The following is a 57,671-nucleotide window of genomic DNA, read 5'->3' as shown; positions in this document are numbered from 1 at the left end:
AAATGCAACACTTTAAATCCTTTCAGCCATTGTAACAGATCTGCTGGATTGTAAAGCATATCTACTGTTTTTGGCCCGCCTGTCCCATATTGGACCTGATCCTCGGAATATACTTCAAGCATGACAATGCCACCTGGTTTTACAGCATGTACTAATTTATCAAAGACAGTCTTTTGATCATGCTTGGCAAAGTGACCGAAAACCATGATTGCTGCGTCGAATTCTGCATCTGGGACTGAATCGTGGATTAAATCCTTCTGTTCAGTTTCGATTTTCACTCCATTGCTTTCAGATAGTGCTTCAGTTTTCTTCAACCCATTCTGCGCATAGTCATAAGCTGTGACATCAAGACCTTGTTTCGCAAGGTAAACAGCATTCCTGCCTTCTCCTTCCGCGAAACATACAACCTTCCTACCCTTTTCCAGTCTGTGCGCCTGGTTCTTTATGAATAGGTTTGGTTCCTCACCATACACATATTGTTCAGACCCAAAACGTTCATTCCACGTATTGCCCATTCTATCACCCCTCCTTATTATACCCATAACCCTTTTTATAGTATGATTACTATGCATAAGGCTAATCTATTTTTAAATGGGTATCAATAAGATATGGAGGTAGATTTAATGAGAGAATTAACGACAATGGATGAAGTTAAAAGCTTGATCAGTGATAATGAATTAAGCTTTATTTATGTATTGACCGACAGCTGAAGTGTCTGCCATGGTTTGCTTCCTCAGGTTGAGGAAGTGATGAAAGATTTCCCTAAAATCGAAACCGGTCTGGTCAATGCTGAAAAGGTCGAAGAAATAGCAGGTTTCCTGATGGCGTTCACCGTCCCTGTACTCGTTCTCTATGCAGATGGGCGAGAATATTTAAGGGAAGCCAGGTTTGTCCAGGTTGAAAAGCTAAGGGATGATCTCAGCAAAATTTATGAAGGATTTTTTGGGGAATGAGAGCTTGGAATTAAAAAGCTCTCATTCCGGCAAGTTGAGATAATTTTCATACCTTAATTTTCCTTCAGAGGAGTATCCAGAGATTTTTGTTGTAAGGCTTTCGGCATTTTCAGCACCTGATAAATAGTACCATAACTTCCTATTATGGCTGGGTAAGATTTTTGCACTGTACTTGCCATGATTGACCTCTAAAATGATCTTTGTAATTTCCGGGTCATGGATTTCTCCGATGAAAACAGTGTTATATGTATTCTTCCCATTTGAAGAGTTCTCTCCCAATAACCAGGTTGAAGCCCCAAAGGTTACAGGCTTCGGATTTCCGGATGCAAGTTGTTCAAAACCTGACGCCCCTCTGTATTGCCATCCTTTTATTGTATTCACAAACTGAATGATCCCAAATCCATCATCCTTTTCATATATAGAAAAAGCATTTTCACCCCTTATTTCCTCAGTAATGAGAATGTTGTCAGTATCAATTCCACTGTCCAACAATGCTTGTTCAATAGTCTGTCGGTCTAGTTTGATGTCCTTTACTTGATCATTATTGCAGCCAGTAACAAACAGGCCTATCGTTAAAATAAACGCTAAAAATGATTTGTTCAAAAAATCACCCTTTCACTTTTACTGTACCATATCTAAAACAGACTTTTCTAAATAATGTTACCTCTTATCACTCAAAAGCGGCTCTCTGTAGGTTTATTACCTACCAGAATGTAATTCTGAAATAAATCGCTTTTCCCTTTATTTCCCACAAGGAAGAGGGTATGATATTTTCTCCATTCAGTAAAATAATCAATGGACAAACTTCCTTTCATAAGGAGAAAAAACATGAATATAGAAACGATAAGGAGTGCGATCATGGGAATATTAAGCGGGAATCCTAAAGATGAACCAATGCATTATGGTGAGGTATATGGCACGTGGAGCCATCTATCCGTCAATCACGGACTGATTGCAGCATACCAGACGTTTATCAATCATATTGGTGATGAGGACCTTAAAAAACTAGTGCAAGAAGCCATTGAAGCAATGCAGGAAGAAAACAAGCAGGTTGAGGAATTGCTTAAGTCAAACGGAATTGGTCTCCCTCCTGCCCCTCCTGAACGCCCGGTTGCTCACCTGGAAGATATTCCACCGGGAGCAAGATTCAATGACCCTGAAATTGCCGCTGCTGTTTCGAAGGATGTTGCAGAAGGATTGGTAGCAGCCAGTACAATGATTGGACAAGCCATCAGGGAAGATATCGCTGTTATGTATGGTCAGTTCCATATGGCTAAAGCACAATTCGGTGCAAAGATGCTGAAACTGAATAAAACTAAAGGATGGCTAATCCCCCCACCGTTGCAAGTTAAGTCCACAGAAAGTTAAATAATATTATTATGTAAACTTAATAAATGAAAAACAGCAGGCCCTCTAGGATCTGCTGTTTGGATTGATCATCAAATTTGTACGAAGTATACTATGGTTCGGACAAATTCCTGTTGGTACCCTTCAAATTTGTCCGAAGTGTACACGTGTTCGGACAAATTTCTGTTGGGTTCCTTCAATTTTGTCCGAAGTACACCCAAGTTCTAACAAAAGCACGTTGAATTCTCTCAATTTTGTCCAAAGTATACCCATGTTCAGACAAAATCCAGCTGGTTTCCTTCAAAAAATCTGTCCGAAACCTGTACCCATCTTCGAACAAAAGCATGGTTGTGAAACAACCATTTAGTAATCTCCTCTAAAAATAAGACTTTGTTTGAAGTAACCTGTAGCTTGCAACAATCCATGTAAACATCCCTAGATTATTTCTTCCAAACCCTCTTGTTCTCAACTCTTCTTGTATATCCTAGTGCATCAAGGCGCTCAAGGAAAGGAATCATGTATTTCCGCGATAACTCCACTGCTTCCTTGGCCTGCGGTACCTCAAACTCATCCCCTGTATGTTTTCTTAGTCTCTCCACCGCATCCTCAAAATGAGCGCCGTACCAGGCATATTGATCATCAAGAAGGACGATTTCACCCTGGTCTTCAAGGAAACGTTTCAATTCAGCCGCAATGGAGTCTGGGATGCCGGCATTTTTTATATAATCATTCAGATAAGCAACTTTTAGGCCATCTTCCTTTAGTTCATTAAGCAGATTCTCTGTCCGCTTCACCCAGTTTTTCGGGACATGGGGAGCAAAGCTGGCTAGGGAGATATACTGTTCTTTCCTGGAAAATAAGCCCTTGTTGATGCCGTTGTCGATAATGAATTCAAGCAGGGTTTTAGAGAATGTTTTTTGCAGTGATTGAAGCAGTTCGGCTTTGTTCATGCCAGTTCGCATAGGGTTTTCTAGATGGTAATTATCTAGACGGTCCTTTATATCTTCTTCAATGACTTCGACTACTGATACAAGAGCATATTCCTTATTCGAAATCCGGACGAATTGTTCATCATTCAAGTTGGTCAAAATCGATCCTTCATCCAGAGCAGTTCGCTTAATCAGTTCTTCGACAGATAAACTCTTTGCTTCATATAAAGCGGCATTAATTCGTTCAATTGGAGTACCTGCCTTCTTTTTCTCCAGCTCTTCAATTGTCTGCTGGCCAAATCGATATTTATTTCCACGAGGGTCGATTACCCACCCGCCGCCAATCGTTTCCTGCGGACTTGGCCTGCGAACGATGAACCGGTCCCCGCGCTTCGTGACGATTTTTTCATCAAGACGGAGCTGACAAAGTATCTCCCCGTTGTCCTCTTTTAGTTCATTTCGGTCAAAAAAGACAATCCGGCCCATTACTTCGGCGGTACCGATATGGCACTTAATTGGGGTCCTTTGTTTTACCAAATGCTCAAGGTCCTCAACAACCCTGATTGCGACATCAATCGTATTCGTTACGATAAAATGTTCAGAAGAGACTAAGACTTCCCCTCTTTCAAGATCATCTTTTGAGACACCTGATAGATTGATGGCTGCTCTCTGCCCTGCGTAAGCTGACTTTGCTGGCTGATGGTGCACCTGCAGCTGACGTGCTCTCACTTCAACTCCGGACGGCAAGACTTTTAAAAGCTGGCCCTCTTCAACTGTCCCTTCATAAACAGTGCCTCTGACTACGGTACCTTGTCCTTTAACCGTAAATACCTGGTCAATCGGCAGCCTGAAAGCCCCCTTAGCATCACGCATTTCTTGCTCTTTCAGCTTTTCTATGATCAATTCTTTTAATTCATGGATTCCTTTTTTTGATAGACTATCGACCATCATAAAAGGTGCATTCTCAAAGACTGAGCCTTCAAGCTCACTTAAAATATCGTCTTTCACAAGTTCTATGAACTCCTCTTCCACCCTGTCGATCTTTGTGATTGCAATAATACCAGAACGTATTCCGAGGAAGCCTAGTATATCCAGATGTTCCCTTGTTTGTGGCATGACCCCTTCATCAGCAGCAACCACCAGTACTACAAGGTCAATTCCAGCCACGCCGGCAATCATCTGGCGGATGAACCGCTCATGTCCAGGCACATCCACGACGGAAATTTGCAGCTCTTCATCCTCATATAATGGCGCAAAGCCAAGTTCAATTGAAATTTGCCGTTCTTTTTCTTCTTTCAGGCGATCAGTATCCACGTTCGTCAACGCCCTAGTCAACGATGTTTTCCCGTGGTCAATATGACCTGCCATCCCTATGGTAAAATACCTCTTGCTCAAATGCTTACACCTTCTTTTGATATGTATAAAATAACTCTAACTTTAAAAGCTAAATAGTTCAAGCAACGAAAATTAGACAATTATATTTCTGCAAATTCTTGCTAAAAGCTCAAGAATAATCATCCATTCAAAAATTAACCTTCTGTCCATAGTTATTTCATAATTACAACTTAATAAAACGAAATAATTTTTCAGGGAGTGAAGAAAATGAGTGACAAGCAATAACAATTATTGAAGGGTCAAAGCATGTTGAAGTCAAGATAACAGTTACTGATATCACTGTGAATATCCAGGCGCACCTTTAAATTCTGGTTGCCAAACTGGATATTCTATAAAATCCAGGCATTTTGCCCAACATTACCTTAAAAAAATCAGCCTGCAGACAAATAGAATGGTCTGCAGGCTGTTTATTATGAGTGTCAGTTGTACATAAAACGGAGCATAGCGGCGGCTGCCAGCCTGCTTGTCATATCCCGGAAGTCTTTCGAAGGATCTATTTCTACGATATCCATCGCCTTAACTTTTTCATGGGAAGCGGCAGCGGCAATACTTGCAAGTAATTCCCGGCTGGTTATCCCACCCGGTCCAATTGCCGGGCAACCGGGCGCGAAAGCCTGGTCAACGACATCCATGTCAACAGATAAGTATATTATTTCTACTATTTCAGATAGTCTTTCCAGTTCTTTTTTAATGATATGAAGTATCCCTGTATTCTCTATGTCTTCCATTGTATAGACATAGATTCCCTTGTCTTTTGTATAATCATGATATTCCTTCGCATTCGCATAATCACGAATACCAATTTGGACAAGGTTCTCCCCCTTTAAGTGACCACCCTCAATTAGACTTCGGAATGGTGTCCCATTTGTCCGTCCGCCATCATCAAGATTCCTTACATCATGATGTGCATCCCATTGGATAACCCCTACTTCACCGTAATGTTCCTTGAAAGCGCGTATGGAAGGATAGCTGACACCATGATCTCCGCCTAGCATGATAAACCTTTGACAGGCGTTCTTTTCAAGCATCTCCCTAACACTGATATGCAGTCTCTCGATGGATTCCTCCAAATCTGTGGGATGGGTATGCACATCGCCAAAGTCAATAATCCTAATTCCATTGTAATCTTTCTCTTTTTCACCAGAAAAAGTGGAGAATGAACTCAAGCTTGCCCTGATTGTTTTCGGCGCGTCTGAAGCCTGTGATAAAGAAATAGATGTTTTAGAGAATGGAAGACCGATTAAGCCGATCTCCCCTTTCTCCCCTTCAGAATAAGGTATCAGACACTCATTTACCTTTGTGACGAACCGGTCCTTGAAAATTACAGGCTTACCTGGCTGAAGATAACTGAATTTCACCATAAGGTGTCCTTTCCCAAAGTTTTTTACCAGAATGGTAAACACTTTGTGCGTGGTTCACACCAAAGTGGTACGGGATATATTTGTAGTTAGGCACATCCCAGATGACGAAATCGGCTGATCGCCCTTCTTCTAATGTCCCTGCCTCGGAGGCTTTCCCGATTGCATGGGCAGCATTGACCGTGACTGCATTCCAGATTTCTTCCGCAGCCATCTTCAACTTCAAAGCTGCCAGTGACATAATCATCTGCAGGTTCTCGGTAACACAGCTTCCAGGGTTGAAATCTGTCGCCAAAGCGACTGCCGCCCCTTCATCAATCATCTTTCTTGCCCGGGCATAATGGTCCTTCCCCAGGTAAAATGTCGTTCCTGGAAGCAGAACAGCTACTGTATTCCCTTGGCTTAGTTGCCTAATTCCTTCATCTGAGGCGGCAACCAAATGGTCTGCACTTGCTGCCCCTAACGACACGGCAAGTTCAGTTCCGCCAAGCGGATCAATTTCATCAGCATGAATTTTCAAGCCGAATCCCTTGTCCTTTGCTTGTTGTAGAAACATCCTTGACTGTTCGATGGTAAAAACACCTGTTTCACAAAATATATCAACGAACTCGGCAAGTTTGCCTTCCTTAATATCATCAAAAAGGCGGGACATTTCTTCCAGGAACTCATCCTCCTTCCCTTTAAAGCCGGGAGGAACAGCGTGGGCACCCAGGAATGTCGAAACCACAGAAACAGGGTACTTTTCTTTTAATTTCTGAACCACTCTCAGCTGCTTGAGCTCTGTCTCAGCATCCAGGCCATATCCACTTTTGGCTTCCAGTGTCGTAACTCCGTAAGAAATCATTCTTTCAAGATGGAAGGAAGCTTTTTCAAACAATTCCCCCTCTGTGGCTTTTTTAGTGGATCCTACCGTCGATAAAATCCCGCCTCCCTGAGCAAGGATTTCTAAGTAAGGTACTCCAGCTTGCTTCAAGGATAGTTCATGTTCACGAGATCCCCCAAAAACCAGATGAGTATGCGGATCAACAAGACCAGGGGAAACAACCTTTTCCTGGGCGTCAATTCTTTCGGAAGCCTTTAGTGATTCGGCTTCAGCACTTGAACCCAGCCAGGCAATTTTCCCATCCATGATTCCTATTGCTGCGTTTTCACTTATGTTCAGCTCTTTCATTTCCTGCCCCTTCAAAGGCTTTTCAGAGCTATTGGGTAAAATAAGCTGGCCGATATTGTGTACTAATAAATCGTATGTCAATCTTCTCCACCCTTTCTTTCTCGAATTGACCTGTTGATTTCCGTTCCAGGCGCTTCGCATTCCGCAGGACATTGATTGTATTTTCCTCAACCCTGTCCACGCACGAGGTTCCGAGGCGTCTTCGCACCTTCCACTCCAATCAACAGTGCTAATATACATTAAGCTTCTTAAACGTATACTAAAATTGCGACCGATTAGTCATTTAATAGCCACGGGCAATGTGTGGTTTCAATCAATTCAAACACTGCCTCTTTACAATTTAAGGAAGCATCGGGATGTCGACGCCTTTTTCTTTCGCTGTTTCAATCGCTTTATCATAGCCTGCGTCTGCGTGGCGGGCTACTCCCATGCCTGGGTCTGTAGTCAGTACTCTTCTAAGTCTTTCCTCAGCAAGGTCTGTGCCATCCGCCACTACGACCATTCCTGCGTGAAGGGAATATCCCATGCCAACTCCTCCGCCATGGTGGACAGAGATCCAGGATCCTCCGGCTGCAACGTTTACTAGCGCATTGAGAATCGCCCAGTCTCCGACTGCGTCGCTGCCGTCCTTCATTGCTTCTGTTTCGCGATTTGGAGAGGCAACGGACCCACTATCTAAATGGTCGCGTCCAATTACGATCGGCGCTTTCAATTCACCTTTTCGCACAAGTTCATTAATTGCCAACCCCATTTTCACTCGCTCACCATAGCCAAGCCAGCAAATCCGTGAAGGCAGACCCTGGAATTCCACTTTTTCCTGGGCCATGTCAATCCAGCGCTGAAGGGCTTCATTTTCCGGAAAAAGCTCCTTGATCAGTTCATCTGTCCGGTGGATATCAGCTGGGTCTCCTGATAAAGCTGCCCAGCGGAACGGTCCTTTTCCTTCACAGAACAGGGGCCTGATATAAGCAGGAACAAAACCAGGGAAATCGAAAGCATGCTCCTCCCCATGATCCTTGGCAACCTGACGGATGTTATTACCGTAATCAAATGTCACTGCACCTCTCCGTTGGAATTCAAGCATGGATACGACGTGCTTAGCCATTGAGAAAGATGATTGCTTTACATACTCTTCAGGATTTTCCACGCGAATTTTAGCTGCTTCCTCCAAAGTAAGACCAACCGGAATATATCCATTTAGCGGGTCATGTGCAGAAGTCTGGTCCGTTACAATATCAACTTTAAAATTCCTGGACAATAATTCAAGGTGGACTTCGGCTGCATTTCCGACTAGACCGATTGATAGGGCTTCTCCTTTATGCTTGGCTTCCTTAGCCCACTCAATGGCTTCATCAATTGAATGTGTCATCCTGTCGCAATATCGCGTATCTATCCGCTTTTTGATCCGTTCTGGATCGACTTCAACAGCAATACAAACCCCATCGTTCATCGTGACTGCGAGAGGCTGCGCTCCACCCATGCCTCCAAGTCCAGCTGTCAACGTAATAGTATTTTTCAAGGTGCCGCCAAAGTGCTGTCTCGCAACCTCGGCAAATGTTTCATATGTCCCCTGAAGGATTCCCTGTGAACCAATATAAATCCAGCTTCCTGCAGTCATTTGTCCGTACATCATCAAGCCTTTTTTATCAAGTTCATGAAAATGGTCCCAATTCGCCCATTTAGGAACCAAGACGGAATTGGATATTAAAACTCTTGGTGCAGCCTTGTGCGTTTTGAAAACAGCTACAGGCTTACCAGATTGGACGAGCATCGTTTCATCATTTTCCAGCCTGCGCAGCGTATCAACAATTGCGTCGAATGCTTCCCAGTTTCGCGCCGCTTTGCCAATACCACCGTATACAACTAGATCCTCCGGTTTTTCAGCGACCTCTGGATCAAGATTGTTATAAAGCATCCTTAATGCAGCTTCTTGCTCCCAGCCTTTACATTCCAGTTCAAGACCCTTTTTTGCTTTAATATTTCGTTTCGCTTCGATTGTCATTGTTTACACACTCCTCATTTTTTTATTTTTCGGCTGTTAAATACGCTGTTGATTTCCGTTCCATGTCTAAAAACAACAATAAGCTTTACCAAAGCCTAGTTTTTAAACCAGACTCTCCTGCTTTTTTATAGCTGTCCACTGCACTTTATTTTTTTTTAGCCAGTCTGCAAGTCTTTCGATATCTTCGGAGAAGATTCTATCCTCAGTAATGGAAGGAACTATTTTTCTCACTTCCTCATAGAATCTCCTTGTTTTAGGTGCCATTTTTTCTACACCACGGTATTGAACCGCTTGAAGGGCACAAATACATTCAATAGCCAGTACACGTCTTACGTTTTGGATGATACTATGTGCATGTCGGGCAGCGATCGTTCCCATGCTCACATGATCCTCCTGATTGGCAGAGGATGGGATGGAATCCACGCTTGCAGGATGAGCGAGAGTCTTATTTTCAGAAACTAGTGAAGCAGCACTGTATTGCATGATCATCGCACCAGACTGAAGCCCTGGTTGCGGACTCAAGAATGGAGGCAGGTCATTTAATTGCGGATTTACCAATCTTTCAATCCTTCTTTCCGAGATACTGGCAAATTCAGCAACTGCTATTTTCATAAAGTCCATCGCAATCGCAATCGGCTGTCCATGGAAATTACCTCCCGAAATGACTGTCTCTCCCCCATCAAAAATAAGCGGATTATCCGTTGCTGCATTCATTTCAATCTCAAGCTTTTCCTTTACATAATCAAGTGCCTGCCACGAGGCACCATGTACCTGAGGAATACATCTTAATGAATAAGCGTCCTGGACCCTTTTTTCCCCCTGTCGAGTCGTCAGGTTGCTGCCGGCGAGTAAATCTCTCATCCGCTCCGCTACATCCATTTGCTGCTGGTAACCACGCGCTTCATGAATCGCGGGATGGAATGCGTCAATAACACCTTCAAGTCCTTCCATTGTAAGTGCGGCAATCCATTCTGATTGATGTGCGAGATCATTTGCTTCAATCCAGTTGACAACACCCATTGCCGTCATCGCCTGGGTTCCATTAATAAGGGCAAGGCCTTCTTTTGCCTGTAATACAATTGGCTCGAGACCTTCTTTTTTATATGCCTCTTCTGTTGCACAAACCCTTCCCTCATAAAACACTTTGCCCTCACCTAACAGTACTAGTGCCAGATGCGATAGTGGCGCTAAATCACCCGAAGCGCCAAGTGAACCTTGCTGCGGCACAACCGGATGGATCTGCAGGTTGATCAATTCTTTCAACCTCTCAGCGATTACCGGCCTAATTCCGGAAAACCCTTTAATCAACGCATTAAGTCTGAGTAAGACCATCGCACGTGAAACAACCTCTGGAAATGGTTCTCCTACTCCGCATGCATGTGACCTGATCAGATTTAACTGCAGGGCATTGACATCCTGTTCATTAATAATGACATCACTAAATTTGCCGAATCCTGTATTGATGCCATAAATGGTCCGCTTTTCGGCAACGATTTTCTCAACTGCTTCCCTGCTTTCAGCAACCTTCTTCATACTATCGGGACTGATAACGACTACCTCGTCGAGATAGCAAACCTGCCTGATTTGCCCCAAAGTTAACGTTTCTCCTGTCAAAACAACCATTCTCGTAACCTCCTGGATTGCTAAATAAAATAAAAGGAGGCGACAATGGCATACTTAAACCATCATCGCCTCCTACTGACTAGTGGACTATAGGCAATGCAACTTTATATATGATTGATTCCTAAACCAACCGTTTCGTGTTCAGACCCTTTTACAGGAGCGCCGATCGTTCCATAAAAAGCGACAGCAATCCATTCTCCTTCTTCTTCATCGGTAAAAGGTGTTCCACGGACAACGGCAAAACGAAGGCCGACAGTACGGCTCATCTCGCCAATGGACAGATGACCACGCGTGACACCCTCCATCCCTTCCATGATCGCATGGTATAGTGCGTGGGTTTCACGGTACAAATTGGGATGTATGAGGCCATGGCGTTTGGCAGCGGTTTCCACTGCGGAAATAACTTTTTGCATGTTCATCGATCCTACTTTGCCAAGGCAATAGCTTACATCTTTTAAGGTATCCTGGAAAAAAGCCATTTCTTCTTCTGTAAAAGATGCAAGCAGGATCGCTGTTTTACCAATCGCAATTTTACTCATGACTGACCCCGTTTTCTGAATTTTAACTATTGACTAATAACTTACATTAATTTTATGTTCACTTCGCGCTAATGTCAACAGATATGGTAAATTTTAGTATTCTAATATAGTAGTATGATACCTTGTTAAAGTATTGAAAAAAGCGCCCATTAGGCGCTTGGTTATTGCTTATTTTCAATTGACTCAGCCAACCTGAACAAAAAACCATAGATCAAAATATAAGCTTCTCCAACTGATAAATCCTCTTTGTATCCGTCTAGTCCATTCAATGCGAAATTCAGACTCCATACTCCTTCATTGGCATCGAACATCAAATCATACCTAGCACCTTCACCATGGAGGTTCTCCTCCAGATATTTCTTGATGCCAGATTCATATTTCTTCTGAAGTTTAAGTCCCAGCATAACATCATATGTTGCGAACACATCATCTTTTTCTATACTGACGGCATCAACATTGATCAGGTCAAACCATTTGGATTCCAAATACATAAATTCATTTTTTTGCTTTTTAAAATAACCAATTGGCTGATTTAGAAACTCGGATGATTCTTCACCAAGGAACTCTTCAGTTTCTTTGTTGCCTCTTTCAATATAAGCTTCCTCAAAACGAGCATCAGGCTCTAATTCTTTTGTTTGGACTCCTTGAAGCAGTCCTTGACGTTCTGCATATTCTTTTTCTTCAGTATGTAATTCAACAATATCCTTTTGTGATGTTATATACTTCTCCATCTGGTTTTTCAACATATTTATGGCCTCCATATTTATTTAGCTGATATTTATATTGAATGGTAACTTTGTAAATAGCAAATATCTTTATCAGTTTTCCCAAAACTTTATTAAGAATTTCGCCAGTATAGTCACATCCCCATACAAATCACTGCTTTTCCCCATATCCTGTTAATACATCACCACTCTATAAGAAAGGAGAGGCGCGTTTTATGAATTATTATTACAAAGATGATCATCGCCCTGACGATGATTACGCTCATAAGAAGGATAAATCTAAACACCGGGATAGAGATAAACACAAGGATTGGGACGATCACAAAGATTGGGATGACCACAAGGATCGGGACCACCACAAAGATTGGGACGATCGCAAAGATCGGGACCATCACAAAGGTCGGGACCATCGCAAAGATCGGGACCATCACAAAGATCGGGACCATCACAAAGATTGGGACGATCGCAAAGATTGGGATGACCACAAAGATTGGAAAAAGCATAAAGATTGGGACGATGACTTTCATGACTGTGGCTGTAAAAAAGGGCACCATGATGAAAAACATTCCGACAAGTGTATATGCAAAAAAGTCAGGGACATAAATGAAGCACAGCACAAGGTAAATAAAAGGAAACACGGATGTGATGTAAGCTGCGACCGGTCGATCAAAGAGCTGCTTAATCAATGCAAGCAATCAAGCTACGATACAATACCGTTCAAATTATTATGCGGCTGCAGCAAAGGAGACTGCGAGACATTCGTTGGTACAGGTGTAGTAAAAATCGATGGCTGCTTTTTTGATATCAAGTCTAGTTTTTTCCGGGTTGTTGACTTTGTGAAAGGATCTGACTGCTGCGCGATTCTTGAGCTGCTCTGTCCGGAACGATGTGAAGGAAAGCATCACGGTATCGAGGGATTCACAAGGACTGGAGCTTGCTTTGAAGTTGATTTGAAGGATTTTGTCGGCATTACTTGCTTCCCTCCTGTAAAAGCGAAGAAGATGGATCCTAAGAAGATATTATGCTCTCGACGCTAAAACGAGGATATAACGGTGGATTTTCAATATAGATCTACAACCCCACATCAAGTGGGGTTGCTTTATTTGTCTTTTAATCACATTTGTCCCGAATTCTCTTAACATTTTCACTGCTAATAAAAAAATATGTGATTGCCCTCTATCATTCGTCTATTCCTTTGCCGTTGTACTGGCATATATAAATAGTAAGTCAAAAGAAAGAAACGAAAACAATCTGTTTCTTACTGCTTTTGATTATAATAAAAAAGGAGTGAAAAAAATGAAGAGAAATACAGGTTGCAACTCGTACCATGGCTGCCCGCCACAGCTTTCTTGTGATAAAGCAAAAACGATTCGGGTAGATTGCGATAGTGATTCCTTCCATCCATATGGCAACAAACTCAAATTCCCAGTCGCCGACATCAATGTAGCTCTGGCCGAAGTAGAACTACAAGTTGAAGTTGAATCTGACATCGAGCTGCCAACAGCAGCACGTGAAATCAAGCATATGCGCAGAAACGTTTCCCTGACTCAATGCAAGGCGATCCGCTCTGCAATGGATTACAAAAAGGTAAAACTCTATATTTCTGGTGTTGTTCATAAAAATATCCAGTATGTAGAACAATGCAGTGGCATGCTGAAGGACTACAGTGTTGATGTACCATTTACTTGCAGTGAAGCTGTCCATGTCTTCAACTATCCTGATTACGAACATCTAAGCCAGAAGAACACTGTCTATGAAAGAAGATTCATTGATAAAAAAGGCCACGGAGCTGATGAGTGCACCTCTGGAGCATTTACGTATGAATACTATAATGAGCCAATTGAATGCAAACTTCTTGCTTCTTTCGTCAACGACCTTGACCTTTACAAGGATTTTGACAACTGGGGCAGATTCAGCCGCATCACTGAAAAGATGGAGGTTGGTTTATTCTTCAAATTGCTTCAGAAGCAGCAGGTTGACTTAGACCATTCCCATGGATACAAAGATAAAGAAGAGTCATCTTCATCTTCGTCATCATCCTCTTGGGAATCAGACTATAAAATGGAGCACGAGCCAAAAAACATGAAGCACAGAATGGATGCCTTAATGAAACGCCATGAAGGCTAATACCAAAGCAAGGGTGTCTCACCTGAGGCACCCTGTTTTCCTTTATAGCGAAAGCAGCTTTTGTAAATCCAGGCACTGTGTTTGAAATAGCTCCATTTTCATCCTTGCCGTACCCTGGATCATTACTCTGTCGTTTTGGATGAATTGTTCATTCCATACACAATGCAAACTCGATAAACTGAAATCCACTTTTTCTACTAAACTCTCACTATATTCACGGGTATATCCTTCTTCCCTACCAAGATTTGAAGTGAATAAATATTCCTTGCTGTCTTTGGAAGATAGTTCGGGCTTATGAATCCATTTTACCGGAATAATTTTTTTCCATGGGATGTGAATCTTAAGTGAATGCATCGTCCCTATATTGTCAGCACTTACATAATCAATGTTTATCAGAAATATTCCTCTAGTGAATAAATTGGCTGACGGGAGTAATACCTCAGCATCAATCGATTGAAGCGAGCACTCGACATTAGAAACAGATGAAATCTGCCTTGAGAGGCTAAATGTATCAAAGATATCTATTTCAAGGTCAACATCTGCCAGGTGTAAAGGAAGTCTCACCTTCGTCTTTTCTGTCCTATTATTTTTTCCACTGTATGCTGCCGTAGCCAATTTCATAGGTTCCGAGGATGATTCAGATGATTCATATTGATAATCAACTGATTCCTCGTGGTTTTCATAATAATGAGGTTCATCACCTGACTCGTCTATGGCTGACAACTGATTGGCTGATTCCTCTTCATAAAGGAAACTGCTGGACTCCTCATATATTTTTTCATCAGAGGATTCATCAAAGTCTCCCTGAAATTCTTCCTTTAAATGTTCCTCCTCATCATTAAAAATTGCTATCGAATCACTAGATTCTTCCTCTTCCTCATCTATTGTAAATTGTCTTCTTGAAGCAGAAGACTTTTCTTCGACACTATTAATAACAGGAGGCGCGAGGATCAATGGCTTGCCTGAACTCTTTGCTTTGGGACGCAATCTGTTTTCATTGAAATTCTCGGCAAGATCTTTATCGATTTCCTCAAAAACTTTTTCCATTTCCGGGTCACGTTCAGACACTCTGCGCTCTACAGAATTATTTCTCCAATTCCCCTTGAAAAGATGCATTTCATGAAACGTTCTATTTGTGTTTTCCATCTTCAATGGAAGGGTCTGCTTTTATTGCAACCTATCCCTACCCTCCTTTCTTTAATGGGGTAAAAACATAAAGGGGCATATACTATTGGTGCCTAGTATAATACCCCGCCTTTTATCTAATATTTATTCTGATTCGTCATAGCAATCTGGATCATTTGTTGCTGATGAAACGCGGATTTGTTGATTTTGAAGTACGCGGACAGTGAAATCAATGACCATTTTTTCTTCGATTGTCTGGAAATATCCTTCATCGATCGGTGAAGATGTAGGAAGCGGCTGTCGGTCTATCGCTTCATCCCATTCAATGATTTGGCTGGATACTAATTCACAGAAAGGCAACTCGTTATAGTGCTGTGAGCTTTCCTGATGAAATTGGCTCAAGTCGCTTGTCAGCAATTCATCTTTCTCCGGAAATCCTGTTGATAAAGGTTTTGACACGAAAAAGTCGAATTCCTTACGGTTGTTTACTTGAGGCAACACAGGCTTTGAAAGGAAGTCCTTCACTTCTGTTACTACCTGGAACGGAATATCTACTGTATAAGAATGCAAGTCGGAAGCAACTGAAGATGATGATGAAGCTTCGATTTCCTGACTCGGACTTGCATATTGGATATTCTTCCTTACAAACCCTTTGATAAACAATTTATTTGTCGGCAAAAGCAGTCTGCATTGAGTCAATTTTATTCTCTTTTTGATATCCTTGATTTCCAGCACTGGTTCCGGAAAGTTGATCATCGTATCCAGATTCACGTGCAGGGTCAGTTCCGCAAGAACGACAGGAACTTTGGTTACCAACTTTCCCAGGCTTACATGTGGATGGTGGTGCCGAGGTGAGCATTCAAAATGATCTGTTGAAGGCTTACACTCAAAATCGGGCTTTTTATTTTTATCTAATTCAAACATACATGGCTCCTCCTTATAACTCCTTAGAGTGAAGATGCTTTATCCTATGCACTTTGATTTTCTGGGTCTAGGCATTTGCCCGTATTCAATTACAAAATACGGGGCAAGTACCCAATGATATCCCTTTATATTCAGGGAATGTACATGTTAAATTTCATTATAAAAAAATTTTTTTAAGGGTTTAAGTCTTCTTATAATACTTGCAAAAACACATCAAATGAATATGTATAAGTACATAGAAAAAGACGATATCAGTTGATACCTGATATCGTCTTGATCCTTTTTTCTTACTTAAGATCACAGATTAGAATTAGTCTGCGATAATCCTTACTTGCTGGTTTTGAATTACTCTAACCCGGAATTCCAATAAAGACTTTTCAACCATATTATAGAATACTCCTTCTTCGAATGGAGCATTATGATGCAGGGGATGACGGTCAATCGCTTCATCATATTGAACGATTCGGCTATCAATCAGCTCACAGTAAGGAAATTGATTATAGAATTGGTCACTTACCTGGTGGAATTGCGATAGGTCGCTAGACAGGAGTCGGTCTTTTTCAGGAAAACCAGTTCCTAATTTCTGAGCTCTAAAGAAATCGAATTCGAAGCGCGAATTAAATTCTGGAAGGACTGGTGGTCTATCAAAATCTCCTGCTGCAATTGTAGTTACACAGTCGAATGGAACGTCAACAGTTAGTGAGCGCATATCAGATGCTACACAATCACCGCTTGTTTTTGGGCAAGGTGTTGCATATTGGATATTTTTGCGGATATATCCTTTAATGAAAAGTGGAATATCAGTAATTAGATTTCCCGCATCATCAAGCTCAGCCCCACCAAGCAGCAATGTGCACTGGACAATCTTAACCCTCTTTTTTATATCCTTAATTTCTAAAACCGGATCTGGGAAATGAATATTAGCATCAAGATTGCTTGTAATACGAACTTCAGTAAGAGTTACTGGCAAATTAACAAGTGCTGGTCCTGCAGCAATATTGCCTGATAACGCCTGAACGTTAGCACACTCAGCCTTAGAGGCAGACTTATTTATGCTAACACATTTGTGGTTACCATGTTTATCATTAGTCATTTTTTTTCCTCCTTTAAAATTTCTTGTACAATTTATCCTATTCATTCTAGATTTTTTGGACTAGATAAATGAATCAGCACAAATGCGGATTTTTTACAGATAATCAATGTTTCCTCATTATTTAAATTCTTTACTACATAAAAACTAGGTACTTGCACCATTGAACTTGCCTTTTGCATAGGATTCATAAGGAGGAGGATAAAATGAACAATTATAATTATTTCGCAGTCGACATAGGCAACAGCTGGTATAAGGTTCTGGCCTCTGATCACGGAGAGCTGAGGGAATACCAAATGCCAAACGCCATCGCATTGTATGATGATGAGTTTTACGAAAAGCCTTATGACGAGGAAGATATTGATCTAGAGGAGAATTTGATCGTAGAGATAAAAAGCCCGGCGATTACAAATAAAAGAGAAATTTTTTATGCTGGAAAAGCGGCTGCCAAGCAAAGAAATGTCAGCCTGACAGCAAGCAATAATCAAAAAGCTGACGAAGACCGCACATATATCCTTCTATTTGCCGCGGCTGCCTACCATGCTTCAATCATAAATCCAAATGATATCGAATTAAGTTATTGTATAGACCAATTAGCTGTATCTCTTCCAACCACGCAATATAAGGAGAGGAAAGAAATACTCAAGCAGCGCTTGATTGGTAACCATACCATTACACTCCATAAAGTGCCGGGAATTCCGGAGCCGAAAGAACTGATTGTCAAGCTTGAAATCAAGGATGTGATTGTCGGCGCGGAAGGAGCCTGTGCCTATTTAGGATTAATCCGGGACATTGATACACTGACAATTAAGGACGATAACCTGGTGAAGGATTCTAAGAAGGGAATCATAATTGGCGACCTGGGCGGTGATTCAGTAGATTTCGTTGGAATCAAGAACAGTAAGCCTGTAGCCTCAGTTGAAGGCGACCATTTTGGAATCAATTTGTTCTTGGATACGATTATAAAAAAAGTCAGTAAGAATGAATTATACACTTTCGACTCAAGGTCAGAACTTGAAGAAAAGCTATTCGCCGGCCAATCAGAATGGTATGTCGAACCTTTTGCTGGTGTCAGGAAAGATATTAGCAAGTATGTAATCCCTCAATTGAGGATCATGGCAATAAAGTACCTTGAGCACTTTGACCGCGCAAGGAGCAGTTCCAGTGAAATCAAAGGAGCTTCCCGTTATATCGCTGTTGGCGGTGCAGCAAAACTCGCCCAAAATCAAATACAGGAAGCCGCAGTAAGATGGGCTGATAAGGGGCGGCCGATTGAGCTGACTTTCCCAGAAAACCTGGAAAAATTGAACGTCTTCGGACTCATGATTTTAGCCAAAATGAATCAACTCAAGAAACAACATGAGAATACCGAGGAACTAATTTCCATTGAAGGATGATCGGTATGTCAAACACCTATACGGATTATGTAAATAAGATCGCGATAACTGTCCCTGAACGATATATTGATGTTAAGACTGGTGAGTCGTACTCGATTTCACCTAAAATAGTGGACCAAATCGAATATCATGCCGATAACAGTTCACTGAGCCATCTTGTTCTATCCGCTCTCCATCATTACCTAAATCCCAAGCCCGTATTGAGTGGTGGCTCTGCTGAAATCCTTCAGCAGCTTGCTGACATTCGAGCGATGCTTGAAAATGGAACCTACCTCATCCAGCCACCTATAAAGGAAAGAACCATGAAAGAACAAACAGAGGCCGCAAAATTACTCAATATGAAGGAAGTTGAGGATATCCTTGAAGCGTTCGGGGGCTAGTCATATGAACAAAATTAAGGACGGTACTAATGTACACGTCCTTCACTTTTGTATTTTGGTCTTTTGAATCTATCTTCAAAGTTAAAATCATTTCTTTATTTAAGTACATTTGAAATAATTGAGAGTAGTTTTGGGTAGTGGCGGACGAAGAATTCATGATCTGTGGTTTCAGCTTTATTATAGAAATCGATGATTCTATTGGCTGCTTGTTTTTTGCGGACAGCCGGAATGTGGAAAAAGTCTATGATCGGGGAATAGGTGCCATCCCCTGCAGGAAGAAGATATCCTATAAGCAAATCGCTTTCCTTTGGCTGATGGTATATTTCATTATATACTCCGACTAATCTCTCCTTCATGAGAATGATATCATTGAGTACTAGTACTCTTTCCCCAAGAATTCCCTCAATGTAATAAACTCCTGGAACTGCATATGTCCATTCACTGATGAGTGTATGCACTTTGGGTTTCATTCTGCTTTTATATCTTGGCGTGTCCAGGTAAAGCTCAAAGATAGACTTCTTCTCATGGCTGAGACGGTGGGAAAACACTGCCCAAGAAATAAAGTGAGGAACCAGTGCGGAAGCAATTTTTTCGGATATCTGTTCTGTTTCTAAAAATTCATCAATTAATCCAAGCAGATATGCACCATAGTAATCACTGCTGAAATTGAATATATCTCCAATCTCTTCAAAAGCCAGATCTTTTATTTTCTCCTGAATTGAGACTACCTTTTTTTCAACTGTCATATTTTTCTCCTTTCATTTGTAATGGATCACCTCCTTTATCATAGCAGAAAAACAAATACACTAGAGGGTATTGTTTGTCTGAATTTTTACAAATTTAACCTTCGCTAAAACATGCTCATCTTATACTTTGCAGACATGCTCTCTAGCAGCTTGATTCCACCAATGCTGTTTCCTTTCTCATCAAGGGCTGGGCCTAAAATGCCAATTCCGAATCTGTTTGGAACAGACCCCATTATCCCTCCTGATACACCACTTTTCGCAGGAATTCCGACTCTGACAGCAAACTCTCCCGACGCATTGTACATCCCACAGGTAACCATAAACGTTTTACATAGGCGAGCCACATGGGCAGGAATCAATCGTCGGTTAGTGACAGGCTCCAAACCATCCATTGAGAACACACAGCCAATTCGTGCCAGATCCAGGCAATCCATTTCAATCGCGCATTGCTTCGTATACACCTTCAACAATTCCTCAACATCCTCATCAATAACCCCATGCTGCTTCAAGAAATAGCATAAAGCCCTGTTAAGATCTGAAGTTTCATATTCAGACTGAGCTACTTCATGTGAAAATCCAATGGAAGAATTACCTGCCAGTTCCTGGATGAACGAGAGAATTCGTTCAAATCGTTCATCCGCATCCTTCCCCTTGATCATATGAGTAACAGCCAATGCGCCTGCGTTAATCATTGGATTCAACGGTTTAGAAGGACTGAATTCAAGCTTGACAATTGAATTGAAGGGATCACCAGTTGGCTCATAACCCACTTTGTCAAAAACGGCTTCTTCCCCGTAATCTATGAGGGCAAGTGCAAGTGTCAATACTTTTGAAACACTTTGCAAAGTTAGCTTCTGCTGGATGTCTCCGGCCGAAACACAAGTTCCGTCATCATGAAAAATAGCGACGGACAACTCTTCAGGATTTGCTTTCGCCAAAGCAGGAATGTAGTCTGCAACCTTTCCGCCATCAGTGTATTTCTTTGCTTCTTGTACCAGTTCATTCAATTCATCAGTAGTTCTGCAAGGCATAATTTACTCCTCCGAATCATTAATTCTAACAATTACCAACCCACATACTTCTTTCCCATCTTTTCCATAGAAAAAGGGCAATGGTGTGAACATTGCCGAATTTTACGAATAGAGCATAGTTTAAAAGCGTCCCGATTTTAAGATAGAATAAATAATCCATAAAAACATTCCGAATGCAATGATGAACCCTACTTCAATTGCCGGTACGCTTGTCAGTATAGTATTATTGCCAAATGTTGCTCCGACAATCAGACCCAGAACAACAATACTGAAGGCTAGCAGTGTCAAACTGAAGGAAACCTGGTTGCTAATCCGGTCGAATTTATGAAGGATCCGATTGATATCCGATAAGCTGATTTCAAATTTCAAATCACCTTTAGAAGCTTGATTCAAAACATCTTCAACCTGATTCGGAATATTGGTGAATGTATCTGATAAGTCCTCGGCTTTATTCCAAAGTCTTTTTCCCATTTTAATCGGATCATACCTCTCCCTCATGATCTGTTCTCCATAAGGCTTAGCTAACTCAATCATATCCAGGCCTGGGTCAATTTCAGAGATGATTCCTTCAATCGTGATCAACGCTTTCCCCATCATTGTCATTTCCTTAGGCAGGATGATCCGATGTTCCTGTGCCGCAGCAAACAACTCCTTGACCGTTAAGCCTAAACTTAGACCTTCTTTTGACGACCTTTCAACCGTTTTCCTGATTCCATCTACTCGGTCATAAAAATGCTGTTCATCAATATCAGAAGGCACATACGCCATCCTGAAAATAGACCTGACAATCTGATGGGTATCTTCCTGCATGATTCCCATCATCATTGATGCAGAATCATATCTCAAGCTTGCTGACAAACGACCTACCTGCCCAAAATCTATAAAAATCAGCTGTTGAGTTCCTGGATTATAAAGGATATTACCAGGATGCGGATCAGCGTGAAAAAAACCTTCCTTTAAAATTTGGGTTATGAATGCACTTACCAATAAATCCGCAATCCTTCGCTTTTCCCCATTTTTTATAATGATTGTATTCAATTCGTTGAGCTTGATACCATCAATCTTTTCCATGGTCAGGATTTGGGGAGTCGAGTATTCATGAAAAATGACCGGCACCTTAATAGATTCGCAATCTTCAAACTGCATTTGGACCATATCCGTATTACGGGCTTCCTCCGTGTAATCTAGCTCCCTGCGGATTGATTCAGACAGCTCTTCAACCATGTCAGAGATATTGTAATATTGAGCCCAGTCATATCGCTGCTCAATCATTCTCGCAATATCCCTTAAAATTTCAAGGCCGTATGGACTGTCTGCTTAATGCCCGGCCGCTGGACCTTCACCATGACAGACTCCCCAGTTGACAGTGCTGCTTCATGAACCTGTCCGATGGACGCTGCTGCTACATAATCCTCATTAAAATAGGTGAAGACTTCGTCAACAGGCCTGCCAAACTCTTGGTGAAGCTTCTTTTTTATTTCATCAACAGGCACTGGGGGAACTTGATCCTGAAGCATTTCCAATTCCTTAACAATCTCTTCAGGAAGCATATCACTCCTGATGCTGAGGAGCTGTCCAAGCTTTATAAAAGCTGGCCCCAATTCTTCTAGCATACACCTTATACGGTACCCTGCTTCTTTTGTGTTACCGTTTTTTACATCTGCCGTGATCCGATCCTTCAACGACAGGACATGGAACAGCCCCACCTCATCAAGTACATAGCCAAACCCATACTTCACAAATGATGAAGCTATCTCTCTATATCTATTTAAACGTCTCAATCGGTCCGTCAACATTCCATCACCCGCTGCTAATCAATGTCTTTTGAAAATCCAGGCGGAATATTCTCCATTCCGTTTTCAACCTGGTCAATTTCTTTATTAAATCCGCTGTTTCGAAGTTGTGAAATTTCCTCCTGCAATAAAACAAGCTGTGCCTGGACAGTTTCTAATTCTTCCCTTGTGACAAAACCAAGCTCAGTCAGCTGGCTTCTCGCCATCTCCTTGAATTCCTTATTCCATTCCCCACTCTTTGAATCGCCCTTTTTGAAAAAGTCGTCAAAGATGGTGTCTGCTTCAGTCTGGGTCATATTCCCTTTCTCAACCAGCTTCATAATGGTTTCATCTACTTTTTCCTTCCCGGCAACCGCTGCTCCCAGTCCAAGCAGAAAGCCGCTCTTTAGAAAATTATTCATCATATGATCCTCCTCTTATACAAATCAATTTACTTATTAATACCCCAAAATAGCGAGCAATCACCTTATTAAATAAAAAAAGCACCTGTTTCTAATTGAAAACTGGTGCTTACCATTTACTAGATAACATTCACTTTGAGAAAACAAACAAGTATGGGGCAATTAATGAATAAATTCATAGTTTGATAACATCCACTGTATCTAAGTAAGCCCAATTTTGCGGAGCTTTCAAACTAAGTTGCCAATAGGTTGCGCCATACAGCTGATATAGATCAATCAATCTGTACTTTTCAATATAGCTTCGAATGTCCTCAAACCAGACGATATGCTCTTCGGTGCCTTGCCAATATCTGAACCACGGTGACCTGGCTGCGGTATCATACTGGATGACCGCACCAGTAGAAATCGCGAGATTTTGTGCATCCAGCACTGAGAGCGCTCGATATTGATTGGTCGAGACGACTTTATCATGCCCGTAAAGCGGGAGTCCGATTTGCAATTTTTCACGGGGAATTAAGGTCAATGAATACCTGACCACCAGTGCGATCCACCATAAAGGAGAAACAGGATCAGGTGGACCTCCCGGGTAGCCGTAATCAATGGTCATAACGGCCACAATGTCAGCAATCTCCCCTATCGTTTTATAATCATACGCTCCGATTATTGGATTTGTGGGGATATCTTCTGTCTTTGCATGGACGTTTACATGTAAAATTAGATTTCCCATTGCTGCCTTCAGTTCACGGAGAAAAGAATTAAAATCCTCCCTCTGCGGCGGCGGAATAAATTCCAGATCGACGCTTATGCCTCCATACCCTCTTTGATTTGCTAAATTCACGAGACTGGCAACCAGGTTCCTTCGGTAAGTCGGAGACGCCAGTACGTTGCCTGCCAGTTCTTTGCTGAATCCTGATGCCGTGGTGTTTTGGATCAATAATAATGGGATGACATTCAATTCTTTGCTTTTAAGAACTATAGGGGCATCATTGCCTGCCACATAGGCATACCCTTCTGCTGTAAAGGTAAAGGCCGCAACAGCAACAAAAGTAAGATGAGGAGCCATTTTCTCAAATTCGGCCAGAAAAGTTTGGGAGGAGCCAGGTACGATGAATCCGAGTGTAGAAAACTGTGGTTTAACAGGTGAAGGAATATTGATGTTCTGGCCAATATACAATCGGTTTGGATCCAGTCCCGGATTTGCAGTGACAATGCTGCTTACACTCGTCCTGAACTGTAAAGCAAGCCTCCATAGTGTATCGCCAGCCTTGATTTTATAATAGCGCGTAATTGGCTGCTGATCTGGAATATAGAGCGCCAGCCCGGGAATGATTAAGCTAGTGGAAGGAAGTCCGTTGACGTCGACAATGCTTTGGATCGAGACACCATATGTTCTGGCAATTGCCCAAAGGTTCTCTCCTGACCTAACTATGTGGACAGCCATCTGATCACACCTTTTTATTTTTTCCTTCTATAATCATATGGAGATTGAGCTGTTATATACTTCTGTCGTAAGAAAAGCGCAAGCGCCTTGTTCAGCCCCGACAAGCGCTGGAGGACCGACCAGTGAAGTCGTTCTTTGACTTCATTGGGCGGACCGAAGCGACTCGAGGGGCTAGGCGCTGGAGCTGGACACTAATCTAAGTGTAATACTTTCTTATAAAATTTAAAGAAGCAGGGCTTCCAAATGAAAGCCCTGTTTACAGTTGATTACCTCCAACGATCTTTGTTGTCCACCCGTTTTCTGTTTCTAGCTGAATAGCAGGAATCACAAATCTGATATGGGGAATCAACATGGATTCCTCTTCCGCAATGCCTGCACTTCTTTTTATAATTTTTCACTTCTGATTTTAAAAATTCATGAACATCGTCGCTTAAGCCTGTTCGAACTCTTTCCCAGTAAACAGCCTCCGTTTTTCTTCCAAGCTTATATAAAAACAATAAATGCAGGCCGATTGCTTTATAAGAAAGCTCCAGTTCCTCCAGGGAGTCAGTTTTGACTGGCGGCTCCGGGAGTTCTGCATCTGAGACAATTGCTCTGATTGTTTCAAGCCATTGTTCAATAAGGACAGGTTCTTTCGATGAAAAAGGCAGGTGAAGAAAACCATACAGCTCCATCATCGGCAGTCTCGCTTCAATTTCGGTATCCCTGATGTATTCATAAAGCTCTCTTTCTTCTGACAGCGAAGCTTTATTCGTCCCCTTAGGGCTCTCGAACTTATCCCATAATTCAAAGAAAACAGCAAGTGAACGATGGTATTTTTGGAACCTTTCAAAAATAACAGAAGTTGGAGCAATGGAAAATGTCTCTACAGGTTTGTCCTCTTTTTCAAGAAGCTTTGTCATCAAGCTAATATCTGAGGTGAACGCTACTCGGCCGACATTGTAAATCCCTTTTCTGCCGGCACGACCCGCTATTTGCTTTATCTCCTGGGAAGTAAGCCTCCTTCTCCTTGTTCCATCGAATTTTTCATTTTCCAAAAAGACGATTCTCCTGATTGGCAAATTCAGACCCATGCCAATCGCGTCAGTCGCCACTACAACACTTGTTTCTCCTTTGATGAATCGCTCGATTTGCTTTTTCCTAGTTTCTGGGGGCATGCTTCCATAAATCATGCTTACCTGACGACCGTTGTTCTGCAGTTTCGATGCATTCTCAAGCACTTGTTTTCGTGAGAAGCAAACAAGTGCATCGCCTTTCTTGGTATCCTTCAGGCTGAACTCTTTATTCTCTACCTGGAGAGGAATATCACGAGTGTATTCATAAATTTCCGCCACCCCATCATCCAGCAGGTCCATCATCATTCCCTTGATATTCTTGCTGCCAATGATGTGGACTTCCTCCGCATTTGCTTTTGTAATGGCTTTAAACCAGGAAAACCCTCTATCCTTATCAGCGATCATCTGTGATTCATCTATGACGACTACTTCATAAAATTCCTTTTCGTGGAACATTTCTACTGTGCAGGATATATGGTTTGCTCCTTCCACAGGTTTTTCTTCCTCGCCTGTTTTTAGCGAGCATGGAACGCCCTCTGCATTGAGCTTTTCATAAACCTCAAGAGCAAGCAGACGAAGCGGAGCCAGATACAAACCAGTTCTTGCTGCCTTCATTGTTTCCAGGGCGTGGTGGGTTTTACCCGTATTTGTTTCTCCGATGTGAAGAATATATCTAACATTTCTTCTCAGTGAAGGGTTGTATTCGCGGCCGAAAATATCCTCAAGCATGCGAGCTTCTTCTTCCCTTTTCCGTTCAAGCTCCGCCAGTTCTTCCGCCTTCCTCCGTTCCCTCTCTGCAAGGTCTCTTTCATATATTTCATGATGCTCTCTTTCTTCAAACTCAATTTCAGCTAGAGCCAAAAGATCAGTTACATACTCTTCCTGAAGCTTGAAGATCAAACCATCTAAATATACCTCAGCCAGGTCGTTAATGATTCTTTTTGTCTCAGTGACTGAAAGCTTGTCCTTGAACACTTCCTCATATTCGCTAAGAATATGCTGCTCAAGATGATGCATTACCTCCTCAGCCGCTATCCGGGTAAAATACTTTAAAACACTGTTCTCAAAATGATATTGGTAGGTCTCATATTCAAAATAAAATCGCCCCCAGCTGGCAGTTTGATGGATCTGGCCCGTCAATTCATCAAAAAAGTCAGCCAGGGTCCTGTAATCATCGGGATTGAAAGAGCCAATAACGGTCAATCTTTCTTCCAGCATGTATGTATCGATATCCTCGAATTTTTGATTTTCATCTAAGATTTTCTTTAGTTCCTTTGCCATCTCATGCCGAATTCTTAGATATGCCGACTCCTGAAAATCACTTAAAACCGTGTGGGCAACCTGAAAGATTTTTTCCTTAATCCCTGCTTTTTTTTCAAGCAGCTGGTCTTCCTCCGCTTTTTTGAGGAACTTCTTTCTCGCCCGGTCATACTGTGTTTCCCAGCTGAGCTCATCAATTGCGGATTTAATCCACTCCTTTGTATTGAAGGGCTTATATTCTCTCATTTCATTCCTGAAAAGCTTATTGATCAACTTCCGGTCCACACCTTCAACAACATATCCCCGCTCACTTAAAAAAGCCTTTTTATCACGCTTTGAAAAATCATTTGTAGACTTTGTCAGCCACACATTCAGCCAGATTTGGGTAATATAAGTGCTTCTTTTATCTAGATACTCCTTGAATTCCGGAAGAGTTTCACTTTCTCCAAGAAAATTATCGATATCATCCATTATCTTAGTTTTAGTGTTCTCCACTGCCTGCTGATGAATCAATTCAATTTGTGTCATATCTGAACCCCTTAAAATATGTAAAATAAAAAAGCTTTCGTATGGATAGTGCTTTTTTCTGGGAAGCTATGATCCCATATTCTGTTGGTTTCCAGCGGCAAGCATACAAATGACTATATAAATAAAAGGCCGCACAACGAGATGTGCGTGCCCTTCCATTTAATATGCTTCTTAAAATCAGTGGAACGGCTTGACTATGCGTTCACCTTCAACTTTTTCATGACTTTGGTTAGAACCTTTTTGTCGTCCTTTGTTACACTTTTAGGTTTGATAGGTGATACTGGTTTAATTTTATCGACGTTATCCACACTTAGGATTTCTAGGTAAAACGGAGTGGTTTGCCGATTACCCTTCAAATATCCCTTTAGAATTTTCATTTTTTCAGAGGTACCTGTGAAAGCACCTTGATAATCCCATTCTATTTCATTTTTATATCTTGAATCCATTTTTTCTTTTAAAGCAAACGCTTCTGATAATGCATCCTCCGGTGTCATAAAATAGGATTGTGTTCTCCTTAACCCCTTCTTTTTGCTGCCATCGCCCGCTTTTGCCTGATAAAGTTTAACTAACATTTCCCTCATCCTCTCTGGTTTGGTCTCACGCCTTCTCATGGTAAGTGGAAACACCAGAAGACCCGAGGAATTACGTATATAGATAGTATACCCTTTTTTCCATCAGTTACCTATTAATAAGGAAATAAAAACAATGGAGCGTGTTTCTGTACACGCTCCATTTCATGATTATTTAGCAATAACCGCCTGTTTTTCATTGTTTCTCTCGTGACGGATCGTTGCCTGTGCAGCAGCCAGTCTGGCAAGCGGAACACGGTATGGAGAGCAGCTTACATAGTCAAGTCCTGCATTGTAGCAGAATTCGATTGAACTCTTTTCACCGCCGTGCTCACCGCAAATACCGGTCTTTAAGCCAGGCTTAGTTTGGCGGCCAAGCTCCACTCCTGTCTCGACCAACTTGCCCACTCCCTCACGATCAAGGACTGCAAACGGATTTTCTGGAAGGACCTTTTGTTCGATGTACGCCTGAAGAAACTTTCCTTCAGCATCGTCGCGGCTGTATCCGAAAGTTGTCTGTGTCAGGTCATTCGTACCAAATGAGAAGAAGTCGGCTTCCTCGGCGATTTGGTCTGCAGTCAAAGCAGCACGCGGTATCTCGATCATGGTACCTACTGTATATTCGAAATCCTTGCCAGTTTCTTCTTTAATACTTTGCGCGGCCGTGTTTACCAGCTCACGCATTTCCTTCAACTCATTGACATGACCGACAAGAGGTATCATAATTTCAGGCTGTGCATCGATACCCTTATCAGCCAAATTCGCTACAGCATAGAAAATCGCTCTTGCCTGCATTTCATAGATTTCCGGATGGATCATGCCAAGTCGGCAGCCACGGTGGCCAAGCATTGGATTGAATTCGTCCAATTGGCGTACCTTCTTGAGCAATGCTTCCTTTTCCTTAAGCTCTTTCGATTCCGGGTCCTGGATTTGCAATTTGGTGATCTCGACAATAAGTTCTTCTTTATCAGGCAAGAACTCATGTAAAGGCGGATCCAGCAAACGAATTGTTACAGGAAGCCCCTGCATCACTTCAAGGATTCCTTCAAAATCCCCCTGCTGCATCGGTAATAGTTCATCAAGTGCTGCGTTTCGCTCATCGTATGTTTCAGCAAGAATCATTTTCTGGACAATTGGCACCCTTGCTGCGTCCATGAACATATGTTCAGTACGGCATAGACCAATACCGCCTGCACCGAATTCCAGGGCCTTGGCAGAATCCTCAGGATTATCAGCGTTGGCGCGGACTCCAATTTTACGCTCTTCATCAGCCCATGCAAGCAATAGCTGGAATTCTTCTGAAAGCTCAGGCTCGATCATTGGGATCTCACCAAGCATGATTTCACCGGTTCCACCGTCAATTGTAATGATATCACTATGTTTTACTACCACTTCGCCAACACGGAACTGCTTTTCATGAAGATCAATTTTCATTGCTTCACAGCCGCATATACATGCTTTACCCATGCCCCGCGCTACTACTGCAGCATGACTTGTCATTCCTCCTCGGCTCGTTACGACCGCCTGCGCCGCAATGATACCGTGGATATCATCTGGTGTTGTTTCTGGTCGGACAAGAATGACCTTTTGACCATCATTTGCAAGCAGTTCTGCCTCATCCGCATCAAACACTACTTTCCCGGTTGCGGCCCCAGGTGATGCAGGCAGTCCTTTTGCCAGCTGATTCCGCTCGAAATTCTCATCAATACGGCGGTGCAGGAGCTGATCCAGTTGTTCTGGGTCCACTCGAAGCAAAGCTGTCTTCTTATCGATGATTCCTTCTTTTACTAGTTCAGTAGCAATACGGATAGCGGCTTGAGCAGTACGCTTTCCGGTACGGGTCTGGAGGATGAACAATTCCCCGCGTTCTACCGTGAATTCAATATCCTGCATGTCTTCATAATGCTGTTCAAGGCGATTGCAAGTTTCAATGAATTGCTGGTAAACAGCAGGCATTTCATCTTTCAGTGTTTGTATTGGCTGCGGTGTCCGGATGCCTGCCACGACATCTTCACCCTGGGCATTGATCAAGTATTCGCCATACAGGATACTCTCTCCAGTGGATGGGTCACGGGTAAATGCAACACCAGTACCGGAATCATCACCCATATTACCGAATACCATGCTCTGGATATTAACAGCAGTTCCCAGGTGTGAAGGAATTTTATTCAAACGGCGGTAAACGATCGCACGCTGGTTGTTCCAGGAATCAAATACTGCATTGATGGAAAGGAAAAGCTGCTCCTTTGGATCCTGCGGGAAAGGCTTTCTAGTATGTTTTGTCACAATATTTTTATAGCCCTGGATGACTTCCTTCCAATCCTCAGCAGTCATTTCCGGATCCGTTGCATAACCTTTTGCTTCCCGTGTTTCTTCAAGCAAACGTTCAAAGAAGAAAACATCAACATCCAGGACGACATCACTGAACATTTGGATAAACCGACGGTAAGAATCGTAAGCAAATCTAGGGTTGTTCGTAAGCTTTGCCATCCCTTCAACTGTTTCGTCGTTCATTCCAAGATTCAGGATGGTATCCATCATTCCAGGCATCGAGAACACTGCACCAGATCGCACTGAGACAAGCAGTGGATTCTCAGGGTTACCCAACTTCTTGCCAGTTTTCTCTTCAAGCTCCCCAAGCGCTTCAAGTACCTGCGCCTGTACTTCAGCTGGAATAGTCTTGTCAGCATCATAATAGGCATTACATGCTTCCGTAGAAATTGTGAAACCAAAAGGTACCGGGAGGCCTATACGTGTCATTTCCGCGAGGTTCGCTCCTTTACCTCCCAGAATTTCTTTCATTCCGCTATTTCCTTCATTAAAAAGATAAACAAATTTAGACATCAGCCAAAACTCCTCTCACTTTTTAAAATATCGAGTATCAATCCTGCAGTTTCTTCAATCGCCTTATTGGAAACATTGATGACAGGGCAGCCAACACGTTTCATGATTTTCTCTGCATAATCAAGCTCTTCCAGGATTCGTTCATAGCTTGCATAATTTGCCCTCGCTCCAAGTCCTAGCGCTTTCAGCCTTTCAGTCCTGATTTCGTTGAGCTTATCGGGAGAGATGATCAGGCCTACACATTTGCCTCTCGGTACCTGAAACAATTCATCAGGTGGCTTTACCTCAGGAACGATTGGGACATTGGCTACCTTGTAACGCTTGTGAGCAAGGTACATCGATAATGGTGTTTTTGAAGTCCGTGAAACGCCAACCAGTACGATATCCGCTCTTAAAATGCCGCGTGGGTCTCTGCCATCATCGTATTTTACGGCAAACTCAATCGCTTCAATCTTTCGGAAGTATTCATCATCTAGCTTTCGCATCATTCCCGGTCGATGGTTTGGCTCCTTATCGAACTTCTTTTCAAAGGCATTCATCAGCGGATTCAGCAAATCAACCGCATAAACCCCTTCCTCCTGAGCCCTTTTATCAAGATAAGCCTTGAGTGCCGGAACGACGATGGTATATGCGATTATTGAACGTCCTTGCTTTGCAACAATGATGACATCTTCAATGTCTTCCTCGTCCTCAACATATGAATTCCTTCTGATATCAACCTGGCCGCCGTTAAACTGGGTTGCCACAGCCTTAACTACAAATTCTGCCGTTTCCCCGACTGAATCGGATACCACGTACACAACTTCCTTCATATCCAAAATGCACTCACTTCCTAGACGGATTTTTGCTCTGCGATTTCTAGATAAACCTTTGTAATGGTTGTTTTGGTTATTCGTCCGATGACTTCATATGAATCGGGTTTATGCTTGAGTTCCCGGACGACAGGGAGAGAATCTATTCTGTTTGTTACAAGCTTTTTTGCAGCCTGAACCAATGTTTCTTCAGGGTTCACCGTAATAATATTTGGCATCCTCGTCATGATGACGCTTACAGGAAGATCCTCCAGATTCTTGTTTCCGATAGCAGCCCTTAACAGGTCCTTCCTTGAAATGACTCCAGCCAGGCAACTTTCAGAATCAACAGCATAAAGCGTCCCTACATCTTCTAAGAACATCTGAACAATCGCATCATAAACAGAAGATGATTTTTGAACGACAATGGGATGGCCTTTATAGTCATTGACTTTAAGATTAAGAAATTCTGTCGGTTCAAAGAGTCTCTCTCTATCCTTATTGAAAAAATAGCCGACTCTGGGCCTGGCCTCGAGACTGCCAGCCATAGTCAGGATCGCTAAGTCGGGACGGAGAGTTGCCCGTGTCAGCTTCAGCTTTTCGGCAATCTGTTCACCAGTTATCGGGCCATCCTCCTTGACAATTTGAACGATTTCTTCCTGCCGTTTTGTTAGTTTAATAGAACTCACCACCAACGTACCCCCAATAATTAATATGTAACATTATCAAGGAATTTTTTAATGTGTTATCCTTATTAATTTATAGTATATAACATTTAACTAAAAATCAAAAGAAAAGGTTTTGATAATTCTTTGAATATATTAAAATGCCTGGATTCATGGTGTTGAATAGGATAATTTTTTATAAAATATGTCATACTGTTCCTCTAAAGGTATAGGTTGTTGCTTGTATTAACAGACCGTTTTTGGGCGCTATTAGGGAAAGTGGCGAGAAGATTTGTTCGAGCCTAGTGATACTTAAGACGGCTTATGGGGAAATCCAGGCAGGTATTGCTGCCTGAACTTGGAGGTACTTCTGACAGCTTTGAAGGAAATCGGGAAAAAGTTTTCTGAACCTAGGGCTACTTCGGACAGCTTTGAAGGAAATTTATGTAAAGTTGTCTGAACCCGATGCTACTTCAGACAGCTTTGAGTAAGAGCAACAAAAATTTTGTGCTCAATCATATTAAATAGTTCTAAAAAAATCCCCTCAATATTTCGAGGGGATAGAGTCGATTTATAAATCTAGTTCTAACGTTACAGGGCAGTGGTCACTACCCATGACAAAGCATTCTGCTCCTGCCTCTTTAATTGCAGGTGCCAATTTTTCTGAAACAATGAAATAATCGATACGCCACCCTATGTTCTTTTCTCTTACTTTATTCATATAAGACCACCAGGTGTAGACATCCTTAGCCTCAGGATGCAGGTGGCGGAAGGAATCAACGAATCCGCTGTCGAGAAGTTCTGTCATCTTCCCCCGTTCCTCATTGGTAAATCCTGAATTTCCACGGTTTGGTTTTGGGTTTTTCAAATCGATCTCATTATGGGCGACATTTAAATCGCCGCAAAGTATTACTGGTTTAGTCTCGTCCAATCCAAGCAAGTACTCCTTTAACTTGTCTTCCCAGGCCAAGCGGTATCCGAGGCGGGCTAAATCACGCTGCGAGTTTGGGGTGTAGACATTGACGAGATAAAACTTTTCGAATTCTAAAGTGATTGCTCTGCCCTCATGATCGTGTTCAGCCGATCCAATGCCATACTTTACTGATAGAGGCTTTTGTCTCGAAAAAATAGCTGTTCCGGAATAGCCTTTCTTTTCAGCATAGTTCCAGAACTGGTGGTACCCTTCTAATTCAAGGCTGATCTGGCCTTCCTGCAGCTTTGTTTCCTGAATACAAAAAAGGTCTGCGTCCGCATCTTTAAAGAAATCTAAAAATCCTTTACGAGCACAAGCTCTTATTCCATTTACATTCCATGATACTAATTTCATAAATCAATATTCTCCTTGGTGTTTTTTCATCCACAGTTAATAACTCATATTCTTCTATTCTAGCAGTCTTCTATCAGCGATTCTAATATGGCGATTCCCTTTTTGATATCCTCAACCGGTGCATTCGCAAAAGAAAGCCTGAAATGCTGCATTTTTTGGGTTGCATAAATCCGCCCGGGATTAATCAACACACCATTCGCGAGAGCTCTCCTATACAAATCAGGCAATGAGATATCATGATTTAATTTAACCCATATGAAAAATCCGCCAGCTGGCCTGTCCCATTCAGCAAAACGGCTCAAGTGTTTATCCAGTGCTTCCAGGGCGGCATTTCTTCGTATCTTTAGCTGTTTTCTTACCTTCGATAAATGCTTCTCATACAATCCGCTGGATAGCCATTCTGTGGCGGTACGTTGCGATAAAGAGCTTGAACCGTAGTCGGTCTGCATTTTCAGGTCAGCCAGCCGGTCAATGACCGCTTCCGGACCCGCGATCCATCCGATTCTCAATCCGGGATTCAGGCTCTTGGACAGACTGCCAAGATATAAAACATTCCCATGCCTGTCATGCGATTTAATGGGAGACGGCGGAGGGGAGTCCAGCCACAAATCTCCGTACACATCGTCCTCAATGATTGGAAGCAGTGCATTTTCTGCCAGCTTGAGCAGTTGCTGCCTTCTTTTTTCCCCCATAAGAGTCCCAGTGGGATTATGGAAATTTGGATGGCAGTATAACACAGATTTCTTACTGTGATGTGATGCTTCTATCATCTCAGGGATGATGCCTTTCTTGTCCATCGGGATTCCATGGAGTTTCATGCCTGCAGACTGGAAGGTGGATAAAGAATATATATAAGATGGACTCTCGAGAAAAACTGTTGATTCGCGTTCCAATAACCCGATGGAAATGAGGTGCAAGGCCTGCAAAGCACCTGAAACGACTAAAATAGATGAAGAATGGACCATGATTCCTTTTTGATTAAGGTATTTAGCAATTGCTTCCCGCAATAGTGGATTTCCTTTTGGATCTTCATAGCCGAACGGCTCCAGTTCCTGTCCCACCTTAGTTAAAACAGCCCTCATTTCTTCCATTGGGAATAAATCCTTGGATAGTTCTCCTTTACTTAACTGAATCAAATTCTCATCGGACTCTGCCAGATTTATAGCCTGAACTGTTGACAGGCTCTCCTGATGAGTGCCCAGTCCCACTTGTTCGTTCCAATTTACCGGAGGTGCAGATCGCATGAGTGTCCATGTGTTGTTGACGACTACCGTTCCCATTCCCAGCTTACCTTCAACTAGACCATCAGCAGCCAATTCATCCAGCGCTGTTACGACTGTGCTTCTGTTCACACCGAATTGCTTTGCAAGGTCACGCTGACTTGGGAGCCTGCTGCCAACTGGCCAAATCCCGTTTGTAATCTGTTCTTTTATAAAATTGATTATCACTTTGTACTTTGGTGCTTTCATGTTTCCTGCTCCATTCAAAATTGGTTGGGTTTAAAATACCCCTATTGGTTGGATACATTTTACCAAGACCCCATTATATTTAAAAGATAAAACTGATTTACTGGGCTAAATTGGATGGTTTTTAACAGGGGTGGATTACATGGACATTAGAATGGTAGCAGCACACTTACTCGTAATTTTATTATGGGGATCGGCTTTTGCGGGGATCAGGCATGGTCTCGAAGGATATTCACCAGAGCATTTGTCTTTCTTGAGACTCTTGATCGGATCACTGGCTCTTGTTTGCTACGCGGCAGTAATAAAAATGAAACTTCCAGAAGTAAAAGATTGGCCTGTGATATTTTTGTTTGGATTCCTGGGTTTCGCAGTTTATCAAACAGCGCTAAGTTTTGGTGAACTAACAGTCAGCGCAGGTGCTGCCAGCCTGCTTGTTTCAACTTCACCAGTTTTTATTGGATTATTAGGGAGGATGTTCTTCCATGAGCGCACTGGGAAATGGTACTGGTCTGGCGTCTCCATCAGTATGGCAGGAATTGTCCTCATCTCCTTCGGGACTGGCGGAGGTTTCGAGTTAGGAATCGGAGTAATCCTGATATTAATTGCTTCGTTATCTGAATCACTTTACTTTGTCTTTCAGAAAAATTATTTAGATAAATATGGTGCTCTCCCATTTACGGCCTATACGATTTGGGCCGCCACCATTTTGATGGCTTTCTTTTCTCCTGGCACTGTGTCTCAGATTACTGAAGCCCCGTTAGGAGCAACGATGAGTGCTATTTATCTCGGCCTTTTCCCCACGGTGGTTGCTTACTTTGCTATAGCCTATATTACAGCCAAATCAGGTGCCTCTGAAGCAGCAAGTTCCTTATACCTTACACCTGCTGCTTCTTTCCTCATCGCCTGGATATGGCTGGGAGAAGTACCGGCGATCCTGACGATAGCAGGCGGAGTGATTACCCTTATTGGAGTTTCCCTGACCTACTTCAAAGGGAGGAATGAAATGACAGAATCCTCTTTAAAAATCAAAGGATAACTGCTCGGTTTCCCCTTCCTCTTTTGTTCGGCCTGGCTTTCCTTTGTTCTTTATGGACTGGTTTTGAAGCCTGGCTTTTTTATACGCCTTTTTCACATCGACCATAGGTGCTTCATAGTTAAGCTGATAAAATGCAGGATAAAGCCAAGGTTCATGAATGTATTCGTCCGGAAGCTTGCTTAATTCAGAGATATATCGGCGGATGAACGCGCCATCCGGGTCAAGCTGCCTGCCGACTTTAACGGGATCAATGATTTTCATCTTCCCTTTCACTCCCGTTTGTTGCTGAATATAGAAATCATGCACAGCTGGTTCGTAGTCTAAATACAACTCTGCCAGTGCAGCGGATAGCTTTTTCTCATCAAACAATAATGTATTGGCAATAAAAGACGTAACCATAGCACGCAACGAAAAGTTCATCCATCCCGTTTTATCCAGACTTCTCATGGCTGCATCGATAATCGGGATTCCCGTCCTTCCCTGAAGCCAGCGCTGGGACCAATCTTCATTCCATTCTCTTTTAATTCCCCTTACATCTGCCAATTGCTGACCTTGTATTTCCATACTGCAAATTTTGACTCGAGCAGTAAGCTTTGATAAAAACTCTTCAAGCTGAATTTTATCTTCCTCCAGCTCACATGCTTGCAATTTCTCATTAGTTTTTTGAAAAATAGTCCTGATCGATATATTTCCCCATGTTATATAAGCAGAAAGCCTTGATGACGAAAGCGAGGATGGCAGCGGTTTTTGATGTCTTTCAATGTAGTTTTCGAATCTGCCTTCGAGGAAAGAATCCAGCGTTTCAATAGCCTTCATTTCCCCCCCTTGCTGCCCAAAGCGGATTTTAGTTCCCTTAATCCTGAAATTATTAATTTTTTTTAAATCACCGAACAGAAAATCTGGTGTTTTTGACGGTACAACAATCCTGTTTGGAACTTCAGCTAACGGTTCTTTTAAATAAGATTCCAAACGATTATTAAAATGCTTTCCTGAGACATTATCAAGGTCCGGACCATAAGAAAACAGACTCTGCTGATTTTTCTCCACCCATTTCATAACTTTATCCATTAACCCGCTATCATTGTGCGTAAATAAATTTATAGAATCATAAGTGTCCAGCAATTTTTCCAAAACCGTCTCGATCTCACCGATTGCGAAAAAGAGTTTACCTCCCTTTCCCTCAATACCCTTTGTTAGCTCATCCAGACTTTCAACAACAAATTGCAAATGACGGACTGAAAGCGGCGTTTCCTTCCATTGAGATGATTCAAAAACATACAGCGGCAATACCTCTCCTGACCTGGCTGCTTCAGTCAATGGCTGATGATCGGAAATGCGCAAATCTTTATTGAAGAGGACAATGTTCATTCAAACCACTCCACTATTAACTCTTTTGTATGGCTCTATAGAAAGCTTAGTGCTATCAAAACCATATTATTGTACTCTTGAAACAGGAACAACTGGAGTTCAAAACCATTAAAGGTGCGAATGTAAGGTATTCTAATAATAATCCATTTTAATCAATACTAATTTAATACTTCTCTTAAAAGGATTCCGAACATGATACCCATGAACATGGACGTCAAGGTGCCAAGGAGAAAGTATTCCGCCCAGTCACGATCATCCATTTGTTTAAAACGGGCAATTGATTTTGCGGTAACAATGAAGGCGATCGCTGGATACGAACCGTAGTATGTAAGTAAAATAACCAGAAGTCGCTCGATATAACCTATCAGCTTTCCTCGTGACATATCGTGTTTGTTGAAGACCATATAGTTGTATTGCTCGGACAGTGCTCTTTCACCATTACTTTTTTGCGGATATGCCGGCTCCTTCAGCTCATTTTTAAAAGTATATTTCCCTTCAAAAGTTAATAGCTGCCCAGGCAGAGAGCCAAGAAGGATACGTATTATATGTCCGCTTACCGTTGTCCCCAATATTAAAATAATGACAATGATGAGGATCGTACTAGAAGCGTCCAATTGCCGCCCTTCCTCGAACAGAAGCTTTATAAATCTATCAACATTGGAAACTAGCGATTTTTGAAAAAACAATTGGAGAGCTATCAACAACATTAAAAGATGCAACAGTTGGTCTAAAATAAAAAACCAAAGTTTATTTAGATTTTCGCGTGCCGATAATTGATCCACAAGCTTAATCTTCACCAGGTCAATGATTAGGTGCGTACCTGTTATGAATAGAACTGGCCAGACGACAGTTTTTACAGTATCATTCTGTTGATAAATAAAGAGCCAGCCTGCCGTGAGTACAGCTGTGTTTACCAGGAAATGATGAAGTATATGCTTTTTAAGATTTTTCAGCTTGCTCTGTACCATATGATCAGTCTGAAGGTAAAAATCGGCTAGTAGATGCACAATAATTAAACTCAATAAAAGCATGCCTGCTCCTTTCACCAGAATCTAGAAGCTGAAAATATTCTGCACCTGGCTTTTCATATTTGTTCTAATGCTGTCTTCAAGAACCTTCGTTTGACTATTTCCCATTTCTGGGAACTCCTTTGCCTGACGATCATCCAAAACACTGACGATATCTCGGAAACCACGAAGGATTTGCTCGCAATGGCCTTTCTTAAAATGGCTGTAAACCGTAGGAGCCGATCGATCGAGAAGTTCGGCAACTGCATTTTGCTTTCCATAGATAAGATAAAGCGAGCAAACGAGCCGTTGGACTTGAGTTTGCTCCATTCTCAATACGTGCTGCAGCATGAGCATGCTATTTATTAATGTCTGCAAACCGGGCTCAACATCATTAAGTTGAAAATGGAAGGATTCCCTGTCCTTTTGTTTTTTTAGATGGTCATTCGCATTTTTAGCCTGCTTAACCAATGGATGGATCCACTTTTCAATATCAATTTCTTCTACATTCTTATCCAGGCTGCCGTAGGTAAGTCCAAAATACGGCAGGTTTTTTTCATATTTCCAAAGCGAGCTGACATAAAAGGCTGTGATAAAAGCGGATGAATATCCCTCGGACAGAAGAATAAGTTCATCACCAGACCGGTGTTTAACCTGAACTGAACCGTTCTTTCCGTACCAATCGCCAATATATGTCTCAAGTTGCGCTAAATAATTGCTCAGCTCCTCACCATAACCTGCGGAAGAAGACTTCGTTACATCCATTATGAAAACAGAAACTGGCTTCATTGCCATTCCACCCAACATTTATATTATACTAATTAATCTAATTTTATATAAATTAGATATTATAGTCAAATTTATTCAATGTTAGTCTTTACACTTTAATTATTTTTATACGAATACACTCTACTACATTTTAACAAGAGCGTATGTTCGATACAATGGGTAATTACGTACAAAAAAAAGAGCCCTCAGGCTCTTTTGTGAATTCTTATTCTTCAGTAACAACGACCTTTTCCATAACATCTCCGTTGCTCATCGCTTTAGCTGCTTCTAGATTAGAAGTAACTTTCCCGAACACAGTGTGCACGCCATTTAAGTGTGGCTGTGATTCATGTACGATGAAGAACTGGCTGCCGCCTGTGTCTTTTCCAGCGTGTGCCATAGAAAGAGAGCCTGGTTCGTGCTTATGCGGATTGCCTTCCGTTTCACACTTGATTGTGTAGCCTGGACCGCCAGTTCCTGTTCCTGAAGGGCACCCCCCCTGACTAACAAAACCAGGAATGACACGGTGGAAAGTCAAACCGTTATAGAAGCCTTCGTTTGCAAGCTTCTCAAAGTTCGCAACTGTACCAGGAGCTTCATTTGGATATAGTTCGAATTCGATTTTTTCACCATTTTGCATTTGTATGTATCCTTTTTTAGACATGTAAATCATCTCCTTATGGTAAAATCATTGTTATCATACCACTATTCCAAATAAAAATAAAAGTATCCACCTTCAAATTGTATTTTTCCACCATGGTTGTGTTAAAATATAACTGCCTCTGCCGGACATTCGCTTGTTGCGGGACACTTAACCACTGTACGGACGGCAGGGGCCCTGCTCTAGCAGGATGATAATACATATGATCAAACCTTGCCTTGTGGTAAGGTTTTTATTTTAATCGGAAATTGTCAGGCTGTTGTTTTAATTTAAATTGATGTATTGAAAATCAAAGTTTTATATACCCACTAATTAAATTGATAATTTAGTAGGTTAATTGATTCCGTGCAGGTTTCCATGGCCGTCTATATCAACAAACCTAAGGAGTAGTTATGCTAAAGCTAATAGATTTTAAACACAAGAAATGGATTTCAGCATTATCTTATGCATTATTCATCATATACATCATCTTTGCCGTAATTTTGTTGTTCCTTAGCCCATACAGGCAGGCTGCATATGAAATCAATTCTGCAGGCACCAACCCATATAACATAATCCCGTTTAAAACAATCACAGACTACATTAAGGCTTCTTCGCACATCAATCAAAGTATCTGGATGTCCAATTTATTTGGCAATGTTCTTGCCTTTTTCCCTTTAGGAATTTTCCTCCCCTGGTTATTTAAAAGGTTCATGGGGTTTTGGCGAACGATCAGTACTGTCTTTCTGGCGACTACTTCGGTGGAGTTCCTCCAGTTTGCAACCAGAGTTGGCAGTTTCGACATCGATGATATTATTCTCAACACAATAGGCGGTGCAATTGGATACCTGCTAATCAAAATTATCTTTCTACTTTTATTAAAGGGGAAAACACATGGACATTAAAATGTTAAAAGACGGCGAACAGCCGCCATGGAATCTGCTGCTACTGGCTGATCCTTCTAAAGATTGGTTTTACAATATTTAGGTAAAGGTTTTTGCTATGTCGTTGAGTCGGAAAACGAAGTTACAATCGGAGTAATCGTCCTTGTGCCGGTTAATAATCATATTATCGAAATTATGAACTTGGCAGTCGATGAATTCCACCAAGGCAAGGGTTTAAGCACCCTCCTGCTGAAGCATGGGATTCAAATTGCAGCCGAAAAAGGTTTTAATGCCATTGAAATCGGTACAGGAAATTCGAGCCTTAACCAACTGGCTCTTTATCAAAAAGTTGGCTTCAGAATCACTGGAATAGATCATGACTTTTTTATAAAGAATTATGAAGAACCCATTTTCGAAAATGGAATTCAATGCAGGGATATGGTTCGATTATCGATGCATTTATCAGAGTAAAAAAAAGGACCTCACCTGGTCCTTTTTTACTTGGATATTAAACGTTCTTTCAATAATGTGAGTTCTTTATAAATCCCTACTACTTCATCCATTTTCATTCTCACCAGCCCGCTTGAGGAAGGGGCAACGAAATCAACGGTACCAGCTACGACAGGTTCATCCTGTTTTCCCCATGGAATATCCTTTTTGCCGCTGTATTGCTGGTAAACGCCTTTCCCAACGAAACAAACGATTTTTGGACTGTATTTCTCGATTTTCTTCCTTAACTCAAGCTTCCCCTGCTGGTATTCCTCTTTCGTAATCTCATCCGCTGCTTTAGTCGGACGCCCAACTATGTTCGTCATCCCGTAGCCTAATTCCAGAAGATGATCATCCTCTGAAGAATCATACTTTCTTGGTGTGATACCTGATTCAAAAAGTATCTTCCAAAATCTATTGTTTGGGTTGGCGTAATGATGACCTGTTTCGGAAGAACGGATGCTCGGATTGAAACCAACAAAAATGACGTCAAGATTTTTACGTAAATGATCAGAAATCGGCTCCACAATCCCCACTCCTCTCCAATTTATGTATCTATGCACTCACCAATATCGGGGAGGCAGCTCATTATTTTTGCGGATATTCTTGAAAATTCTTAGATGGAACAAAAACTCGTCATAATACATCGTTTCGGCACTTTCAAATGAATAAGCGTCCGAAAAGTGATCCAATAGTTCGGTATCAATATTGTCTTCAAGGCCGCTCAGCCACATTTTATAGCCGTGTTGTTCATAAACATCTGATAAACCTGCCCATTCGAACATATCTTGCATTTCCTTTTCACCCATTCTATCACTCCTTCAGCTCTCACCTCCATTTTCCCATACTTTTACACACCTTATACAAGGTCCATTAGTCTCTCCCTAGGAATCTCAGAATCAGGAGTTTCCTCAACCATGCTCCTGTTCTCTCTAAAATAAGCCAGGTTTATTCAACCTGGCTTTCCTGGACTCTGAATTTTGCTTCTGCGACACGCTCCGGGTGTGTATAAACATTCAGGGAACGATGTCTTATAAAACCGATTGTCGTAATGCCCAGCTCATCCGCAAGTTTAAGCGCAAGCTCAGTAGGAGCAGATTTGGACAATACAATCGGGCAGCCAATTTTGGCAACCTTCAATAAAATTTCCGAAGAAATCCGTCCACTGAAAACAATTATTTTATCGTGAATCGGGATATCATTCTTCAAGCAATGACCATAAATTTTATCCAGGGCATTATGGCGACCGATATCCATCCTCGACACAACAGGGCCGAATAAACTACAAAGAGAGGCATTATGGACTCCCCCTGTATTTTGGAAAAGGTCAGCGGAATCCTGCATTTCTTCCATAAGCCTGAAACAATCCTCTACTTCGATTTCTGTCTCCACCTTATGCAGTTTTTTTGCGTTCATTGCGTCTGTCGCAAACACAAATCCCGACCGGCTTGCTCCACAGCATGATGTTAGGTAACGCTTACCTTGCAAGTTTCTATACACAGGATTTACCCTGGATGTTTTTACATGAACAAAGCCTTCTTTTTCCTGGATCCATATATCTTCTATATCTGAATACCTCCGGATGATTCCTTCTGAAGCCAGGTACCCAATGACCATTTCTTCAATGTAATTTGGAGTGCAGACCATTGTAACAAACTCCTGACCATTTAATTTAATGGTGACAGTATATTCTGTTACGATACTGTCTTCCAATTTTTCGGCCTGGCCATCTCCAAAACGAAGGATTTCCCTTTTAACTTCTACTGGTTTCAAAGCAGCCATCCTCTCTGATTGAAGTTTTGCTTTACAATAATCTACTTTTATCCAAAAAGCTGAGTAATCAAACTTAAGAAGCAGGCGACAAGCTAATGCTTGCTGCCTGCCTAATAGACTACTTTTTCTCCAGCGTACCACCCTGACTTTGATGGATATCCTGATTTTCAGGTAGCTGAGTTGTTCTTTCAAGCCCTTCAGTATCTTCACCCATCCCTTTAAGGAACTCAAAGAGCAAAGATAACGCGCGGTTTATTTCCGGATCTTTCAAAGAACGGACTATATCAAAATATCCTAGTTTGTCCTCATCTTCGCTATCAGTATATTCTGCTACTCTTGCAATACCAGAATTCAATTTTAACAGCAAAGGTTCAAGTTGCTGGACATTGATGGTACCGAGAACGCCAACCATCAGCAAAAGGTTCTTGATTGTATTGGTAGCCTCAGGCTTGTCTGCTGCTTTGACAAGAACATTCAGGACCTTATCCCCTTCACTGAACAATCCGTCCAAAAGCGTCAGCACCCCGCGCTGATTCATATGCTTAAGAATGTCCATCGACTGTAAAATCGCATCCTTGTTATCAAGCAGAGCATTCTCGATTTCCTCCAGGTCACTCTTACGTTTTTGTTCCTCTGTCATCTGTATACGATTGATGTTAGTGATTGCTTTAGCCATGATGGGTCCGCTCCTTTTTCACAAGATCTCCTGGAAAGCTGTAATCTGGACGAGCCCACTTCTTTTCGACTTGGACGCCGATTTGCGGCTGTGGATTGCCGTATCGGAAATTATTCCTTGGCAAAGGATTGACTCCTTCAAGTTGAAGTATTTCCATTTTGGCCTTTGTCTCCTTATATGCTGGAGTATCGGTGTTTTTATCACCGTAGCTGCTTGTCAGGAGATTTATTGCAGCATCGCCCTGGTCATTCATAGGCAAATAGACTTCCTTACCTTGCACTCTGTCGGTAACAACACATCTGACCTTAAGGTTGCCATACGGCGATGTCAGCCTGACGAGTGTTCCATCCTTTAAGCCCCTTTCTTCTGCAAGTTCTGGAGAGACTTCAAGGAATGTTTCAGGTGTCTTCGAGGTGATTCCTTCTGACTTATAAGTTAGGTTCCCTTCATGGAAATGCTCAAGCAAGCGGCCATTATTGACATGGATATCATATTCCTCTCCATATTGAATCGGAATCGACCATTTTACCGGATAGAGCCGCGCTTTACCATCCGGGAACGGGAAGCCATCCAAATACAGGACAGGACTGTCAGTTCCATCAGGCTGTACCGGCCATTGAAGGCTCTTATATCCTTCAAGGCGTTCATACGTCACGCCCGAGTAAATCGGCATCAGCCTTGCCGCTTCAGCCATGATTTCAGAAGGATGCTCATATGTCCAACCTGCCCCAAGATGATTGGCGACTTCAATCAAGATCTGCCAATCAGGTTTTGAGTCACCGACTGGCTCGAATACCTGGTACAAACGCTGAATCCTGCGCTCGGTATTCGTAAACGTCCCCTCTTTTTCGAAGCTCGGACTTGCTGGCAAAACAACGTCTGCAAATTGTGCAGTCCTTGAGAAGAACACATCCTGGACTACAAAGAATTCCAGCTTCTCATAGCCAGCCTGGACATGATTGATATTGGAATCCACAAGGCCCATCTCTTCACCCTTGATGTAAAGAGCTTTAAGAGTTTCGTTATGCATTCCTTCAACCATGTCATGGTTATTGATCCCTGGTTCAGCAGGCAGTTTGTTTCCCCATGCCTGTTCAAACTTCATGCGCGCTTCTTCATCTGTTACCTTTTGGTATCCTGGCAGTGAGTCCGGGCTGCTGCCAAAATCACCTGCTCCCTGGACATTGTTATGGCCACGCAGTGGATATGCCCCCGTTCCTGGACGGCCGTAGTTTCCAGTAATCAGCAATAGGTTCGAAATCGCTGTACTGGTGTCGCTCCCGCCAATATGCTGTGTAACTCCCATTGCCCATAGTGCACAAACACTTTTTGCTTTATGAATGCTCTCAGCAATCTCGATCAGCGTATCTTTAGAAAGGCCTGTAGTTTTTTCTGCATATTCCAAAGTGAAACCTTCAAGACTGTCAACGTATTCTGAAAGTCCATTGACTTTATTGTTCAGGAATTCTTCATCCGCCCAACCCTGGTCGATAATATATTTTGTCACAGCTGAAATCCAGACAAGATCACTGCCTGCCTTAGGACGAATAAACAAATCTGCTCGGTCAGCCATTTCATGCTCTCGCAAATCAGCAACAATAAGCTTTTGACCATTCAGCTTCTGTGCACGCTTTACCCTTGTTGCCAGTACTGGGTGAGCTTCTGCTGTATTCGATCCAACAATGATGACCAGATCAGCCATCGCGATATCTGTAATGGATCCAGCATCTCCCCCATGTCCAACTGTCCTGAACAAACCTACCGTCGCTGGCGTTTGGCAATACCGGGAGCAATTATCGACATTGTTTGTGCCAATTACAGACCTTGCTAATTTTTGCATTAGATAGGATTCTTCATTTGTACATTTAGACGAGGTTATGAAGCCTAGGGAGTCGGGACCATACTCATTCTTGATTTCTGTGAATTTACTGGAAATCAGATTCAATGCCTCTTCCCATTCTGCTTCCCTGAAGCTGTCTCCTTCACGAATCAGCGGCTTTGTCAGGCGCTCTTCGCTGTTGACGAAATCCCATCCGAATTTGCCTTTTATACATGTAGAAATTCCGTTGGCTGGAGCTTCAACCTGTGGCTCGACCTTCAGGATTTCGCGGCCCTTCGTCCATACATCAAAGCTGCACCCAACTCCGCAGTATGTGCAAACAGTCTTCGTTTTCTTGATTCTGGATTCACGCATGGCAGCTTCCATATCGGAAATCGCCAGAATGGAACCGTAACCTGTCTCGACATTCTTGGTAATATCAATCATCGGGCGCAAAGTTTCTTTTGCGATCCCTGTCAAAAAGCCGGCTTCGCCTTCCATTCCTTTTTCCATCATCGCATTACAAGGACATACCGTAGAACAATGTCCACATGAAACACATGAGGATTCATTGATTGGTACATCATTATCCCAAATGACACGTGGACGATCACGTTCCCAATCAATTCTCAGCGTCTCGGTTACCTGTACATCCTGACAAGCTTCCACACATCTCCCGCATAAAATACATTGGTCAGGATCATATCGATAAAAAGGGTTTGATTCATCTTTTTCATAAGGCTTTTGATCAAACGGGATGCTCTGGTGATTGATTTTCATTTCTTTTACTGTGTTATGTACCTCACACATCCCGTTATTGTAGTCACAGACAGTACAATACAATTCATGGTTAAAAAGGATCTTGTCCATCGCCATTGTTTGTGCCTTCTTAACATCTGGCGCCACTGTGTCGATGGCATCACCATCCTTCATGATCGTCGAACAAGACCTGACCATTTCTCCATTCACTTCTACAATACAAGTATCACACGTCTCGATTGGTCCAAGACTTGGGTGATAGCATACACTGGGCACTTCAACCGAGCTATCTGAAAGGTATTGAAGGATTGTTTGATTTTCTTCTGCCGTCACTTCGGCACCGTTGATACTCACATTTATTTTGCCAGACAAAGCCTCATCTTCCTTTCTGTAAAGAAATCACTTCCTTTCTCACTACCCCATCGTCGAATGACTTTAACCACTTTTTAAAGAGTTTTTGAAAAAAATAAGTAGAGACTTGCTGATACCCAAATAATATTTCTCTTCCACAAGAACAAAAATAAAAGCCCTACCTGAATCAGGTAAAGGCTTTGTTAAACCACACTAAAGAAAGCGGCAGGCATCATTCCCCACTTCATTAGAGGAAAGAATATACAGCGAGTTTCCACTATTGGATTTTTCTTTAGAAAAACCATAGCTTTCTAACTCATCGTAATCACCATTCACGATGATAGCTGAAGCGAAAAGCAATGCCTGAAGATGAAATAATGAAACATCAACAATATCTGTCAGTGAATCACAAGGCATAATGTCTGCCAGGACTGCAATCCTGCCACGAATTCCAAGGCGGTCATAAACAAATTCAACACTATCGGCCATGGTGTCGGAAATAGCTGCAGCAGCACTGATGATGTCATTCCAATTTTCATCAAAAACATAAGCATGCCAAGGAGATTTTTTTGAGGCACTTAGAAACTCAATTTTAAGAAATTGCTGGTCATTATCAAAGTAATAAACAGATTTCAGTTCATCCATAGTTCCCCTCCAATAGTAAAGTAGGAATAGTTTCCCACAGCAAGTAAAAGTTAATGAATTTGTTTTGCATGATTTAAAAACTTTAGTAAATACTTACAACGAAGTTACCAGATGCATGAATTTTGTTGATAAGGGAAAAAGGTAATAAACAAACATTAACCGGGTGTAAGGAGGACAAAAAAATGGAGCAAAAGCAAAATAATCATAGAACTCCAAAAGAGGAAACTGAAGAGCAGCATAGCATGGTGTGCAACGATCAATTATTTTTCCAGGAACTAAGGATAGCTGCTGAAGAGGCAGAACGCGACCACAACGATAAAGATCAAAGCAAGGCATAATAAAAGAGAAAGGCAATCCTGCCTTTCTCCGCATTCTTCATTACACTATTAATATTCCAAATTGCTTTACGAACATTACGCTTTAACTGATGAAACGGTCTCTTTCCGCCGCATCTTCCTCACGCTCCGCTTCTCGTTCTTCATACCAAAATTTAATATGGGTAAGGATCGAGAAAACAAGGAAAAAGTTCATCGACCAAACGCTCACAAACGGGGCCATTCCTCCAAACTCAATCGTCTCGTACTGTTTTAAAACCATCACAATATATGACTCAATGAACACAAGGACAAAGCCGGCTACACCTGCAATTGCCATACGCATCATAATCAATAACCACCTTATCGCATTATCAGATTATTTAAATAATACGACTAATTATTGATTATCGCAACTATTTTGTCACTAATTTGCCACATTTTCGAATTGACAATTTGGCATAGTACTTTTTATCTATTGCGCTTTCCGTAAACTTTGTTGCTTTCTCAACTAATTATTGCAATTCTTGTTCAGAAGTCGCCTCGAAAAGATCTCCCGAAACCTTTATATGACCTAGTAAAAGTTCGAAAAGCAACAATTTGTGCGAGAACCACTTTATCTATTCAACTTCTTTTGCTTTTGCATGATCTCATATGATTTTTCAATAATGTCTGTTAATACATCGCCTTTGTATATTCTGCCGACTTTCGTATTTTCTTGATAGTATTGTACAATTTCATCTAGTTTGTCAGATGTATCCTTGGAGACTCTAACGTTCAATTGAATTCTCTGGGCTTCATTCATGGATTCGGCTTCCCTCCAAATACTTCCACTTCTATATAAAAACAAAAATCTATCATATTGCTAGCAGTTTGATATTATGTAGATATATGTCGCTACCCCTTCTGCAACGTTCTCTATTTTAACATATTCCATCAGCTTGCAACACTATGTTGGAGTAAGATTCGTTTTTCACCCAGTCTTACAGGGTAATTTATATCGAGAATTGTTTTTTTGTGGTGTTCATGTGATTAGTTCCGTACTGGCAATGGCAGTCAGAAAAGAATCTCATTCATACTGAGCCCTATCACCCTTTAAGAGTTATTAAAATATATGGAGACTTTCTATGAAGCTTATAAAATGGTCTTACACAAAGAGATATAATATCAAAGCGCAATTTGACGTTTTTCCCAACTCGATCGCCACTTTCCGGCAAATCAAAGATTATTACTTCATCTATACTGTCAATTGGTCATTGGGTGACCCTGTTGTCTCGAAAATCGCGTTGGAGGAAATGGAGTGGCTGCTCAATAAGGAGCTCGGCACACTGGAAAGTTACAACAGAAGGAAATTTTTCCAGAACGATTCCGAATGATTTAAACTTTTAAATTTACCCATTTACAATTCAGACTATTGCCCTGCCGACAAACCCAATTCATTTTTTGCTTAGCTTGATGCAGCAATGCAGGCTTTCTCCGAAGATTGCTTATTCCATCATCGCTGGTTATCAATTTCTTTCTTTGATAAAAGATGAATTCGAGAAGCAGAAAGAACAGCTATTGCAATGGAGTCAAAAGGTTTCACAGGAAATAGAAACCGAGAATTTTATAAAGTTATCTCTGTACAAAGGATTGGCTGCTGTTATGTTTACTGATCTGCATAGTTCTCGTGAGTGCTTTTACCTCACACAAGCTTGGTTAACTTGAATTGTATAAAGGCGAACTATAATAAAACCCAGCCCTGCAAATGCAGGTGCTGGGTTTCTACTAGTCTTAATTTTTTACCGAGAGTATTGCTTCCCAATCGATTGTACCGTTTTTGACTTGCTCACGTTTTTCTTTATCCATGATGTCTGCCGGTCTCCCGCCTTTCGGCCAGTCGCCCTCATGCCCTTTGAATTCTGGTCGGTCATGCGAAAGGATAAATGCAGCCAAATCGATCGCTTGCTGGTCAGATAAAGTTCCTCCCTGCCCTTTAGGCATGTTCTTTTGTACAAATCCCGCCATTTTGGTCATTCTTGACATACCTGCACCGTCGTTGAAAGAATTTTCTCCCCAAACAGCAGGTCCTGTGTTTGTTCCAGTACCAGATCCATCGGCAGCATGGCAGCTTGCACAAGATTGGGCATAAAGCTTTTCACCGTCCTCAACGCTAGGAACAGGATATTGCTTTGGCTCTTTAGGCGCTCTCCACGGAAGGTCTGCTCCAGCAGGGACACCTTCTGACATGTATTGCAAATAAGCAATCATCGCGCGCATTTCTTTGCTGTCAGTCGGGAACATTTTTCCATTCATGCTTCGGATCATACATCCATTGATACGATCTTCCAGAGTGTAAACCTCACCTTCGCGCGGCCTGTATTCTGGATAGACTGCAGAAAGCCCGACCATCGGGGCTTCTTCTTTCACTGTACCTCCGTTTGCGTGGCAGCTTGCACATGAAAGATTATTGCCAACGTACTCATCTGCTACTGTATTTGTTTCCATTACTAGCTCATGTCCATATTTAATACTTTCCCCGAGAGGACCATCAGGTACATCCTCCATGCTTGGCGGGTTGAACTCAATTTCTTTGCTGGCACTCTCAGTTTGCGGCTGAGGTGCAGTAGCTGTTTCAGCTGGCCCAAGGTCCTGGCTAATTTTCCAGCCAACGAATAATGAACCAACGATTAAAAATCCAATAATGATTGCGAGACTGTTTTTCATAATGTTTTCCTCCTTATGTAGATTATTCTAATCTGCTATTCCATTTCCCTATACCCATTCTAGTATATATAACACTACTATTTTTATATTAAATATGTAGAAATAGTGAAAACTATAAGAATAGGAAAAAGGAGCTGGATTTCTCCAGCTCCTACTTTTCTTTCCCTATATAGTGGAGGAACCACACTGCATGGTTCTGTTCATCATAGGCTGCACGCCTGAACACTTCTTTTATGACTGGGTCTGCAGCTTCATCAGCTATTTCGTGATAAAAATCAGTCGTTTTTTGCTCATCCTTGAAGGATGCTTCGAGTCCTTCAAGATACGTTTCAGCGCATTCTTCAATCAACTGCGGGAGTGGTTGCTTTCCTGTCAGAGTTGTATATATTTGTGAAAACTGCCGAAGATGCTTTTTTTCATCATTCAGAATTTCATTGATTTGGTCTCGCTGTTCTGCATTAGGTGCCATGGCGGCAAGCTTTGCATAACATTGTATTGCACTGTACTCGCCATTTATAGCCTTAATCAGGTCACTGACAAGCTTTTGGTTCTGTCTGTAATGGTCATAATAAGGATACATATCATACCTCCCCAAACTATTTGTATTAGTGTATGGAGAGGAGAGAAGGGTGTGCCTGCTTCCATTTATTCTGGATTAAGTCCCTCATATTCAACAAAAATACCCTTTAAATACTTCTTTTCTTTTACCACTCTGATTCCAGATTCCTTCATGTAGCGACCTGTATCACGGTTTAAATGGCAGCCATCACACAGTCGTTTCCACGCGGGAGTCAGGACATCCTGCAGGACCGCAAGCGATTTTGACTCAGTCCTTACGTGTTCAAAAAGGACGATTTTCCCGCCTTTTTTACACACTCTTCTCACTTCCTGAAAAACCTTTTGCGGCTCACTCACGGAACAAAGAACAAGCGTGGCCACAACAGTATCAAACTCACCATCATTGAATGGGAGTGCCTCTGCCATCCCCTGATGGAACTCGACTGGCAATCCTACTTCCTTCGCCTTGAGTATTGCCTGATCAAGCATATGAGGATTGGGCTCCAATGAAACAACACTTTCAACCTTTGCTCTGGAATAGTAAGGAAAATTCGCTCCTGTACCCGCGCCTATTTCAAGTACCTTTCCCTCTAATTCAGAAACTATTTTTTTCCTAACTCTCGCAATCCATTTCTTTTCAAGAGGTTCCATGAGTTTATCATAAGAAAAAGCAAACATTTTTCCCAATATTAATGCTCCTAACTGTTACCTTTTTCTACATTATAATTAAAAAGGTCCTGGAAAAGCTATTGCTTTAGCCAGGACCTTTCTTTATAATTCCAAGATTTTACTATTGCCCATATTGTTGATTTTGTATATGCAATCCCATGTACCTTATGGCTTTAACACTACCTTGATACAGTCATCTTTCCGATCGTTGAACATTTCATATCCTTTTGCCGCATCATCAAGCTGCAATTTATGTGTGATAATATCAGTTGGGTCGAATTCCCCGTTAGTGACCATATCGAATAGTTTTGGCATGTAGTGAATAACAGGAGCCTGTCCCATTTTCATCGTGATATTGCGTTCGAAAAATCGGCCAAGCGGAAACATATTGTATCTTAATCCATAAACCCCGGTAATTTGCACGGTTCCGAATTTCCGTACCGCTGTATGAGCAATTTCCAGAGCGGAAAGGGTTCCTCCCTGCAGCTTCAGTTTTTGTTCTACTTTTTCCACGACAGACTTCTTTCCATCCATTCCTACACAATCTATTACCACGTCGGCACCGCCGTCCGTCAAGTCTTGCAGGAATTTTCCCGGATCATCTTCCTGTGTAAAATCAAAGATTTCTACACTATTGGTCTTTTTAGCATGCATCAGCCTGTAGTCGAGGTGATCAACAGCGATGACTCGTTTAGCGCCTTTCATCCAGGCAAATTTTTGTGTCATCAATCCAATTGGCCCGCTGCCAAGAACAATGACCGTATCTCCCTTCTTTACGCCAGCGTGCTCTACACTCCACCATGCTGTTGGGATGACATCCGACAGGAACAATAGCGACTCATCCTCCAGCTCACATGATTCAGGCACGACAAATGAAGTAAAATCAGCGTACGGCACTTTTAGATATTCTGCTTGTCCACCCGGATGGTTGCCATATTGCTCTGTGTATCCAAAATACGCTCCTGTATCTTTATATTCATTAGTGTTATCACATTGGCTTTCCATCTGATTTTGGCAGTAAAAACATTCACCACATGAAACATTGAAAGGAATGACAACACGGTCTCCTTTTTTCAAGTTCTTAACGCCGGGACCCACTTCTTCAACAATACCCATTGGTTCATGTCCGATGATGTAGCCAGGTCTTAGTGGCATGTTACCCTGATAAAGATGGAGATCCGACCCGCAAATAGCTGTTGAGGTAATCTTTACAATCATATCTTGTTCATGTTCTATCTTTGGTGCTTCTACATTCTTCACTTGTACATCCTTAGAACCTTGATAAGTAACTGCTTTCATCATTCGCCACCCCATTCCAATTAAGTACATTTTATGTTTCCCTCGAAGTTATCAGAGAAAACACCTATGGAACTTTTTCCAATAATTAGCTCTATACATAAACTACCCTTCAACAAAGCAAGTTATAAAATGGAGGTGTTGAAAATGGAGAATAAACAGCCCGGAAATAAAAACCCTCCTGACTTCAAGGAAATGTCAGACCGAGTTATCGCAGAACCTGCAAATGGACCGCAGCTGGTCATTAAAACAAATTTGGACCCGAGTGATGCAACAGAGGATAATCCATATTTCACAAATGATCAAACAACTGATTCTGACCAATTCAAAGAATATTTCAAGGAGTAGACTATGGAAAAAACACAAGCTTATCTGCGCGAAATCATTTCCAATTACACAGAGACGTATCCACTTAGCAAGAAGATTTATCAGCGCTTAGAACAAGGTGATTACCCTTCTGAGGGTGACTTTGTCAGGGACCTAACCGCTGAAGAAATAGAATTTTTAAATAAAATTCTCCCCGATGCGATTGAGTATGCAAAAAATGAATTAGACGAAAAACGTGCACAGCAATTGAACGAAGTATATGAATTACTCTATTGAACAGTGGAATCTTCCTTGCAACTTTTATTCATTAAAAGATAAAAAAACAGCAGAAGATTGATCTGCTGTTTTTTACTATGTTCATTTTCGTAAACAATTTTGCTTTCTTCAAGAAATGTAAATTGCGAAAACAGTCTTAACTATTCACTGAAGCTGCATGCTCTTCTACTGGCTCTTCACCCGTCTTGTCCCTGTGATAAATCGCATTGATTTCTCCGCCAAGAACAAGTGCAAGGCCGGTCAGGAACAACCAGAGCATCAATACGATGACACCGCCTATGCTTCCATATGTGGCTGAATAGTTTCCGAAATTGCTAACGTAAAAAGAAAATCCCAGGGAAATCAGCTGCCAGACTACTGTCGCGAAAATCGCACCTGGTATTACATGCTTGAATGGATAATGTTTGTTTGGTGCTACTCGATATAAGCCTGCCAAAACTGCTGCCATTACAACAATCGCTACAACCCACCTTACAATGTTGAAAACAATATCAAAGGGCTCAGGAATCTGGATGATTGATTGCACAGTATCCAATATTACTTTTCCGAATACCGGCAAGAGGAGCGCGACTACAAACGCCAGGATCAGCCCAAGTGTCAACATAATCGAAACAAGTCTTGCCTTAATGAATGATCTTGTTTCCTTTACATCAAACGCAATATTCATCGCTTTTATAAAAGCGTTCATGCCACTCGATGCTGACCATATCGTACCTATGATACCAAAAGTAAGGAGTCCTCCGTTTCGTTCGCTTACCAGCTTGACAACATTATCTCTTAATAACTCAGCTGATTGCGAGGGCAATAATTGATTTACAACATTTATCGCTTTCTGGGGATCGATATTCAAGTAAGGAACAATTGCTATCAACAGAATCAGCAATGGAAACAATGCTAGCATATAATAATACGCCTGTTGAGCAGCCAGGCCCGTTGCACGGTCTTTTTTCAGCTCCTCCAGCAGGCTTTTCCCATAGTGCTTAAGTTTCTCTTTCAATTATGACTCACCTCTCAATGACTTTTAAGTATGCTTGTCTTTTCCCCGTCAAGAGAGGTTTTAATCATGACAAAAAGACCTATATTAAAACGTAAAAAAGACCATTGCTGGTCTTTTTTTCACAATCTACTTGTCGTCTTCTACATATGGGTCATGTTCGTAAGCAGGAAGGTCTCCAAAGGATGTCATAATCCCCTCTTCATCCAGCTCGTTTTCGTATTTCTCATGCTGCTTATTTGGATAAACGGTTATTTCCTTGCCGGAAATATCGTTTCCGATAAAATTCTCAAAATCTTCAACATAGCCTACATTTTCTTCTGACTCAATATAAGTGTCATTATAGTGATCCTGTGGCGTCATAAAATCTGATGGAGTTTCGGAAGTCCCCCAGCTTGATACCTCTTGCCAGGAGTCTTCTGCATCAAATGCGACATTTTCATCCTTGTTATCCAGATCGAATTTTCCAAAAGGCGGCATGAGCACACCTTCTTCTATAGGTCTGTTATGGGAAACCGTGCGATCAGGTGTATGTTCAATACAAAATGTCGTTTCGGGTACAGCTTGAAGACGCTCATAAGGAATCTCCCGCGCGCAAACCTCGCATTTTCCGTATGTTCCTTTTTCAATGGCCTGTATAGCTTTATCTATACTCTGGATTTGATATTCTACATGATCGTTCAGTGCAATATCTTTCTCCCGTTCATATAACTCAGTCCCTTCATCCCCTGGATGGTTATCATAACTCGAAAGCTCACCAGTTGACTCATGAGCATGTCCACTTCTCAGGTCAAAATGGTCATTCCCGTCAAGGTGGGACTCAAGATCTTTTTTGTTTTTGAGAAGCTCTGCCTTAAATGCCGACAGTTGCCCTTGTGTTAGCATATCAGCTGCTCCTTTCTTTAAAGCGGTTTTTATTAGCTTGCTGCAATCTGCTCTATTTAATAAAAGGTAATAAGTGTTATCTTTCCCGCAAGTACCATTATTGCAACAGAAGTCATAGTATATATGACAACTTATAATCAGGAGTGATGCCTATGCCTTTATTTGTAAATGGATATGTTTCACCACAGGTTTTTCGAAATAACGATGAGATTGCAGAACAGAGCAACCAGGAGAAATTTCGTCTGAATTATTTACAAGAAATCCTAAATGAGCAGCAAAAGTTGAATAATGAATTGACAGGTAGCGTAACAAAATTCGATCGTAACCTGGAGCATAATAGACAAGAGCAATATACTCAGTTTCAGGAAATGTTTTCTTTTCTGGCGAAACAGGAGAATATTTCAGAAAAAGTCATGGAAAACATCTCGGAACAAAAAGAATCCACAACTGAAATCGATGATAAACTGATCAAACTCGAAGTCATGCATGAACAGTTTTCAAAAGCTCTCTTGAGTAGGGAGCTAACAAGTGAGGCGATTTTGAACCAGCTTGCCCATCAGCAATCAATGATACAGGACTTGAACCGAAAGCTTCTTGAATATGAAGATGTCACTAAAGCACTGGTTATACAGGCTAAAAAGCAGGAAGAGCTTCAGGATATGCTGGCAAAACATGCAGACTTGCAGGGAATTTTCCATGAAACAATTATGGAACGACTCGGAAAACAAGATGCTGTTGGTGAAACAATCACCGATCAACTTGGCGAGATCAAAATATCTTTATCGCAAAAAGCTAACTCTATCCTTGAGAAAATTGAAGAACAGTCCTCCAAATTCTCACAGTTTTTCTTAAGCCTTATCATGCCCAATATCACTCAAAAGAAATTTATCAAAGGTAAGACGTTTAAAACAAAAACAAAACAGGAAAAATAACAAAAAGCATTGGCAAAATTGCCAATGCTTTTCCGAACTAAATTCTCATCCTGTTTCCGTATGATATTTTTAATCCAAGATTGTAACTTTCACTTGCTTTCTTCCCCACTGAAGAGCACCGCTTTGAGTAGGGATAAAGACATCAATACGGTTTCCTTTAATGGCCCCGCCAATATCTTCAGCAGTGGCATAGCCATAGCCTTCAACATATACTTTAGATCCCAGAGGAATAACAGTTGGATCAACAGCGATTACCTTTGCATTTGGGTTAGCTTTCAGGTCCACACCTGTCTTTGTAATACCAGAGCATCCTGTGCAATTCGCTGTATAAGCTGTCGCTTCAACTGTAATCTGGTTTGTCGCTGCTGCTGGCTTTGTAGCAGCTGGTTGTGCTGTTACCTGACTTGCAGGTGCTGATGCGGGCGTTGCAACCGGAGTAGCAGCCGGCTTGGCAGATTTTTTCTCAACCTTCATCTCCGCAGGCATGTTTGTATACACAGCCAGACTCAGTCCTGGATGAATAAGATCGGATGATAATTTATTCCAATCTTTAAGATCATTTACTGTAACACCATAAGCCTTAGCAATACTCCAAAGTGTATCACCTTTTCTAACTTGTGCATATTTAATAGGAGATACTTCTAGTAAATCGTTTGGATGAATGACATCACTCGATAAGTTATTCCATTTTTTTAGTGAATCTACCGTAACGCCGTATTCCTTAGAAATACCCCAAAGCGTATCCCCCTTATGTACGACGATTTCCTCTGCCTGTGCTTGTGTGCCGGCAGCTCCAGAAATTGCCGCTGCTGCAACCAAAGATAATAATGACTTTTTCATTTGTTTGCCTCCCATCGGCTAATTTTTATCACGTGAATTATCGTAACATAGAATTTCGGTACAAAAAGAACAAGCATATTTAAATTGGATTACGAGAATAACAGAATTATAACGATAACATGTCATACTTACTGAAAATTCTGTCTATATAATACTTTCGTAGGAATAATTTCTAGTTAATTTGAAAAATATTCTATCTATTTCTTCTGTATCCATATCTTTCCTGGATAGTTTGTGTTTCTAAAAGGATCCCAAAGTCTTTAATTGGTGTCCTTATTATCTATTAATTTACTTTTTCGTAATAAATCTGCATTATCGGTGATCTCTTTTTCCATTATTAGGTTTTTCATTACGCTAATCAGCTTCATTGGTGACCTCTTTTTCTTCTTTTTTAATTTTTAGGGCGCCAATCAGTTCCATTGATCTCTTTGAATTTACGAAGCGTCAAGCGTATTCAATTATGATGACAGTTTTCAACACGATGTCTTCATGTCCTAGAAAGGATTTTCATCACACGAACAAAAAGCGCAAGCGCCTCGTTCAGCCCTGACAAGCGCTGGAGGGCCGACCGGTGAAGTCGTTCTTTGACTTCATTGGGCGGACCGAAGCGACTCGAGGGGCTAGGCGCTGGAGCTGGATTAAGATAACTTCATGAAG

At 41.7% G+C, this 57,671-nt stretch carries 57 protein-coding genes and 2 pseudogenes (1 of these 59 running past the window's edge); 15 read left to right on the top strand and 44 right to left on the bottom strand.

Translation table 11 applies throughout. The annotated features are described in order from the left end of the window. Positions 1-515, bottom strand: the 5' portion of a protein-coding gene (locus ACH0QE_RS03690) for a class I SAM-dependent methyltransferase (protein ID WP_415799342.1). It extends 82 nt beyond the left edge of the window; only the first 515 of its 597 coding nucleotides appear in the window; its start codon is at positions 513-515; its stop codon lies off the left edge, out of view. Positions 516-749: 234 nt separating this feature from the next. On the opposite strand from ACH0QE_RS03690, the gene ACH0QE_RS03685 reads away from it, so the two are divergent. Continuing rightward, entirely contained in the window at positions 750-953 is a 204-nt protein-coding gene (locus ACH0QE_RS03685) for a thioredoxin (protein WP_415799341.1), read from the top strand. Between the two features lie 21 nt (positions 954-974). Here the strand turns inward: ACH0QE_RS03685 and ACH0QE_RS03680 are convergent, their stop codons facing one another. Beyond that, a complete protein-coding gene (locus ACH0QE_RS03680) occupies positions 975-1,556 on the bottom strand; it encodes a hypothetical protein (protein WP_415799339.1) in 582 nt (193 codons plus the stop codon). A 255-nt stretch (positions 1,557-1,811) separates the two neighbouring features. Between ACH0QE_RS03680 and ACH0QE_RS03675 the strand changes: the two genes are divergently transcribed. Beyond that, on the top strand, positions 1,812-2,321 hold the full coding sequence (locus ACH0QE_RS03675; protein ID WP_415799416.1) for a DUF3231 family protein: 510 nt from the start codon (positions 1,812-1,814) through the stop codon (positions 2,319-2,321). 419 nt (positions 2,322-2,740) lie between these two features. Here the strand turns inward: ACH0QE_RS03675 and selB are convergent, their stop codons facing one another. The 7 genes from selB to ACH0QE_RS03640 all read right to left on the bottom strand — a co-directional run bounded on the left by selB (position 2,741) and on the right by ACH0QE_RS03640 (position 12,063). Then, the gene (selB, locus tag ACH0QE_RS03670) at positions 2,741-4,624 is read right to left on the bottom strand and encodes a selenocysteine-specific translation elongation factor (RefSeq protein ID WP_415799338.1); all 1,884 of its coding nucleotides are present in this window, start codon (positions 4,622-4,624) and stop codon (positions 2,741-2,743) included. Between the two features lie 419 nt (positions 4,625-5,043). Further along, positions 5,044-5,985: a formimidoylglutamase gene (hutG, locus tag ACH0QE_RS03665; protein WP_415799337.1), complete on the bottom strand. Its 942-nt coding sequence runs from the start codon at positions 5,983-5,985 to the stop codon at positions 5,044-5,046. After that, on the bottom strand, positions 5,954-7,234 hold the full coding sequence (gene hutI, locus ACH0QE_RS03660; RefSeq protein ID WP_415799336.1) for an imidazolonepropionase: 1,281 nt from the start codon (positions 7,232-7,234) through the stop codon (positions 5,954-5,956). The genes hutG and hutI overlap by 32 nt, the downstream gene beginning before the upstream one ends. A gap of 259 nt (positions 7,235-7,493) precedes the next feature. Then, positions 7,494-9,155 carry a urocanate hydratase gene (gene hutU, locus ACH0QE_RS03655; protein ID WP_415799334.1) on the bottom strand — a complete coding sequence of 554 codons (1,662 nt, stop codon included), beginning with the start codon at positions 9,153-9,155 and terminating at the stop codon, positions 7,494-7,496. Positions 9,156-9,257: 102 nt separating this feature from the next. After that, entirely contained in the window at positions 9,258-10,778 is a 1,521-nt protein-coding gene (hutH, locus tag ACH0QE_RS03650; RefSeq protein WP_415799333.1) for a histidine ammonia-lyase, read from the bottom strand. 104 nt (positions 10,779-10,882) lie between these two features. Continuing rightward, positions 10,883-11,317, bottom strand: coding sequence for a hut operon transcriptional regulator HutP (hutP, locus tag ACH0QE_RS03645; RefSeq protein ID WP_415799332.1), 435 nt, complete (start codon positions 11,315-11,317; stop codon positions 10,883-10,885). 161 nt (positions 11,318-11,478) lie between these two features. Beyond that, entirely contained in the window at positions 11,479-12,063 is a 585-nt protein-coding gene (locus ACH0QE_RS03640) for a branched-chain amino acid aminotransferase (protein WP_415799331.1), read from the bottom strand. A gap of 194 nt (positions 12,064-12,257) precedes the next feature. Between ACH0QE_RS03640 and ACH0QE_RS03635 the strand changes: the two genes are divergently transcribed. Together ACH0QE_RS03635 and ACH0QE_RS03630 are read left to right on the top strand one after the other, a co-directional pair. Next, positions 12,258-13,079, top strand: a complete 822-nt coding sequence (locus ACH0QE_RS03635) for a CotY/CotZ family spore coat protein (protein ID WP_415799330.1) — start codon at positions 12,258-12,260, stop codon at positions 13,077-13,079. A 259-nt stretch (positions 13,080-13,338) separates the two neighbouring features. Next, complete coding sequence (locus ACH0QE_RS03630; RefSeq protein WP_415799329.1) at positions 13,339-14,169, top strand: CsxC family protein; 831 nt, start codon at positions 13,339-13,341, stop codon at positions 14,167-14,169. Between the two features lie 42 nt (positions 14,170-14,211). On the opposite strand, the gene ACH0QE_RS03625 is transcribed toward ACH0QE_RS03630, so the two are convergent. The 3 genes from ACH0QE_RS03625 to ACH0QE_RS03615 all read right to left on the bottom strand — a co-directional run bounded on the left by ACH0QE_RS03625 (position 14,212) and on the right by ACH0QE_RS03615 (position 17,311). Then, positions 14,212-15,321, bottom strand: coding sequence for a hypothetical protein (locus tag ACH0QE_RS03625; RefSeq protein WP_415799328.1), 1,110 nt, complete (start codon positions 15,319-15,321; stop codon positions 14,212-14,214). Positions 15,322-15,438: 117 nt separating this feature from the next. Beyond that, on the bottom strand, positions 15,439-16,218 hold the full coding sequence (locus tag ACH0QE_RS03620; RefSeq protein WP_041965805.1) for a CsxC family protein: 780 nt from the start codon (positions 16,216-16,218) through the stop codon (positions 15,439-15,441). Between the two features lie 310 nt (positions 16,219-16,528). Further along, positions 16,529-17,311 (bottom strand): CsxC family protein, encoded by a 783-nt coding sequence (locus ACH0QE_RS03615; protein WP_415799327.1) that lies wholly within the window; start codon positions 17,309-17,311, stop codon positions 16,529-16,531. Positions 17,312-17,514: 203 nt separating this feature from the next. Here ACH0QE_RS03615 and ACH0QE_RS03610 point away from each other — a divergent pair, with 203 nt between their 5' ends. Together ACH0QE_RS03610 and ACH0QE_RS03605 are read left to right on the top strand one after the other, a co-directional pair. After that, a complete protein-coding gene (locus ACH0QE_RS03610) occupies positions 17,515-18,705 on the top strand; it encodes a hypothetical protein (protein WP_415799326.1) in 1,191 nt (396 codons plus the stop codon). A gap of 5 nt (positions 18,706-18,710) precedes the next feature. Further along, entirely contained in the window at positions 18,711-19,085 is a 375-nt protein-coding gene (locus tag ACH0QE_RS03605) for a hypothetical protein (RefSeq protein ID WP_415799325.1), read from the top strand. Between the two features lie 95 nt (positions 19,086-19,180). Here the strand turns inward: ACH0QE_RS03605 and ACH0QE_RS03600 are convergent, their stop codons facing one another. The 13 genes from ACH0QE_RS03600 to ACH0QE_RS03540 all read right to left on the bottom strand — a co-directional run bounded on the left by ACH0QE_RS03600 (position 19,181) and on the right by ACH0QE_RS03540 (position 35,005). Continuing rightward, positions 19,181-19,831: a hypothetical protein gene (locus tag ACH0QE_RS03600; protein WP_415799324.1), complete on the bottom strand. Its 651-nt coding sequence runs from the start codon at positions 19,829-19,831 to the stop codon at positions 19,181-19,183. Positions 19,832-19,935: 104 nt separating this feature from the next. Then, entirely contained in the window at positions 19,936-20,862 is a 927-nt protein-coding gene (gene glsA, locus ACH0QE_RS03595; protein ID WP_415799323.1) for a glutaminase A, read from the bottom strand. A gap of 120 nt (positions 20,863-20,982) precedes the next feature. Continuing rightward, positions 20,983-22,134, bottom strand: coding sequence for an ABC1 kinase family protein (locus ACH0QE_RS03590; RefSeq protein ID WP_415799322.1), 1,152 nt, complete (start codon positions 22,132-22,134; stop codon positions 20,983-20,985). 14 nt (positions 22,135-22,148) lie between these two features. Next, positions 22,149-22,658 carry an AarF/UbiB family protein gene (locus tag ACH0QE_RS03585; RefSeq protein ID WP_415799321.1) on the bottom strand — a complete coding sequence of 170 codons (510 nt, stop codon included), beginning with the start codon at positions 22,656-22,658 and terminating at the stop codon, positions 22,149-22,151. Positions 22,659-22,672: 14 nt separating this feature from the next. Beyond that, positions 22,673-23,059, bottom strand: a complete 387-nt coding sequence (locus ACH0QE_RS03580; protein ID WP_415799320.1) for a phasin family protein — start codon at positions 23,057-23,059, stop codon at positions 22,673-22,675. A 172-nt stretch (positions 23,060-23,231) separates the two neighbouring features. Then, positions 23,232-24,497, bottom strand: a complete 1,266-nt coding sequence (locus ACH0QE_RS03575; protein ID WP_415799319.1) for a LysM peptidoglycan-binding domain-containing protein — start codon at positions 24,495-24,497, stop codon at positions 23,232-23,234. Positions 24,498-24,763: 266 nt separating this feature from the next. Then, positions 24,764-27,340 carry a DEAD/DEAH box helicase gene (locus tag ACH0QE_RS03570; protein ID WP_415799318.1) on the bottom strand — a complete coding sequence of 859 codons (2,577 nt, stop codon included), beginning with the start codon at positions 27,338-27,340 and terminating at the stop codon, positions 24,764-24,766. 194 nt (positions 27,341-27,534) lie between these two features. After that, positions 27,535-27,912 carry a hypothetical protein gene (locus tag ACH0QE_RS03565; protein WP_415799317.1) on the bottom strand — a complete coding sequence of 126 codons (378 nt, stop codon included), beginning with the start codon at positions 27,910-27,912 and terminating at the stop codon, positions 27,535-27,537. 168 nt (positions 27,913-28,080) lie between these two features. Next, complete coding sequence (ppdK, locus tag ACH0QE_RS03560) at positions 28,081-30,753, bottom strand: pyruvate, phosphate dikinase (protein ID WP_415799316.1); 2,673 nt, start codon at positions 30,751-30,753, stop codon at positions 28,081-28,083. Next, a complete protein-coding gene (locus tag ACH0QE_RS03555) occupies positions 30,753-31,571 on the bottom strand; it encodes a pyruvate, water dikinase regulatory protein (protein ID WP_415799315.1) in 819 nt (272 codons plus the stop codon). The genes ppdK and ACH0QE_RS03555 overlap by 1 nt, the downstream gene beginning before the upstream one ends. A 14-nt stretch (positions 31,572-31,585) precedes the next feature. Further along, the gene (locus ACH0QE_RS03550; RefSeq protein ID WP_041965861.1) at positions 31,586-32,233 is read right to left on the bottom strand and encodes a helix-turn-helix transcriptional regulator; all 648 of its coding nucleotides are present in this window, start codon (positions 32,231-32,233) and stop codon (positions 31,586-31,588) included. Between the two features lie 547 nt (positions 32,234-32,780). Next, entirely contained in the window at positions 32,781-33,536 is a 756-nt protein-coding gene (locus tag ACH0QE_RS03545; protein WP_415799314.1) for an exodeoxyribonuclease III, read from the bottom strand. A 59-nt stretch (positions 33,537-33,595) separates the two neighbouring features. Next, the gene (locus ACH0QE_RS03540; RefSeq protein ID WP_415799313.1) at positions 33,596-35,005 is read right to left on the bottom strand and encodes a PLP-dependent aminotransferase family protein; all 1,410 of its coding nucleotides are present in this window, start codon (positions 35,003-35,005) and stop codon (positions 33,596-33,598) included. 139 nt (positions 35,006-35,144) lie between these two features. Between ACH0QE_RS03540 and ACH0QE_RS03535 the strand changes: the two genes are divergently transcribed. Then, the gene (locus ACH0QE_RS03535) at positions 35,145-36,038 is read left to right on the top strand and encodes a DMT family transporter (RefSeq protein WP_415799312.1); all 894 of its coding nucleotides are present in this window, start codon (positions 35,145-35,147) and stop codon (positions 36,036-36,038) included. Here the strand turns inward: ACH0QE_RS03535 and ACH0QE_RS03530 are convergent. The 4 genes from ACH0QE_RS03530 to ACH0QE_RS03515 all read right to left on the bottom strand — a co-directional run bounded on the left by ACH0QE_RS03530 (position 36,021) and on the right by ACH0QE_RS03515 (position 39,845). Beyond that, complete coding sequence (locus ACH0QE_RS03530) at positions 36,021-37,406, bottom strand: FAD-binding domain-containing protein (RefSeq protein ID WP_415799311.1); 1,386 nt, start codon at positions 37,404-37,406, stop codon at positions 36,021-36,023. The two genes, ACH0QE_RS03535 and ACH0QE_RS03530, sit on opposite strands and share 18 nt — an antisense overlap. Before the next feature lie 158 nt (positions 37,407-37,564). Then, on the bottom strand, positions 37,565-38,428 hold the full coding sequence (locus tag ACH0QE_RS03525) for a DUF3307 domain-containing protein (protein ID WP_415799310.1): 864 nt from the start codon (positions 38,426-38,428) through the stop codon (positions 37,565-37,567). Between the two features lie 30 nt (positions 38,429-38,458). After that, positions 38,459-39,202 carry a hypothetical protein gene (locus tag ACH0QE_RS03520; protein WP_415799309.1) on the bottom strand — a complete coding sequence of 248 codons (744 nt, stop codon included), beginning with the start codon at positions 39,200-39,202 and terminating at the stop codon, positions 38,459-38,461. 205 nt (positions 39,203-39,407) lie between these two features. Further along, on the bottom strand, positions 39,408-39,845 hold the full coding sequence (locus ACH0QE_RS03515; protein WP_415799307.1) for a peptidylprolyl isomerase: 438 nt from the start codon (positions 39,843-39,845) through the stop codon (positions 39,408-39,410). A gap of 389 nt (positions 39,846-40,234) precedes the next feature. Between ACH0QE_RS03515 and ACH0QE_RS03510 the strand changes: the two genes are divergently transcribed. Further along, positions 40,235-40,726, top strand: a complete 492-nt coding sequence (locus ACH0QE_RS03510; protein ID WP_415799306.1) for a VanZ family protein — start codon at positions 40,235-40,237, stop codon at positions 40,724-40,726. After that, positions 40,716-41,176 (top strand): annotated as a pseudogene (locus ACH0QE_RS03505) (GNAT family N-acetyltransferase). Before ACH0QE_RS03510 ends, ACH0QE_RS03505 begins: the two are co-directional and overlap by 11 nt. A 26-nt stretch (positions 41,177-41,202) precedes the next feature. Here ACH0QE_RS03505 and mug read toward each other — a convergent pair. The 6 genes from mug to ACH0QE_RS03475 all read right to left on the bottom strand — a co-directional run bounded on the left by mug (position 41,203) and on the right by ACH0QE_RS03475 (position 47,217). Then, on the bottom strand, positions 41,203-41,721 hold the full coding sequence (gene mug / locus ACH0QE_RS03500; RefSeq protein ID WP_415799305.1) for a G/U mismatch-specific DNA glycosylase: 519 nt from the start codon (positions 41,719-41,721) through the stop codon (positions 41,203-41,205). 36 nt (positions 41,722-41,757) lie between these two features. Beyond that, positions 41,758-42,003 (bottom strand): hypothetical protein, encoded by a 246-nt coding sequence (locus ACH0QE_RS03495; RefSeq protein ID WP_415799304.1) that lies wholly within the window; start codon positions 42,001-42,003, stop codon positions 41,758-41,760. A 139-nt stretch (positions 42,004-42,142) separates the two neighbouring features. Continuing rightward, the gene (fdhD, locus tag ACH0QE_RS03490; protein ID WP_415799303.1) at positions 42,143-42,967 is read right to left on the bottom strand and encodes a formate dehydrogenase accessory sulfurtransferase FdhD; all 825 of its coding nucleotides are present in this window, start codon (positions 42,965-42,967) and stop codon (positions 42,143-42,145) included. A 118-nt stretch (positions 42,968-43,085) separates the two neighbouring features. After that, complete coding sequence (locus tag ACH0QE_RS03485; protein ID WP_415799302.1) at positions 43,086-43,643, bottom strand: DUF1641 domain-containing protein; 558 nt, start codon at positions 43,641-43,643, stop codon at positions 43,086-43,088. Continuing rightward, entirely contained in the window at positions 43,636-46,593 is a 2,958-nt protein-coding gene (gene fdhF / locus ACH0QE_RS03480) for a formate dehydrogenase subunit alpha (RefSeq protein ID WP_415799301.1), read from the bottom strand. The genes ACH0QE_RS03485 and fdhF overlap by 8 nt, the downstream gene beginning before the upstream one ends. Positions 46,594-46,785: 192 nt before the next feature. Then, positions 46,786-47,217, bottom strand: coding sequence for a hypothetical protein (locus ACH0QE_RS03475; protein WP_415799300.1), 432 nt, complete (start codon positions 47,215-47,217; stop codon positions 46,786-46,788). Positions 47,218-47,399: 182 nt separating this feature from the next. Between ACH0QE_RS03475 and ACH0QE_RS03470 the strand changes: the two genes are divergently transcribed. Beyond that, on the top strand, positions 47,400-47,555 hold the full coding sequence (locus tag ACH0QE_RS03470; RefSeq protein ID WP_415799298.1) for a hypothetical protein: 156 nt from the start codon (positions 47,400-47,402) through the stop codon (positions 47,553-47,555). A gap of 82 nt (positions 47,556-47,637) precedes the next feature. On the opposite strand, the gene ACH0QE_RS03465 is transcribed toward ACH0QE_RS03470, so the two are convergent. Continuing rightward, on the bottom strand, positions 47,638-47,880 hold the full coding sequence (locus tag ACH0QE_RS03465) for a hypothetical protein (protein WP_415799297.1): 243 nt from the start codon (positions 47,878-47,880) through the stop codon (positions 47,638-47,640). Positions 47,881-48,147: 267 nt separating this feature from the next. Next, entirely contained in the window at positions 48,148-48,336 is a 189-nt protein-coding gene (locus ACH0QE_RS03460; protein WP_415799295.1) for a hypothetical protein, read from the bottom strand. Positions 48,337-48,658: 322 nt separating this feature from the next. On the opposite strand from ACH0QE_RS03460, the gene ACH0QE_RS03455 reads away from it, so the two are divergent. After that, complete coding sequence (locus ACH0QE_RS03455) at positions 48,659-48,907, top strand: hypothetical protein (RefSeq protein WP_415799294.1); 249 nt, start codon at positions 48,659-48,661, stop codon at positions 48,905-48,907. Between the two features lie 49 nt (positions 48,908-48,956). Beyond that, positions 48,957-49,186: pseudogene (locus tag ACH0QE_RS03450) on the top strand (thiamine permease); the annotation flags it as partial. 118 nt (positions 49,187-49,304) lie between these two features. On the opposite strand, the gene ACH0QE_RS03445 reads toward ACH0QE_RS03450, so the two are convergent. From ACH0QE_RS03445 to ACH0QE_RS03430, 4 genes are all read right to left on the bottom strand, one after another. Continuing rightward, the gene (locus ACH0QE_RS03445; protein WP_415799293.1) at positions 49,305-50,237 is read right to left on the bottom strand and encodes a c-type cytochrome; all 933 of its coding nucleotides are present in this window, start codon (positions 50,235-50,237) and stop codon (positions 49,305-49,307) included. A gap of 151 nt (positions 50,238-50,388) precedes the next feature. Beyond that, positions 50,389-50,817 (bottom strand): ferritin-like domain-containing protein, encoded by a 429-nt coding sequence (locus tag ACH0QE_RS03440; protein WP_415799292.1) that lies wholly within the window; start codon positions 50,815-50,817, stop codon positions 50,389-50,391. 65 nt (positions 50,818-50,882) lie between these two features. Next, complete coding sequence (locus tag ACH0QE_RS03435; protein ID WP_415799415.1) at positions 50,883-51,473, bottom strand: class I SAM-dependent methyltransferase; 591 nt, start codon at positions 51,471-51,473, stop codon at positions 50,883-50,885. 156 nt (positions 51,474-51,629) lie between these two features. Further along, positions 51,630-52,763, bottom strand: coding sequence for a zinc-dependent alcohol dehydrogenase (locus tag ACH0QE_RS03430; protein WP_415799414.1), 1,134 nt, complete (start codon positions 52,761-52,763; stop codon positions 51,630-51,632). 144 nt (positions 52,764-52,907) lie between these two features. Here ACH0QE_RS03430 and ACH0QE_RS03425 point away from each other — a divergent pair, with 144 nt between their 5' ends. Both ACH0QE_RS03425 and ACH0QE_RS03420 read left to right on the top strand, forming a co-directional pair. Next, positions 52,908-53,108 (top strand): hypothetical protein, encoded by a 201-nt coding sequence (locus ACH0QE_RS03425; RefSeq protein ID WP_415799291.1) that lies wholly within the window; start codon positions 52,908-52,910, stop codon positions 53,106-53,108. A 3-nt stretch (positions 53,109-53,111) separates the two neighbouring features. Further along, positions 53,112-53,363, top strand: a complete 252-nt coding sequence (locus ACH0QE_RS03420) for a sigma-G-dependent sporulation-specific acid-soluble spore protein CsgA (RefSeq protein WP_415799290.1) — start codon at positions 53,112-53,114, stop codon at positions 53,361-53,363. Positions 53,364-53,499: 136 nt separating this feature from the next. On the opposite strand, the gene ACH0QE_RS03415 is transcribed toward ACH0QE_RS03420, so the two are convergent. Together ACH0QE_RS03415 and ACH0QE_RS03410 are read right to left on the bottom strand one after the other, a co-directional pair. Beyond that, positions 53,500-54,360: a YihY/virulence factor BrkB family protein gene (locus tag ACH0QE_RS03415; protein WP_415799289.1), complete on the bottom strand. Its 861-nt coding sequence runs from the start codon at positions 54,358-54,360 to the stop codon at positions 53,500-53,502. A gap of 126 nt (positions 54,361-54,486) precedes the next feature. Continuing rightward, on the bottom strand, positions 54,487-55,242 hold the full coding sequence (locus ACH0QE_RS03410; protein WP_415799288.1) for a TraR/DksA C4-type zinc finger protein: 756 nt from the start codon (positions 55,240-55,242) through the stop codon (positions 54,487-54,489). A 152-nt stretch (positions 55,243-55,394) separates the two neighbouring features. Between ACH0QE_RS03410 and ACH0QE_RS03405 the strand changes: the two genes are divergently transcribed. Then, positions 55,395-56,174, top strand: a complete 780-nt coding sequence (locus tag ACH0QE_RS03405) for a hypothetical protein (RefSeq protein WP_415799287.1) — start codon at positions 55,395-55,397, stop codon at positions 56,172-56,174. 69 nt (positions 56,175-56,243) lie between these two features. On the opposite strand, the gene ACH0QE_RS03400 is transcribed toward ACH0QE_RS03405, so the two are convergent. After that, positions 56,244-57,014, bottom strand: coding sequence for a 3D domain-containing protein (locus tag ACH0QE_RS03400; RefSeq protein WP_415799286.1), 771 nt, complete (start codon positions 57,012-57,014; stop codon positions 56,244-56,246). Positions 57,015-57,671 lie beyond the last annotated feature (657 nt).

Origin of the sequence: Mesobacillus sp. (assembly GCF_047739415.1) — a bacterium.
Classification (GTDB): domain Bacteria; phylum Bacillota; class Bacilli; order Bacillales; family Cytobacillaceae; genus Mesobacillus.
This window is presented reverse-complemented; position numbering and strand designations above follow the sequence as displayed.

Coding starts and splice junctions, on each gene's coding strand:
- ACH0QE_RS03485 (WP_415799302.1), bottom strand. CDS start 43,643: ATGGCTAAAGCAATCACTAACATCAATCGTATACAGATGACAGAGGAA.
- ACH0QE_RS03620 (WP_041965805.1), bottom strand. CDS start 16,218: ATGTTTGAATTAGATAAAAATAAAAAGCCCGATTTTGAGTGTAAGCCT.
- ACH0QE_RS03470 (WP_415799298.1), top strand. CDS start 47,400: ATGGAGCAAAAGCAAAATAATCATAGAACTCCAAAAGAGGAAACTGAA.
- ACH0QE_RS03475 (WP_415799300.1), bottom strand. CDS start 47,217: ATGGATGAACTGAAATCTGTTTATTACTTTGATAATGACCAGCAATTT.
- ACH0QE_RS03580 (WP_415799320.1), bottom strand. CDS start 23,059: ATGATGAATAATTTTCTAAAGAGCGGCTTTCTGCTTGGACTGGGAGCA.
- ppdK (WP_415799316.1), bottom strand. CDS start 30,753: ATGTCTAAATTTGTTTATCTTTTTAATGAAGGAAATAGCGGAATGAAA.
- ACH0QE_RS03465 (WP_415799297.1), bottom strand. CDS start 47,880: ATGATGCGTATGGCAATTGCAGGTGTAGCCGGCTTTGTCCTTGTGTTC.
- ACH0QE_RS03460 (WP_415799295.1), bottom strand. CDS start 48,336: ATGAATGAAGCCCAGAGAATTCAATTGAACGTTAGAGTCTCCAAGGAT.
- hutU (WP_415799334.1), bottom strand. CDS start 9,155: ATGACAATCGAAGCGAAACGAAATATTAAAGCAAAAAAGGGTCTTGAA.
- ACH0QE_RS03410 (WP_415799288.1), bottom strand. CDS start 55,242: ATGCTAACACAAGGGCAACTGTCGGCATTTAAGGCAGAGCTTCTCAAA.
- ACH0QE_RS03600 (WP_415799324.1), bottom strand. CDS start 19,831: ATGACAGTTGAAAAAAAGGTAGTCTCAATTCAGGAGAAAATAAAAGAT.
- ACH0QE_RS03640 (WP_415799331.1), bottom strand. CDS start 12,063: ATGTTGAAAAACCAGATGGAGAAGTATATAACATCACAAAAGGATATT.
- ACH0QE_RS03455 (WP_415799294.1), top strand. CDS start 48,659: ATGAAGCTTATAAAATGGTCTTACACAAAGAGATATAATATCAAAGCG.
- ACH0QE_RS03590 (WP_415799322.1), bottom strand. CDS start 22,134: ATGATTGAGCAGCGATATGACTGGGCTCAATATTACAATATCTCTGAC.
- ACH0QE_RS03605 (WP_415799325.1), top strand. CDS start 18,711: ATGTCAAACACCTATACGGATTATGTAAATAAGATCGCGATAACTGTC.
- ACH0QE_RS03575 (WP_415799319.1), bottom strand. CDS start 24,497: ATGGCTGTCCACATAGTTAGGTCAGGAGAGAACCTTTGGGCAATTGCC.
- ACH0QE_RS03535 (WP_415799312.1), top strand. CDS start 35,145: ATGGACATTAGAATGGTAGCAGCACACTTACTCGTAATTTTATTATGG.
- ACH0QE_RS03675 (WP_415799416.1), top strand. CDS start 1,812: ATGGGAATATTAAGCGGGAATCCTAAAGATGAACCAATGCATTATGGT.
- ACH0QE_RS03420 (WP_415799290.1), top strand. CDS start 53,112: ATGGAAAAAACACAAGCTTATCTGCGCGAAATCATTTCCAATTACACA.
- ACH0QE_RS03445 (WP_415799293.1), bottom strand. CDS start 50,237: ATGAAAAACAGTCTCGCAATCATTATTGGATTTTTAATCGTTGGTTCA.
- ACH0QE_RS03585 (WP_415799321.1), bottom strand. CDS start 22,658: ATGTTGACGGACCGATTGAGACGTTTAAATAGATATAGAGAGATAGCT.
- ACH0QE_RS03630 (WP_415799329.1), top strand. CDS start 13,339: ATGAAGAGAAATACAGGTTGCAACTCGTACCATGGCTGCCCGCCACAG.
- hutP (WP_415799332.1), bottom strand. CDS start 11,317: ATGAGTAAAATTGCGATTGGTAAAACAGCGATCCTGCTTGCATCTTTT.
- ACH0QE_RS03515 (WP_415799307.1), bottom strand. CDS start 39,845: ATGTCTAAAAAAGGATACATACAAATGCAAAATGGTGAAAAAATCGAA.
- hutG (WP_415799337.1), bottom strand. CDS start 5,985: ATGGTGAAATTCAGTTATCTTCAGCCAGGTAAGCCTGTAATTTTCAAG.
- ACH0QE_RS03685 (WP_415799341.1), top strand. CDS start 750: ATGAAAGATTTCCCTAAAATCGAAACCGGTCTGGTCAATGCTGAAAAG.
- ACH0QE_RS03400 (WP_415799286.1), bottom strand. CDS start 57,014: ATGAAAAAGTCATTATTATCTTTGGTTGCAGCAGCGGCAATTTCTGGA.
- ACH0QE_RS03510 (WP_415799306.1), top strand. CDS start 40,235: ATGCTAAAGCTAATAGATTTTAAACACAAGAAATGGATTTCAGCATTA.
- glsA (WP_415799323.1), bottom strand. CDS start 20,862: ATGCCTTGCAGAACTACTGATGAATTGAATGAACTGGTACAAGAAGCA.
- ACH0QE_RS03615 (WP_415799327.1), bottom strand. CDS start 17,311: ATGACTAATGATAAACATGGTAACCACAAATGTGTTAGCATAAATAAG.
- hutH (WP_415799333.1), bottom strand. CDS start 10,778: ATGGTTGTTTTGACAGGAGAAACGTTAACTTTGGGGCAAATCAGGCAG.
- ACH0QE_RS03610 (WP_415799326.1), top strand. CDS start 17,515: ATGAACAATTATAATTATTTCGCAGTCGACATAGGCAACAGCTGGTAT.
- ACH0QE_RS03530 (WP_415799311.1), bottom strand. CDS start 37,406: ATGAACATTGTCCTCTTCAATAAAGATTTGCGCATTTCCGATCATCAG.
- ACH0QE_RS03570 (WP_415799318.1), bottom strand. CDS start 27,340: ATGACACAAATTGAATTGATTCATCAGCAGGCAGTGGAGAACACTAAA.
- ACH0QE_RS03635 (WP_415799330.1), top strand. CDS start 12,258: ATGAATTATTATTACAAAGATGATCATCGCCCTGACGATGATTACGCT.
- ACH0QE_RS03425 (WP_415799291.1), top strand. CDS start 52,908: ATGGAGAATAAACAGCCCGGAAATAAAAACCCTCCTGACTTCAAGGAA.
- ACH0QE_RS03405 (WP_415799287.1), top strand. CDS start 55,395: ATGCCTTTATTTGTAAATGGATATGTTTCACCACAGGTTTTTCGAAAT.
- ACH0QE_RS03495 (WP_415799304.1), bottom strand. CDS start 42,003: ATGGGTGAAAAGGAAATGCAAGATATGTTCGAATGGGCAGGTTTATCA.
- ACH0QE_RS03540 (WP_415799313.1), bottom strand. CDS start 35,005: ATGAAAGCACCAAAGTACAAAGTGATAATCAATTTTATAAAAGAACAG.
- ACH0QE_RS03440 (WP_415799292.1), bottom strand. CDS start 50,817: ATGTATCCTTATTATGACCATTACAGACAGAACCAAAAGCTTGTCAGT.
- ACH0QE_RS03545 (WP_415799314.1), bottom strand. CDS start 33,536: ATGAAATTAGTATCATGGAATGTAAATGGAATAAGAGCTTGTGCTCGT.
- ACH0QE_RS03520 (WP_415799309.1), bottom strand. CDS start 39,202: ATGAAGCCAGTTTCTGTTTTCATAATGGATGTAACGAAGTCTTCTTCC.
- ACH0QE_RS03430 (WP_415799414.1), bottom strand. CDS start 52,763: ATGAAAGCAGTTACTTATCAAGGTTCTAAGGATGTACAAGTGAAGAAT.
- ACH0QE_RS03435 (WP_415799415.1), bottom strand. CDS start 51,473: ATGTTTGCTTTTTCTTATGATAAACTCATGGAACCTCTTGAAAAGAAA.
- ACH0QE_RS03565 (WP_415799317.1), bottom strand. CDS start 27,912: ATGTTAGTTAAACTTTATCAGGCAAAAGCGGGCGATGGCAGCAAAAAG.